At 68.7% G+C, this 53,794-nt stretch carries 59 protein-coding genes and 1 tRNA gene (2 of these 60 only partly in view); 37 read left to right on the top strand and 23 right to left on the bottom strand.

The annotated features are described in order from the left end of the window. The 3 genes in view from nirD to ACY0MJ_RS08950 are tightly spaced (at most 4 nt apart) and all read right to left on the bottom strand, a layout consistent with a single transcriptional unit that may run on beyond the window. On the bottom strand, positions 1–169 hold the 5' end (the start) of the coding sequence (gene nirD, locus ACY0MJ_RS08960) for a nitrite reductase small subunit NirD (protein ID WP_462638038.1). It extends 206 nt beyond the left edge of the window; the window shows 169 of its 375 coding nt (coding positions 1–169); it begins with the start codon at positions 167–169; its stop codon lies beyond the left edge, outside the window. Beyond that, positions 166–2,613 carry a nitrite reductase large subunit NirB gene (gene nirB / locus ACY0MJ_RS08955; RefSeq protein WP_462638037.1) on the bottom strand — a complete coding sequence of 816 codons (2,448 nt, stop codon included), beginning with the start codon at positions 2,611–2,613 and terminating at the stop codon, positions 166–168. Before nirB ends, nirD begins: the two co-directional genes overlap by 4 nt. 4 nt (positions 2,614–2,617) lie before the next feature. Continuing rightward, entirely contained in the window at positions 2,618–3,430 is an 813-nt protein-coding gene (locus ACY0MJ_RS08950) for a formate/nitrite transporter family protein (RefSeq protein ID WP_462638036.1), read from the bottom strand. Positions 3,431–3,521: 91 nt separating this feature from the next. On the opposite strand from ACY0MJ_RS08950, the gene tsaD reads away from it, so the two are divergent. Beyond that, on the top strand, positions 3,522–4,559 hold the full coding sequence (gene tsaD / locus ACY0MJ_RS08945; protein ID WP_462638035.1) for a tRNA (adenosine(37)-N6)-threonylcarbamoyltransferase complex transferase subunit TsaD: 1,038 nt from the start codon (positions 3,522–3,524) through the stop codon (positions 4,557–4,559). A 50-nt stretch (positions 4,560–4,609) separates the two neighbouring features. Further along, positions 4,610–5,254: a class I SAM-dependent methyltransferase gene (locus ACY0MJ_RS08940; RefSeq protein WP_462638034.1), complete on the top strand. Its 645-nt coding sequence runs from the start codon at positions 4,610–4,612 to the stop codon at positions 5,252–5,254. 45 nt (positions 5,255–5,299) lie between these two features. Here the strand turns inward: ACY0MJ_RS08940 and ACY0MJ_RS08935 are convergent, their stop codons facing one another. Next, positions 5,300–5,674 (bottom strand): Hsp20/alpha crystallin family protein, encoded by a 375-nt coding sequence (locus tag ACY0MJ_RS08935; protein ID WP_462638033.1) that lies wholly within the window; start codon positions 5,672–5,674, stop codon positions 5,300–5,302. A 142-nt stretch (positions 5,675–5,816) separates the two neighbouring features. Between ACY0MJ_RS08935 and ACY0MJ_RS08930 the strand changes: the two genes are divergently transcribed. The 25 genes from ACY0MJ_RS08930 (at position 5,817) to ACY0MJ_RS08810 (ending at position 29,751) form a co-directional block, all read left to right on the top strand. Continuing rightward, positions 5,817–7,082 carry a branched-chain amino acid ABC transporter substrate-binding protein gene (locus ACY0MJ_RS08930; RefSeq protein WP_462638032.1) on the top strand — a complete coding sequence of 422 codons (1,266 nt, stop codon included), beginning with the start codon at positions 5,817–5,819 and terminating at the stop codon, positions 7,080–7,082. Positions 7,083–7,246: 164 nt separating this feature from the next. After that, entirely contained in the window at positions 7,247–8,410 is a 1,164-nt protein-coding gene (locus ACY0MJ_RS08925; protein ID WP_462638031.1) for a pyridoxal phosphate-dependent aminotransferase, read from the top strand. Between the two features lie 85 nt (positions 8,411–8,495). Then, positions 8,496–8,759 carry a 30S ribosomal protein S15 gene (gene rpsO, locus ACY0MJ_RS08920; protein ID WP_462638030.1) on the top strand — a complete coding sequence of 88 codons (264 nt, stop codon included), beginning with the start codon at positions 8,496–8,498 and terminating at the stop codon, positions 8,757–8,759. A gap of 176 nt (positions 8,760–8,935) precedes the next feature. Further along, on the top strand, positions 8,936–11,281 hold the full coding sequence (pnp, locus tag ACY0MJ_RS08915) for a polyribonucleotide nucleotidyltransferase (protein WP_462638029.1): 2,346 nt from the start codon (positions 8,936–8,938) through the stop codon (positions 11,279–11,281). Between the two features lie 6 nt (positions 11,282–11,287). Continuing rightward, positions 11,288–12,277: an NAD(P)H-quinone oxidoreductase gene (locus ACY0MJ_RS08910; RefSeq protein ID WP_462638028.1), complete on the top strand. Its 990-nt coding sequence runs from the start codon at positions 11,288–11,290 to the stop codon at positions 12,275–12,277. 11 nt (positions 12,278–12,288) lie between these two features. Continuing rightward, entirely contained in the window at positions 12,289–13,038 is a 750-nt protein-coding gene (gene tpiA / locus ACY0MJ_RS08905; RefSeq protein WP_462638187.1) for a triose-phosphate isomerase, read from the top strand. A 36-nt stretch (positions 13,039–13,074) separates the two neighbouring features. Beyond that, complete coding sequence (gene secG / locus ACY0MJ_RS08900) at positions 13,075–13,497, top strand: preprotein translocase subunit SecG (RefSeq protein ID WP_462638027.1); 423 nt, start codon at positions 13,075–13,077, stop codon at positions 13,495–13,497. A 135-nt stretch (positions 13,498–13,632) separates the two neighbouring features. After that, positions 13,633–13,717, top strand: a tRNA-Leu gene (locus tag ACY0MJ_RS08895). A gap of 62 nt (positions 13,718–13,779) precedes the next feature. Next, complete coding sequence (locus tag ACY0MJ_RS08890; RefSeq protein ID WP_462638026.1) at positions 13,780–14,151, top strand: NADH-quinone oxidoreductase subunit A; 372 nt, start codon at positions 13,780–13,782, stop codon at positions 14,149–14,151. 35 nt (positions 14,152–14,186) lie between these two features. Further along, positions 14,187–14,669: a NuoB/complex I 20 kDa subunit family protein gene (locus ACY0MJ_RS08885; protein ID WP_462638025.1), complete on the top strand. Its 483-nt coding sequence runs from the start codon at positions 14,187–14,189 to the stop codon at positions 14,667–14,669. Positions 14,670–14,707: 38 nt separating this feature from the next. Beyond that, positions 14,708–15,295, top strand: coding sequence for an NADH-quinone oxidoreductase subunit C (locus ACY0MJ_RS08880; protein WP_462638186.1), 588 nt, complete (start codon positions 14,708–14,710; stop codon positions 15,293–15,295). A gap of 144 nt (positions 15,296–15,439) precedes the next feature. Next, complete coding sequence (locus tag ACY0MJ_RS08875) at positions 15,440–16,693, top strand: NADH-quinone oxidoreductase subunit D (RefSeq protein WP_462638024.1); 1,254 nt, start codon at positions 15,440–15,442, stop codon at positions 16,691–16,693. After that, entirely contained in the window at positions 16,690–17,175 is a 486-nt protein-coding gene (gene nuoE, locus ACY0MJ_RS08870; protein WP_462638023.1) for an NADH-quinone oxidoreductase subunit NuoE, read from the top strand. The genes ACY0MJ_RS08875 and nuoE overlap by 4 nt, the downstream gene beginning before the upstream one ends. Then, positions 17,172–18,542: an NADH-quinone oxidoreductase subunit NuoF gene (gene nuoF / locus ACY0MJ_RS08865; protein WP_462638022.1), complete on the top strand. Its 1,371-nt coding sequence runs from the start codon at positions 17,172–17,174 to the stop codon at positions 18,540–18,542. The genes nuoE and nuoF overlap by 4 nt, the downstream gene beginning before the upstream one ends. Further along, complete coding sequence (gene nuoG / locus ACY0MJ_RS08860) at positions 18,539–20,710, top strand: NADH-quinone oxidoreductase subunit NuoG (RefSeq protein ID WP_462638021.1); 2,172 nt, start codon at positions 18,539–18,541, stop codon at positions 20,708–20,710. The genes nuoF and nuoG overlap by 4 nt, the downstream gene beginning before the upstream one ends. Then, positions 20,707–21,789 carry an NADH-quinone oxidoreductase subunit NuoH gene (nuoH, locus tag ACY0MJ_RS08855; RefSeq protein WP_462638020.1) on the top strand — a complete coding sequence of 361 codons (1,083 nt, stop codon included), beginning with the start codon at positions 20,707–20,709 and terminating at the stop codon, positions 21,787–21,789. The genes nuoG and nuoH overlap by 4 nt, the downstream gene beginning before the upstream one ends. 4 nt (positions 21,790–21,793) lie before the next feature. Further along, a complete protein-coding gene (gene nuoI, locus ACY0MJ_RS08850; RefSeq protein ID WP_462638019.1) occupies positions 21,794–22,309 on the top strand; it encodes an NADH-quinone oxidoreductase subunit NuoI in 516 nt (171 codons plus the stop codon). Positions 22,310–22,328: 19 nt separating this feature from the next. Then, a complete protein-coding gene (locus ACY0MJ_RS08845) occupies positions 22,329–22,997 on the top strand; it encodes an NADH-quinone oxidoreductase subunit J (RefSeq protein WP_462638018.1) in 669 nt (222 codons plus the stop codon). Further along, positions 22,994–23,302: an NADH-quinone oxidoreductase subunit NuoK gene (nuoK, locus tag ACY0MJ_RS08840; protein WP_462638017.1), complete on the top strand. Its 309-nt coding sequence runs from the start codon at positions 22,994–22,996 to the stop codon at positions 23,300–23,302. The genes ACY0MJ_RS08845 and nuoK overlap by 4 nt, the downstream gene beginning before the upstream one ends. A gap of 25 nt (positions 23,303–23,327) precedes the next feature. Continuing rightward, positions 23,328–25,421, top strand: coding sequence for an NADH-quinone oxidoreductase subunit L (nuoL, locus tag ACY0MJ_RS08835; protein WP_462638016.1), 2,094 nt, complete (start codon positions 23,328–23,330; stop codon positions 25,419–25,421). Between the two features lie 19 nt (positions 25,422–25,440). After that, positions 25,441–26,913 (top strand): NADH-quinone oxidoreductase subunit M, encoded by a 1,473-nt coding sequence (locus tag ACY0MJ_RS08830; RefSeq protein ID WP_462638015.1) that lies wholly within the window; start codon positions 25,441–25,443, stop codon positions 26,911–26,913. A gap of 22 nt (positions 26,914–26,935) precedes the next feature. Next, positions 26,936–28,423, top strand: a complete 1,488-nt coding sequence (nuoN, locus tag ACY0MJ_RS08825) for an NADH-quinone oxidoreductase subunit NuoN (RefSeq protein WP_462638014.1) — start codon at positions 26,936–26,938, stop codon at positions 28,421–28,423. Next, entirely contained in the window at positions 28,420–28,722 is a 303-nt protein-coding gene (locus ACY0MJ_RS08820; protein ID WP_462638013.1) for a DUF2818 family protein, read from the top strand. Before nuoN ends, ACY0MJ_RS08820 begins: the two co-directional genes overlap by 4 nt. A gap of 1 nt (position 28,723) precedes the next feature. Continuing rightward, the gene (locus ACY0MJ_RS08815) at positions 28,724–29,311 is read left to right on the top strand and encodes an NUDIX domain-containing protein (RefSeq protein ID WP_462638012.1); all 588 of its coding nucleotides are present in this window, start codon (positions 28,724–28,726) and stop codon (positions 29,309–29,311) included. Beyond that, the gene (locus tag ACY0MJ_RS08810; RefSeq protein WP_462638011.1) at positions 29,308–29,751 is read left to right on the top strand and encodes a DUF1178 family protein; all 444 of its coding nucleotides are present in this window, start codon (positions 29,308–29,310) and stop codon (positions 29,749–29,751) included. The genes ACY0MJ_RS08815 and ACY0MJ_RS08810 overlap by 4 nt, the downstream gene beginning before the upstream one ends. Before the next feature lie 151 nt (positions 29,752–29,902). On the opposite strand, the gene ACY0MJ_RS08805 is transcribed toward ACY0MJ_RS08810, so the two are convergent. Next, positions 29,903–31,666: an ABC transporter transmembrane domain-containing protein gene (locus tag ACY0MJ_RS08805; RefSeq protein WP_462638009.1), complete on the bottom strand. Its 1,764-nt coding sequence runs from the start codon at positions 31,664–31,666 to the stop codon at positions 29,903–29,905. 91 nt (positions 31,667–31,757) lie between these two features. Between ACY0MJ_RS08805 and ACY0MJ_RS08800 the strand changes: the two genes are divergently transcribed. The 3 genes from ACY0MJ_RS08800 to ACY0MJ_RS08790 are packed head-to-tail and all read left to right on the top strand — an operon-like array spanning position 31,758 to position 32,898. Next, positions 31,758–32,339: a hypothetical protein gene (locus ACY0MJ_RS08800; protein WP_462638008.1), complete on the top strand. Its 582-nt coding sequence runs from the start codon at positions 31,758–31,760 to the stop codon at positions 32,337–32,339. A gap of 52 nt (positions 32,340–32,391) precedes the next feature. Beyond that, on the top strand, positions 32,392–32,625 hold the full coding sequence (locus ACY0MJ_RS08795) for a DUF2630 family protein (RefSeq protein ID WP_462638007.1): 234 nt from the start codon (positions 32,392–32,394) through the stop codon (positions 32,623–32,625). Between the two features lie 3 nt (positions 32,626–32,628). Then, positions 32,629–32,898: a hypothetical protein gene (locus ACY0MJ_RS08790; protein ID WP_462638006.1), complete on the top strand. Its 270-nt coding sequence runs from the start codon at positions 32,629–32,631 to the stop codon at positions 32,896–32,898. Between the two features lie 7 nt (positions 32,899–32,905). Here the strand turns inward: ACY0MJ_RS08790 and ACY0MJ_RS08785 are convergent, their stop codons facing one another. Genes ACY0MJ_RS08785 through ACY0MJ_RS08755 form a run of 7 tightly spaced genes read right to left on the bottom strand, consistent with a single transcriptional unit; the run spans position 32,906 to position 39,322 of the window. Then, a complete protein-coding gene (locus ACY0MJ_RS08785) occupies positions 32,906–33,592 on the bottom strand; it encodes an ABC transporter ATP-binding protein (RefSeq protein ID WP_462638185.1) in 687 nt (228 codons plus the stop codon). 5 nt (positions 33,593–33,597) lie between these two features. Next, positions 33,598–34,314: an ABC transporter ATP-binding protein gene (locus tag ACY0MJ_RS08780; protein ID WP_462638005.1), complete on the bottom strand. Its 717-nt coding sequence runs from the start codon at positions 34,312–34,314 to the stop codon at positions 33,598–33,600. Further along, positions 34,311–35,249: a branched-chain amino acid ABC transporter permease gene (locus ACY0MJ_RS08775; protein ID WP_462638004.1), complete on the bottom strand. Its 939-nt coding sequence runs from the start codon at positions 35,247–35,249 to the stop codon at positions 34,311–34,313. Before ACY0MJ_RS08775 ends, ACY0MJ_RS08780 begins: the two co-directional genes overlap by 4 nt. Then, a complete protein-coding gene (locus tag ACY0MJ_RS08770; protein ID WP_462638003.1) occupies positions 35,246–36,166 on the bottom strand; it encodes a branched-chain amino acid ABC transporter permease in 921 nt (306 codons plus the stop codon). Before ACY0MJ_RS08770 ends, ACY0MJ_RS08775 begins: the two co-directional genes overlap by 4 nt. After that, positions 36,163–37,338, bottom strand: a complete 1,176-nt coding sequence (locus tag ACY0MJ_RS08765; protein WP_462638002.1) for an ABC transporter substrate-binding protein — start codon at positions 37,336–37,338, stop codon at positions 36,163–36,165. The genes ACY0MJ_RS08770 and ACY0MJ_RS08765 overlap by 4 nt, the downstream gene beginning before the upstream one ends. A gap of 15 nt (positions 37,339–37,353) precedes the next feature. Beyond that, positions 37,354–38,022 carry an aromatic-ring-hydroxylating dioxygenase subunit beta gene (locus ACY0MJ_RS08760; RefSeq protein ID WP_462638001.1) on the bottom strand — a complete coding sequence of 223 codons (669 nt, stop codon included), beginning with the start codon at positions 38,020–38,022 and terminating at the stop codon, positions 37,354–37,356. Positions 38,023–38,032: 10 nt separating this feature from the next. After that, on the bottom strand, positions 38,033–39,322 hold the full coding sequence (locus ACY0MJ_RS08755; RefSeq protein WP_462638000.1) for an aromatic ring-hydroxylating dioxygenase subunit alpha: 1,290 nt from the start codon (positions 39,320–39,322) through the stop codon (positions 38,033–38,035). A 92-nt stretch (positions 39,323–39,414) separates the two neighbouring features. Between ACY0MJ_RS08755 and ACY0MJ_RS08750 the strand changes: the two genes are divergently transcribed. Beyond that, positions 39,415–40,389 carry a LysR family transcriptional regulator gene (locus ACY0MJ_RS08750; protein WP_462637998.1) on the top strand — a complete coding sequence of 325 codons (975 nt, stop codon included), beginning with the start codon at positions 39,415–39,417 and terminating at the stop codon, positions 40,387–40,389. Here ACY0MJ_RS08750 and ACY0MJ_RS08745 read toward each other — a convergent pair. From ACY0MJ_RS08745 to ACY0MJ_RS08730, 4 genes are read right to left on the bottom strand one after another with little or no spacing between them, the layout of a single operon-like run. Continuing rightward, positions 40,359–41,174: a class I SAM-dependent methyltransferase gene (locus ACY0MJ_RS08745; RefSeq protein WP_462637997.1), complete on the bottom strand. Its 816-nt coding sequence runs from the start codon at positions 41,172–41,174 to the stop codon at positions 40,359–40,361. The two genes, ACY0MJ_RS08750 and ACY0MJ_RS08745, sit on opposite strands and share 31 nt — an antisense overlap. A 12-nt stretch (positions 41,175–41,186) precedes the next feature. Beyond that, positions 41,187–41,567: a hypothetical protein gene (locus ACY0MJ_RS08740; protein WP_462637996.1), complete on the bottom strand. Its 381-nt coding sequence runs from the start codon at positions 41,565–41,567 to the stop codon at positions 41,187–41,189. 22 nt (positions 41,568–41,589) lie between these two features. Further along, positions 41,590–42,531, bottom strand: a complete 942-nt coding sequence (locus ACY0MJ_RS08735; RefSeq protein ID WP_462637995.1) for an acetamidase/formamidase family protein — start codon at positions 42,529–42,531, stop codon at positions 41,590–41,592. 11 nt (positions 42,532–42,542) lie between these two features. Further along, positions 42,543–43,298: an SDR family NAD(P)-dependent oxidoreductase gene (locus tag ACY0MJ_RS08730; protein WP_462637994.1), complete on the bottom strand. Its 756-nt coding sequence runs from the start codon at positions 43,296–43,298 to the stop codon at positions 42,543–42,545. A gap of 138 nt (positions 43,299–43,436) precedes the next feature. Between ACY0MJ_RS08730 and ACY0MJ_RS08725 the strand changes: the two genes are divergently transcribed. Beyond that, positions 43,437–44,069, top strand: coding sequence for a ProQ/FINO family protein (locus ACY0MJ_RS08725; protein ID WP_462637993.1), 633 nt, complete (start codon positions 43,437–43,439; stop codon positions 44,067–44,069). Here the strand turns inward: ACY0MJ_RS08725 and ACY0MJ_RS08720 are convergent, their stop codons facing one another. From ACY0MJ_RS08720 to ACY0MJ_RS08705, 4 genes are all read right to left on the bottom strand, one after another. Then, on the bottom strand, positions 44,070–45,374 hold the full coding sequence (locus ACY0MJ_RS08720; protein ID WP_462637992.1) for an MFS transporter: 1,305 nt from the start codon (positions 45,372–45,374) through the stop codon (positions 44,070–44,072). It abuts the gene before it with no gap. Positions 45,375–45,434: 60 nt separating this feature from the next. Beyond that, complete coding sequence (locus tag ACY0MJ_RS08715) at positions 45,435–46,292, bottom strand: L,D-transpeptidase family protein (protein ID WP_462637991.1); 858 nt, start codon at positions 46,290–46,292, stop codon at positions 45,435–45,437. Between the two features lie 121 nt (positions 46,293–46,413). Beyond that, on the bottom strand, positions 46,414–47,328 hold the full coding sequence (locus tag ACY0MJ_RS08710; protein WP_462637989.1) for a ketopantoate reductase family protein: 915 nt from the start codon (positions 47,326–47,328) through the stop codon (positions 46,414–46,416). 16 nt (positions 47,329–47,344) lie between these two features. Then, positions 47,345–47,884, bottom strand: a complete 540-nt coding sequence (locus ACY0MJ_RS08705; RefSeq protein WP_462637988.1) for an amino acid synthesis family protein — start codon at positions 47,882–47,884, stop codon at positions 47,345–47,347. Positions 47,885–48,003: 119 nt separating this feature from the next. On the opposite strand from ACY0MJ_RS08705, the gene ACY0MJ_RS08700 reads away from it, so the two are divergent. The 3 genes from ACY0MJ_RS08700 to ACY0MJ_RS08690 are packed head-to-tail and all read left to right on the top strand — an operon-like array spanning position 48,004 to position 49,635. After that, the gene (locus ACY0MJ_RS08700) at positions 48,004–48,570 is read left to right on the top strand and encodes a helix-turn-helix domain-containing protein (RefSeq protein WP_462637987.1); all 567 of its coding nucleotides are present in this window, start codon (positions 48,004–48,006) and stop codon (positions 48,568–48,570) included. Between the two features lie 55 nt (positions 48,571–48,625). Further along, positions 48,626–49,210, top strand: a complete 585-nt coding sequence (locus ACY0MJ_RS08695; RefSeq protein ID WP_462637986.1) for a DsbA family protein — start codon at positions 48,626–48,628, stop codon at positions 49,208–49,210. 8 nt (positions 49,211–49,218) lie between these two features. Continuing rightward, complete coding sequence (locus ACY0MJ_RS08690) at positions 49,219–49,635, top strand: VOC family protein (protein ID WP_462637985.1); 417 nt, start codon at positions 49,219–49,221, stop codon at positions 49,633–49,635. A gap of 217 nt (positions 49,636–49,852) precedes the next feature. Here ACY0MJ_RS08690 and ACY0MJ_RS08685 read toward each other — a convergent pair whose 3' ends face one another. Next, complete coding sequence (locus ACY0MJ_RS08685) at positions 49,853–50,554, bottom strand: hypothetical protein (RefSeq protein WP_462637984.1); 702 nt, start codon at positions 50,552–50,554, stop codon at positions 49,853–49,855. A 477-nt stretch (positions 50,555–51,031) separates the two neighbouring features. Between ACY0MJ_RS08685 and ACY0MJ_RS08680 the strand changes: the two genes are divergently transcribed. Both ACY0MJ_RS08680 and ACY0MJ_RS08675 read left to right on the top strand, forming a co-directional pair. Then, on the top strand, positions 51,032–51,967 hold the full coding sequence (locus ACY0MJ_RS08680; protein ID WP_462637983.1) for a hypothetical protein: 936 nt from the start codon (positions 51,032–51,034) through the stop codon (positions 51,965–51,967). Then, a complete protein-coding gene (locus ACY0MJ_RS08675; protein ID WP_462637982.1) occupies positions 51,897–53,039 on the top strand; it encodes an N-acetylmuramidase domain-containing protein in 1,143 nt (380 codons plus the stop codon). The genes ACY0MJ_RS08680 and ACY0MJ_RS08675 overlap by 71 nt, the downstream gene beginning before the upstream one ends. A gap of 100 nt (positions 53,040–53,139) precedes the next feature. On the opposite strand, the gene ACY0MJ_RS08670 is transcribed toward ACY0MJ_RS08675, so the two are convergent. Then, positions 53,140–53,619, bottom strand: a complete 480-nt coding sequence (locus ACY0MJ_RS08670) for a GNAT family N-acetyltransferase (RefSeq protein ID WP_462637981.1) — start codon at positions 53,617–53,619, stop codon at positions 53,140–53,142. 120 nt (positions 53,620–53,739) lie between these two features. Next, positions 53,740–53,794, bottom strand: the end of a protein-coding gene (locus ACY0MJ_RS08665; RefSeq protein WP_462637980.1) for a hypothetical protein. Its footprint extends 494 nt past the window's final position; 55 of the gene's 549 nt are visible here — the last part of the coding sequence; its start codon lies off the right edge, out of view; its stop codon occupies positions 53,740–53,742.

Below are 53,794 nucleotides of genomic sequence, written 5' to 3'. Positions count from 1 at the left end.
GCGACAGCGGCCCGCCCTGGTGCGGGCAGCGATCGAGCAGCGCGAAGACTCCGCCGCTGTCGTTGCGGAACACGGCGACATCGAGGCCGCGCGGGCGCGCGACGCGCCGCGCGCCCCGCACCGGGATGTCCTCCACCCGGCAGACCACCTGCCACTCCTTCGCCTTCATGCCGCCTGTCCCTCCGCCTGCAGCCTGCTGAACTGGCGCGTGTCCACGCCCGCCTTCTCCGGTTCCGACCAGGGGTCGGGTTCGCCCTCCAGGGCGGATTGCAGCCGCGCCCACAGCGCGTTGCGGCCCGCGAGGTCGTCCACGACGCGCTTCTTCACGTGCTCCAGGCCGACGCGCGCCAGGTAGTGCACGGTGCGTTCCAGGTACCAGCCTTCCTCTCGGTACAGCTGCAGGAAGGCGCCGCTCACTTCCAGCACCTCCTCGGCGGTCTTCACCTTGCAGAGGAACTGGCCCGCCTCGGTCTTGATGCCGCCGTTGCCGCCGACGGTGATCTCCCAGCCGGAGTCGACGCCGATCACGCCGACGTCCTTGATGCCGGCCTCGGCGCAGTTGCGCGGGCAGCCGGAGACGGCCAGCTTCACCTTGTGCGGCGCCTGCATGCGCCACAGCGCGCGCTCCAGCGTCTTGCCCATGCCGGTGGAGTCCTGCGTCCCGAAGCGGCACCACTCGCTGCCCACGCAGGTCTTCACCGTGCGCAGCGCCTTGGCGTAGGCGTGCCCGGAAGGCATGCCGAGGTCCTGCCAGACGCCGCGCAGGTCCTCCTTCTTCACGCCCAGCAGGTCGATGCGCTGGCCGCCCGTGACCTTCACCGTCGGGATGCGGTACTTGTCGACGACGTCGGCGATGCGGCGCAGCTCCGACGCGCTCGTCTCGCCGCCCCACATGCGCGGCACCACCGAACAGGTGCCGTCCTTCTGGATGTTCGCGTGGCTGCGCTCGTTGACGAAGCGCGACTGCGGGTCGTCCTTCGCCTCCCTGGGCCAGGTGGAGAGCAGGTAGTAGTTCAGCGCCGGGCGGCAGGAGGCGCAGCCGTCCGGCGTGCGCCATTCCATGAAGCGCATCGCGTCGGCGATCGTGAGCAGCCGGTTGGCGCGGATCGCGTCGCGTACTTCCTGGTGGCTGTGGTCGGTGCAGCCGCACATGGCCTTCCTGCGCGGCGCGGCGGAGTAGTCCCCGCCGGCGGTGAACATGAGGATCTGCTCCACCAGGCCGGTGCAGGAGCCGCAGGACGCGCTGGCCTTGGTGTGCTTGCGCACGTCCTCCAGCGTGAACAGCCCCTGCTCCTTGATCGCCCGGCAGATCGCGCCCTTGCTCACGCCGTTGCACCCGCAGACCTCGTCGCCGTCGGCCATCGCGGCGGCCTTGTTGCGGCCGGCATGGCCGGCGTCGCCCAGGCCGGAGGCGCCGGCCACCAGCTTCTCGCGGATGTCGCGGATCGTGCGGCCCTCGCGCAGCAGCTGGAAGTACCAGCTGCCGTCCACCGTGTCGCCGTAGAGGCAGGCGCCCACCAGCTTGTCGTCGCGGATGACCAGCTTCTTGTAGATGCCCGCGCCGGGGTCGCTCAGCACGATCTCCTCGGCGCCTTCGCCGCCCATGAAGGCGCCGGCGGAGAACAGCTCGATGCCGGTCACCTTCAGGCGCGTGGAAGTCAGGGAGCCGGTGTAGCGGCCGATGCCGAACTGCGCCAGCTGGTTGGCGGCCACCTTGGCCTGCTCGAACAGCGGCGCCACCAGCCCGTAGGCGACGCCGCGATGGGACGCGCACTCGCCCACCGCGTAGATGCGCGGATCGGTGACGGTCTGCAGCGTGTCGTGCACCACGATGCCGCGCTCGCAGTGCAGGCCGCAGGCTTCGGCGAGCTCCGTGTTGGGGCGGATGCCCACGGCCATGACGACCAGGTCGGCCTCGAGCTGCGAGCCGTCGGCGAACCGCACGGCCTGCACGCGCCCATCCTCGCCTCCGACCAGCGCGCTCGTGCGGGCGCCCATGCGGAACTTCAGGCCGCGTTGCTCCAGCGACCGCTGCAGCAGGCGGCCCGCGGCCTCGTCGAGCTGGCGCTCCATCAGCCAGGGCATCACGTGCACCACGGTGACGTCCATGCCGCGCTTGGCGAGGCCGTGGGCCGCTTCCAGGCCCAGCAGCCCGCCGCCGATGACCACCGCCTTGCGGTAGTTCGCCGCCGCCTCGATCATGGCGTGGGTGTCGGCGATGTCGCGGTAGGCGAGCACGCCGCGCAGGTCCTTGCCCGGAATGGGCAGGAGCACCGGGTTGGAGCCGGTGCACAGCAGCAGGCGGTCGTAGGGCGCCTCGGTGCCGTCGGCGGCGCGCACCACGCGTCGGCGGCGGTCGACCTGCACCACCTTCGTGCCGGCGTGCAGGCGGATGCCGTTCCGCTCGTACCACTCCCGGGAGTTCAGGACGATCTGTTCCAGCGTCTGCTCGCCCGCCAGCACCGGCGACAGCAGGATGCGGTTGTAGTTCGGGTGCGGCTCGGCGCCGAACACCGAGATGTCGTACAGCCCCGGCTGGATCTTCAGCAGTTCCTCGATGGTGCGCATGCCGGCCATGCCGTTGCCCACCATCACCAGCTTCATCTTCTCCATGGCTTCAGAGCGCTACGCGCTTGGGCGCGGTGCGCACGTGGGTGGAATACAGCGCCAGGCCGACGAAGGTGAGGCCGCCGACCAGGTTGCCCAGCACGGTGGGGATCTCGTTCCAGAGCATGTAGTCGGCCACGGAGAACCTGCCGCCCAGCATCAGGCCGGAGGGGAACAGGAACATGTTCACCACCGAGTGCTCGAAGCCCATGTAGAAGAACACCATCACCGGCATCCACATGGCCAGCACCTTGCCGGTGAGGCTGGTGGACATCATGGCGCCGACCACGCCGGTGGACACCATCCAGTTGCACAGCACGCCGCGGATGAACAGCGTCAGCATGCCGGCGGCGCCGTAGGCCGCGTAGCCGAGCGTGCGGCTCTCGCCGATGTGGCCGATCTTCTCGCCCACGACGTTGGGCGCGATGGAGAAGCCGAAGGTGAAGATCACCGCCATGAACAGCGCCACCGTGAGCGCGCCGGCGAAGTTGCCCAGGAACACCAGCGACCAGTTGCGCAGCACGCCGCGCAGCGTGACGCCCGGCCGGCGGTCGATCAGCGCCAGCGGCGCCAGGGTGAAGACGCCGGTCAGCAGGTCGAACCCCATCAGGTACAGCATGCAGAAGCCGACGGGGAACAGGATGGCGCCCACGAGCGCGTTGCCGGTCTGCACGCTGATGGTCACCGCGAACGCGGCCGAGAGGGCCAGGATCGCGCCGGCCATGTAGGCGCGGATCACGGTGTCGCGCGTGGACATGAAGATCTTGGATTCCCCCGCGTCGACCATCCTGGTCACGAATTCGGTGGGGACGAGATAGGCCATGGAGACTCCTGGGTGGAAGGAAACACCTTTCCCCAAGCAGGCTCCGTGCCAGCCGCCACGCACGCTTTTCGTGCGCCGCTACACTGCCCGCATGATCGTGCTGGGCATCGAATCCTCCTGCGACGAGACGGGCGTCGCCCTGGTCGAGACCGGCGCCGCCGCGGTCCCGCGCCTGCGCGCGCACGCCTTGCACAGCCAGGTGGACATGCACCAGGCCTACGGCGGCGTGGTGCCCGAACTCGCGAGCCGCGACCACATCCGCCGCGTGCTGCCGCTCGCGCAGCAGGTGCTGGCGGAGTCGGGTGCATCGCTCGCCGACGTCGACGTGGTCGCGTACACGCGCGGCCCGGGGCTCGCCGGCGCGCTGCTGGTGGGCGCGGGCGTGGCCTGCGCGCTGGGCGCGGCGCTGGACCGGCCGGTGCTGGGCGTGCACCACCTGGAAGGGCACCTGCTCTCGCCCTTCCTCGGCAGCGACCCGCCGTCCTTCCCTTTCATCGCGCTGCTGGTCTCCGGCGGCCACACGCAGCTGATGCAGGTGGACGGCGTCGGCCGCTACACGCTGCTGGGCGAAACGATCGACGACGCCGCGGGCGAGGCCTTCGACAAGTCGGCCAAGCTGCTGGGCCTGGGTTACCCGGGCGGGCCGGCGCTGTCGAAGCTGGCGGAGCAGGGCGATCCCGCGGCCTTCAGGCTGCCGCGCCCGCTGCTGCACAGCGGCGACCTCGACTTCTCCTTCGCGGGGCTCAAGACGGCCGTGCTGACGCAGGTGCACAAGCTCGGTGCCGACCTGCCGGCGCGCCGCGCCGACCTGGCCGCCGCCACGGAGGCGGCGATCGTCGAGGTGCTGGTGAAGAAGTCGCTGGCCGCGCTCGACCGCAGCGGCCTGGACCGGATCGTGGTGGCCGGGGGCGTCGGCGCCAACCGGCGGCTGCGCGCCCAGCTGGACGCCGCCTGCGCGCGGCGCCACCTGCGCGTGCACTACCCGGAGCCGGCCCTGTGCACCGACAACGGGGCCATGATCGCGCTGGCCGCGGCCATGCGGCTGCAGGCGGGCGTGCAGGAAGCGCGGGCGGCCTACGCCTTCGACGTCAAGCCGCGCTGGCCCCTGGAGGCATTGGCGAATTCCTGACGGGGTTTCCCTCAGTCAGCGGCAGCGCGACCCGTGCCTAAGATGAAGGCATGAGCGTTCCCGCCAGCTCCATGCCGCCCTTCGACGACCCGGCCGGCACCTGGAACCGCCGCTTCTCGCAGGCCGGCTACCTGTTCGGCACGGAGCCGAACGGGTGGCTGCACGCCCATGCGGACCGGTGGGAAGCCGGCCAGCGCATCCTGTCGGTGGCCGATGGCGAAGGACGCAACAGCGTGTTCCTGGCGCAGCGGGGGCTGATCGTCGATGCCTTCGACATTTCCGAGGTGGGCGTGCGCAAGGCGCGCGACTTCGCCCGCATCACGGGCGTGAAGGTGAACTTCGCGGTGGCCGACATCGCGCAGCTGCCCTGGCCCGACAACCTCTACGACGGCGTCGTGGCCATCTTCATCCAGTTCGCCGACCCGGTGCTGCGCTCGCGCATCTTCGCGGGCATGGTGCGCTGCCTCAAGCCGGGCGGCCTGCTGCTGCTGCAGGGCTACACGCCGCGCCAGCTGGAATTCCGCACCGGCGGCCCGCCGATCGCGTCGCACATGTACACGCCGGGGCTGCTTCGGGATGCCTTCGCCGGGATGGAGATCCTGGAGCTGCAGGAGTACGAGGCGGAGCTGGCGGAAGGCACCGGTCACAAGGGGCACTCGGCGCTCATCGGACTCGTGGCGCGGAAGCCGGCATGAAAAAGGCCCGCGCAAGCGGGCCTTTTGCCGCCATCCGGCGCAGGTTCACTGCACCGAAATCTGCCGCGCCGTCACCACGGGCTTCTTCTTGCCCAGGGTGAGGGTCAGCACGCCGTTTTCCAGTTTGGCGCTGGTGGCGTCGGCGTCGATCTCGGCCGGCAGCTCGTAGGCCAGCTTGTACTGGCGGGCGGCTTCCTTGGCCGTCTGCACGCGGACGACGGTGCCGTCGACGTCGATCGCCAGCTGCTCGCGGCTCACGCCCGGCAGGTCGAGCGACAGGGTCCAGGCCTCGTCGTTCTGTTCCACCTTCAGGCCGTCGAAGGCGCCGAAGAAGGAGTCGTTGAGGAAGCGCTCGAAGCTGCGGTCGAAGGACCGGGCGGGCGCGAAGGCGCGGCTGCGAAGGGCGGGTGCGTAGAACATGATCAAACTCCTTGTCGCTATCGGGGTGGGGCGCGGCGCGATCGGTGCCCACGCGTCCCTTAAACTGCGCGGCTCTCGCACATCGATCGCCGCCTGGTAACCCATCTGCGTACCGGCGCGCGCATTTCAAGGATTTCCCGTGATGAAAAAACCCCGTCGAGCGGTCTTGAAATCGCTGGCCGCGGCGGCATTTCTCCCCGCCCTCGCCATCGCGCAATCCGTCCCCGTCAAGCTGGCGCTCATCGAAGGCCTTTCCGGCGGCAACGCCAACGGCGGCGAGGCGGTGTTCCGCAACCTCGCGTGGGCCGTGGAGCGCGTCAACCAGCGCGGCGGCGTGCGCACGCGCGCCGGAGCGCGTCCGCTGCAGCTCGATCGCTACGACAGCAAGGGCCAGATCGAGGAGGCGCTGTCGGCGCTGCGCTCCGCCATCGACGACGGCGCCCGCGTGATCCTGCAGGGCAATTCCTCCGCGGTCGCCGCGGCGCTGGTGGAGGCGATCAACCGCCACAACGAGCGCGAGCCGCAGCGCCGCGTCGTGTTCCTCAACTACTCCGCCGTCGACCCGGTGCTCACCAACGAGAAGTGCAGCTTCTGGCACTTCCGCTTCGACGCCCACGCGGACATGCGCATGACGGCGCTGATGTCGGTGCTGCGCGAGGACCGCGCGGTGAAGTCGGTGTACCTGCTCAATCCCGACTACAGCTTCGGGCACGCGGTGCAGCGCGAGGCGCGGCGGCAGCTCGCGCAGCAGCGCCCCGACATCCGGATCGTGGCCGACGAACTGCATCCGCTGCTGCGCATCAAGGACTTCGCGCCCTACGCGGCGAAGATCCAGGCGAGCGGCGCCGACGCCGTGATCACCGGCAACTTCAGCAACGACCTGACGCTGCTGGTCAAGGCGGCGCGCGACGCCGGCTTCGAGGGCCGCTTCTTCACCTTCTACGGCAACGCGCTCGGCGCGCCGGCCGCGATCGGCGACGCCGGCATCGGCAAGGTGGTCGCCGTGGCCGACTGGCTGCCCAACGTGCCCACGCCCGAGAGCGAGGCCTTCTACCGCAGCTTCCGTGCGCGCTTCCCGCGCCCGGCCGACGACTACGTGCACCTGCGCATGCAGATGCTGGTGGAGGCGCTGGCGCAGGCCATCGGGCGCGCCGGCACGAGCGAGGCGGTGCCGCTGGCCCGCGCGCTGGAGCAAGTGCAACTGACCTTCGCCGGCCAGTCCGGCCACATGCGCGCCGCCGACCACCAGTTCCAGCAGCCGCTCGTCGTCGGCATCATGGACCGCCAGGGCACGCCGGGCGTCCCCTTCGACGTGGAAGGCTCCGGCTACGGCTTCCGCGTGGTGCGCCAGATCCCGGCTTCCCAGGCGGAAATGCCGCATACGTGCCGCATGGTGCGGCCCGATTAGGGCCGGACTGGCGGAGAGCGAGAACGCAGAGTGCGCAAAGGTTACGCAGAGAACGCAGAGAAAAACCATTCAAGGGTGTTCTTTGCGTTCTCTGCGTGACCTCTGCGTCCTCTGCGTTCCTTTCGTCGAACGCCCGAAACCTCGGCTTCTGAGAAAATCACCCCATGCGCCAGACCGTCCTCGACCTCGAAGAGTCCAAGATCCGTGAAGTGGCCAATGCCGGGATGGGGCGCTCCGACGTGCTGCCGTTCTGGTTCGGCGAGAGCGACGAGGTCACGCCGGAGTTCATCCGCGAGGCGGCCATCGCGTCCCTGCGGGCGGGGGAAACCTTCTACGCCCACAACCTGGGCCTGCCGGAGCTGCGCGAGGCGATCTCCGGCTACGCCTCGAAGCTGCACGGGCCCATCGGCGTCGAGCGCATCGCCGTCACCTCCGGCGGCGTCAACGCCCTGATGCTCGCCTGCCAGGCCGTGGTGGACGCGGGCGACGAGGTCGTGGCGGTCACGCCGGTGTGGCCCAACCTGACCGCGCAGGCGCTGATCATGGGCGCGAAGCTGAAGCCCGTGTCGCTGCAACCCCGCGACGGCGCCTGGACGCTCGACCTGCGCGCGCTGCTGGACGCGATCACGCCGGCCACCAAGCTGCTGATCGTCAACGCTCCGAACAACCCCACCGGCTGGACGCTCACCCGCGAGGAGCAGCAGGCCATCCTGGCGCGTTGCCGCAAGACCGGCACCTGGATCCTGGCCGACGAGGTGTACGAACGTCTGTACTACGAGCCCACGCCCAACGCCTGCGCCCCCAGCTTCCTGGACGTCGCGCAGCCGGACGACCGGCTCGTGGTGGCGCACAGCTTCTCCAAGAGCTTCCTCATGACGGGCTGGCGGCTCGGCTGGCTGGTGATGCCGCCGGAGATGACCCACCCGATGGGCAAGCTGATCGAGTTCAACACCTCCTGCGCCAGCGTCTTCACCCAGCGCGCCGCCGTCGAGGCGATGCGCCGCACCGACGAAGTGACGCCCCGCATCGTGGCGCACCTGAAGACCTGCCGCGACACCCTGGTGCCGCTGCTGCAGGGGCTGCCGGGCGTGGAGCTGACGCCGGCCAGGGGCGGCATGTACGCCTTCTTCAAGCTGGACGGTTTCGACGATTCCCTGGTGCTGGCCAAGCGCCTGGTCGCCGAGGCCGGCATCGGCCTGGCCCCCGGCAACGCCTTCGCGCCGGAGGCGCAGGGCTGGCTCAGGTGGTGCTTCGCCTCGAAGGACCTGGGGCGGCTGCGCAAGGGCGTCGACCGGCTGGCGAGCTGGCTGGGACAGCGTCCGCTATAATCCCCCGGTTCTGCACCCGCAGAGCGCACGTGGCGCCGCAGTTCCGGCAGCGCCACGCAAGTCAACAACTTTCCAAGGACACCCCATGACCGCCATCAACAAGGCAGAGGTCGTCGCCGCCCACGCGCGCGGCGCCAACGACACCGGCAGCCCCGAAGTGCAGGTCGCGCTGCTGACCGCCCGCATCAACGAGCTCACCCCGCACTTCAAGACGCACGCCAAGGACCACCACGGCCGCCGCGGCCTGCTGCGCCTGGTGAACCGCCGCAAGAGCCTGCTCGCGTACCTGAAGGACAAGGACGCCGAGCGCTACACGGCCCTGATCGGCAAGCTGGGCCTGCGCAAGTAACAGCGCACCCGCCACGAAACGCCTGGGACGGTTTTCACGACTGCCTCAGGCGTTTTTCACTTCGGAGCGAAGGACCGGATGAACGCTAGTGTCATTCCCCAGGGGTTGGCGGCCAGTCCCTGGGGAATGGCATCTCGTTCGGGCCCGGGCTCCGGCAACCAGAGAGAGAACAAGCCATGAGCATCTTCAACAAGGTCACCAAGACGTTCCAGTGGGGCAACCACACCGTGACGCTGGAGACGGGCGAGATCGCCCGCCAGGCCTCCGGCGCCGTGCTGGTCAACATCGACGACACGGTGGTCCTCGCCACGGTGGTCGGCTCCAAGACCGCCAAGCCGGGCCAGGACTTCTTCCCGCTGACCGTCGACTACATCGAGAAGACCTACGCCGCCGGCAAGATCCCCGGCAGCTTCTTCAAGCGCGAAGCCAAGCCCTCGGAGCTCGAGACGCTGACCTCCCGCCTGATCGACCGCCCGATCCGCCCGCTGTTCCCCGAGGGCTTCTACAACGAGGTGCACGTGGTCATCCACACCATCTCGCTGAACCCCGAGGTCGACGCCGACATCGCCGCCATGATCGGCGTGTCCGCCGCGCTGTCCATCTCCGGCATCCCCTTCAACGGCCCGATCGGCGCCGCCCGCGTGGGCTACGTCAACGGCGAATACGTGCTGAACCCCGGCCCGACCGCCCGCAAGATGTCCGACCTGGACCTCGTGGTCGCCGGCACCGAATCCGCCGTGCTGATGGTGGAGTCCGAGGCGCAGCAGCTGTCCGAGGAAGTGATGCTGGGCGCCGTGGTGTTCGGCCACGAGCAGGGCAACATCGCCATCAACGCCATCCACGAGCTGGTGCGCGAAGCCGGCAAGCCGGTGTGGGACTGGCAGCCGCCCGCCAAGGACGAGGAGTTCATCGGCAAGGTCACCGCGCTGGCCGAGGAGAAGATCCGCGCCGCCTACCAGATCCGCAGCAAGCAGGCCCGCACCCAGGCCCTGCGCGACGCCACCGCGTCGGTGCACGCCGGCCTGAAGGAGCAGGGCGTCGAGTTCGACCCGATCAAGGTCGACAACCTGCTGTTCGACATCGAGGCGCGCATCGTGCGCGGCCAGATCCTGTCGGGCGAGCCGCGCATCGACGGCCGCGACACGCGCACCGTGCGCCCGATCGAGATCCGCACCGGCGTGCTGCCCCGCACCCACGGCTCCGCGCTGTTCACGCGCGGCGAGACGCAGGCGCTGGTCGTGTCCACCCTGGGCACCGAGCAGGACGCGCAGCGCATCGACGCGCTGGCGGGCGAATACCACGACCGCTTCCTGTTCCACTACAACATGCCTCCCTTCGCCACCGGCGAAACGGGCCGCATGGGCTCGACCAAGCGCCGCGAGGTCGGCCACGGCCGCCTGGCCAAGCGCGCGCTGATCCCGCTGCTGCCCTCCAAGGAGGAGTTCCCCTACGTGATGCGCGTGGTCTCCGAGATCACCGAGTCCAACGGCTCCTCGTCGATGGCCTCCGTCTGCGGCGGCTGCCTGGCGCTGATGGACGCGGGCGTCCCGATGAAGGCCCACGTGGCCGGCATCGCCATGGGCCTGATCAAGGAAGGCAACCGCTTCGCGGTGCTGACCGACATCCTGGGCGACGAGGACCACCTGGGCGACATGGACTTCAAGGTGGCCGGCACGGTCAACGGCGTGACGGCCCTGCAGATGGACATCAAGATCCAGGGCATCACCAAGGAGATCATGCAGGTCGCCCTGGCGCAGGCCAAGGAAGCGCGCATGCACATCCTGGGCAAGATGCAGGAAGCCCTGGGCGAGGCCAAGACCGAGGTGTCCGACTTCGCGCCGCGCCTGTACACGATGAAGATCAACCCGGAGAAGATCCGCGACGTGATCGGCAAGGGCGGCGCCGTGATCCGCGCGCTGACCGAGGAAACCGGCACGCAGATCGACATCGCGGAAGACGGCACCATCACCATCGCGTCCACCGACTCCGGCAAGGCCGAGGAGGCGAAGAAGCGCATCGAGCAGATCACCGCCGAAGTGGAAGTGGGCAAGGTGTACGAAGGCCCGGTTACCAAGATCCTGGACTTCGGCGCGCTGATCAACCTGCTGCCCGGCAAGGACGGCCTGCTGCACATCAGCCAGATCGCGCACGAGCGCGTGGAGAAGGTGGGCGACTACCTGTCCGAAGGCCAGGTGGTGAAGGTCAAGGTGCTCGAGACCGACGACAAGGGCCGCGTGAAGCTGTCCATGAAGGCGCTGACCGAGCGTCCGGAAGGCATGCCCGAGCGCGAGCCGCGCGAATTCCGTGGCGACCGTCCCCCGCGCGGCGAGTACCGCGGCGACCGGGGTGATCGTGGCGACCGCGGCGACCGCGGCGACCGTCCCCCGCGCGAAGCCCGCGAGCCGCGTGAATTCCGCGAACCGCGCGAGCAGCGCGAACCGGCCCCGGTGCAGGAGAACGGCAGCGGCGGCCAGGGCGGCAATGGCAGCCAGGGCGGCAACGGCGGCGAACCGCAGGCCTGAACCGCCATGCGCGCGATCGAGATCACGCAGTACGGCGCGCCTGAAGTCCTGCGCGCCGGCGAGCGCCCCGACCCGGTGCCGGGCGCGGGCGAGTTGCTGATCCGCGTCACGGCGAGCGGCGTCAACCGGCCCGACGTGCTGCAGCGCACCGGCAACTACCCGGTGCCGCCCGGCGCGTCGGACATCCCCGGCCTGGAAGTGGCGGGCACCATCGTGGGCGGCGACGCCCAGGCGATGGCCGCCGGCGGCTTCAAGCCCGGTGACCGCGTCTGCGCGCTGGTGGCCGGCGGCGGCTACGCCGAACTGTGCGTCGCGCCGGTGGGCCAGTGCCTGCCGGTGCCCCAGGGCCTGTCGGACGTCGAGGCGGCCTCGCTGCCCGAGACCTTCTTCACCGTCTGGAGCAACGTGTTCGACCGCGGCCGCCTGCAGGCGGGCGAGAGCTTCCTGGTCCAGGGCGGCACCAGCGGCATCGGCGTGACGGCGATCCAGATGGCCAAGGCCATGGGCGCCGCCAAGGTGATCGCCACCGCCGGCTCGGACGACAAGTGCCGGGCCTGCATCGATCTCGGCGCCGACCACGCGATCAACTACAAGGCGCAGGACTTCGCCGAGGAGGCGAAGCAGCTCACCGGCGGCAAGGGCGTGGACGTGATCCTCGATATGGTCGCCGGCGCCTACATCGACCGCGAGGTGAAGTGCGTCGCCGAGGACGGCCGCATCGTGATCATCGCGGTGCAGGGCGGGACCAAGAGCGAGTTCAACGCCGGCCTGGTGCTGCGCCGCCGGATCACGATCACCGGCTCCACGCTGCGCCCGCGGCCGGTGGCCTTCAAGGCCGCGATCGCCGCGTCGCTGAAGAAGAACGTCTGGCCGCTGGTCGAAGGCGGCAGGATCAAGCCGGTCATCCACGCCACCTTCGCCGCCGCGGACGCCGCGAAGGCGCACGCCCTGATGGAATCCAACCAGCACGTCGGCAAGATCGTCCTGACCTGGTGAACCCAAGCGAGATGCAGAAGAAGAAGCTGATTGCCGGCAACTGGAAGATGAACGGCAGCCTGGAGGCCAACGACGCGCTGGTGCGCGCGGTGGCCGCGGGGACGAAGGAGGCGCGTTGCGACGTCGCCTTGTGCGTGCCCGCGCCCTACCTGGCGCAGGTGCAGATGCTCAAGTCCGGCTCGCCGCTGGAACTGGGCGCGCAGGACGTCTCGCAGCACGCGCAGGGCGCCTACACCGGCGAGGTCTCGGCGGCGATGCTGCGCGAGTTCGGCGTGCGCTACGCGATCGTCGGCCATTCGGAGCGGCGCCAGTACCACGGCGAGAGCGATGCGCTGGTGGCCGAGAAGGCCAGGGCGGCGCTCGCCCACGGCATCACGCCCATCGTGTGCGTCGGCGAGACGCTCGCCGAGCGCGAGGCGGGCCGCACCGAGGAGGTCGTGAAGCGCCAGCTGGCCGCCGTGATCCACGTCAACGGCCACTGCATCAGCGAGATCGTGGTCGCCTACGAACCGGTCTGGGCGATCGGCACCGGCAAGACCGCCAGCCCCGAGCAGGCGCAGCAGGTGCATGCCGTGCTGCGCAAGCAGCTCGCCGCGGCCAGCGCGCACGCTCAGCGCGTGCACATCCTCTACGGCGGCAGCATGAACGCGGCGAACGCGGCCAGCCTGCTGGCCCAGCCGGACATCGACGGCGGCCTGATCGGCGGCGCCTCCCTGAAGGCCCCCGACTTCCTCCAGATCATCGCGGCCGCCGGCGCCTGAGCGCGGCGGGCGCACACAAGAACCAGGAGTATTTGAATGAATGCATTGCTGACCATCGTGCTGGCTGTCCAGATCCTGACGGCCCTGGGCATGATCGGGCTCATCCTGCTGCAGCACGGCAAGGGCGCGGACATGGGCGCGGCCTTCGGCAGCGGCGCCTCCGGCAGCCTGTTCGGCGCCACCGGCAGCGCCAACTTCCTCTCGCGCACCACGGCCGTCCTGGCGGCCGTGTTCTTCGCCTGCACCCTGGGCCTGGCCTACTTCAGCCACAGCGTGGCGCCGGCCGGCTCGGGCAGCGTGCTCGAGCGCGCCGCCGCGCCGGCGACGGCTCCCGCCGCGCCGGCCTCCGGCGCCGCCGCGATCCCGGGCACGACCGTGCCGGCCGCCCCCGCCGCTTCCGCGGCGCCGGCGGCTCCCGCGACGCCCGCGTCGGGCGCCGCACAGATCCCCACGAAGTGAGCCTTGCCCCGGAACGGGGCGTCTCCTGCGCGGCAGTGAGGCACCTGTTTCGGAGTACACTTCATGGTTGTCCGGATGGGCGCGTTTCCCCGGAGACGCAACCCTCGTGCAGCCTGTCCGGGCGCGTTCACGATTGCCGACGTGGTGAAATTGGTAGACACGCTATCTTGAGGGGGTAGTGGCGAAAGCTGTGCGAGTTCGAGTCTCGCCGTCGGCACCAAGAGAAGAGCCGGCCGGGCGCTGCCCCGGCAGCAACAAAGTCCGCGGACGACCCAGCCCCAGATGAACCTCGACCAGTACCTCCCTGTCCTCCTGTTCATCCTCGTCGGCGTCGGCGTCGGCGTGGCGCCCCAGGTCCTCGGCTGGGTGTTCGCCAAGGGCATGGGCGTGCAGAAGCCCGACCCGGCGAAGAACTCCCCCTACGAATGCGGCTTCGAGGCCTTCGAGGACGCGCGCATGAAGTTCGACGTGCGCTACTACCTCGTCGCGATCCTCTTCATCCTGTTCGACCTCGAGATCGCCTTCCTCTTCCCCTGGGCCGTGGCGCTCAAGGAGATCGGCCTCGTCGGCTTCTGGGCCATGATGATCTTCCTGGCGATCCTGGTCGTGGGCTTCGTGTACGAGTGGAAGAAGGGCGCGCTCGACTGGGAATGATCCCCGGCGCGAACCACAGCAAGGAATTTCTCGCGATGGCAAACGACCAAGGCATCCTCGAAAAAGGTGTCGTCACGACGACCGTGGACTCGGTCATCAACTGGGCCAAGACCGGCTCGCTCTGGCCGATGACCTTCGGCCTGGCCTGCTGCGCGGTGGAGATGATGCACGCCGGCGCGGCGCGCTACGACATCGACCGCTTCGGCATGCTGTTCCGCCCGAGCCCGCGCCAGTCCGACCTGATGATCGTCGCCGGCACGCTGTGCAACAAGATGGCGCCGGCGCTGCGCAAGGTGTACGACCAGATGGCCGAGCCGCGCTGGGTGCTCTCCATGGGCACCTGCGCGAACGGCGGCGGCTACTACCACTACAGCTACTCGGTGGTGCGCGGCTGCGACCGCATCGTGCCGGTCGACGTGTACGTGCCCGGCTGCCCGCCGACGGCCGAGGCCCTGCTGTACGGGATCATCCAGCTGCAGCAGAAGATCCGCCGCACCCAGACGATCGCGAGGACCTGAGCATGCAGCCCGCCAATCTCGCCGCGGTCGCTCCCGGCATGCAAGCCACGCTCGAGGCCGTGAAGGCGGCGCTCGGCGACAAGGCGAAGAGCGTCGAAGCCCGCCTGGACGAAGTCACCGTGGTGGTCGGCGCGAAGGACTACCTGGAAGCCGCGCGCATCCTCAAGGACGACCCCGGCTGCCGCTTCGAGCAGCTGATCGACCTCTGCGGCGTCGACTACTCGGAATACAGGATGGGCGACTGGGACGGCCCGCGCTACGCCGTGGTGTCGCACCTGCTGTCGGTGAGCCTGAACCAGCGCGTGCGCCTGCGCGTGTTCGCGCCCGACGACGACCTGCCGGTGGTGGACTCGGTGACGGGCCTGTGGAGCGCGGCCGACTGGTTCGAGCGCGAGGCCTTCGACCTGTACGGCATCGTGTTCGAGGGCCACGCCGACCTGCGCCGCATCCTCACCGACTACGGCTTCATCGGCCACCCGTTCCGCAAGGACTTCCCGGTCTCCGGCCACGTGGAAATGCGCTACGACGCCGAGAAGAAGCGCGTGATCTACCAGCCCGTGACGATCGAGCCGCGCGAAATCACGCCGCGGATCATCCGCGAGGAGAAGTACGGGGGGCTGCAGTGAATACGGGGACCGGACGCAAAGGTCGCGAAGGTTCCGCAAAAGTCGCAAAAGGACATCCATTGAAAGAAGGTTTCTTTTGCGACCTTCGCGGAACCTTTGCGACTTTTGCGTCCGGTAGTTCCGGAAGTTCGGACTGCTAAAGACATGGCTGAAATCAAGAACTACACCCTCAACTTCGGCCCGCAGCACCCGGCCGCGCACGGCGTGCTGCGGCTGGTGCTGGAGCTGGACGGCGAGGTGATCCAGCGCGCCGACCCGCACATCGGCCTGCTGCATCGCGCCACCGAGAAGCTGGCCGAGACGCGCACCTACATCCAGACGCTGCCCTACATGGACCGGCTGGACTACGTCTCGATGATGTGCAACGAGCACGCCTACTGCCTCGCGGTGGAGAAGCTCCTGGGCATCACGGTGCCGATCCGCGCGCAGTACATCCGCGTGATGTTCGCCGAGCTCACCCGCCTGCTGAACCACCTGCTGTGGCTCGGCGCGCACGGGCTGGACTGCGGCGCGATGAACATGCTGATCTACTGCTTCCGCGAGCGGGAGGACATCTTCGACATGTACGAGGCGGTCTCCGGCGCGCGCATGCACGCGGCCTACTTCCGCCCGGGCGGCGTCTACCGCGACCTGCCGGACGCCATGCCGCAGTACAAGGCCAGCAAGGTCCGCAACCAGCGCGAGATCGACCGGATGAACGAGGACCGGCAGGGCTCCCTGCTGGACTTCATCGAGGCGTTCACGCAGCGCTTCCCCGGCAACGTGGACGAGTACGAGACGCTGCTGACCGACAACCGCATCTGGAAGCAGCGCACCGTGGGCATCGGCGTGGTGAGCCCCGAGCGCGCGCTCAACCTGGGCTTCACCGGCCCGATGCTGCGCGGTTCCGGCGTGCTGTGGGACCTGCGCAAGACGCAGCCCTACGAGGTCTACGACCGCATGGACTTCGACATCCCGATCGGCAAGACGGGCGACTGCTACGACCGCTACCTGGTGCGCGTGCAGGAGATGCGCGAGGCCAACCGGATCATCCGGCAGTGCGTGGCCTGGCTGCGCGAGAACCCCGGCCCGGTGATCACCGACAACCACAAGGTGGCGCCGCCGGACCGCGAGAGCATGAAGGCCAACATGGAGGAGCTGATCCACCACTTCAAGCTCTTCTCCGAGGGCATGCGCGTGCCCGAGGGCGAGGCCTACGCCGCGGTGGAGCACCCCAAGGGCGAGTTCGGCATCTACATCGTGAGCGACGGGGCCAACAAGCCCTACCGCATGAAGATCCGGCCGCCGGGCTTCCCGCACCTGGCCGCCCTGGACGAAATGGGCCGCGGCCACATGATCGCCGATGCCGTGGCCATCATCGGCACGATGGACATCGTGTTCGGAGAGATCGATCGATGATCAGTGACAGCATGCGCGCGCGGTTCGACCGCGAGGTCGCCAAGTACCCGCCGGACCAGAAGCAGTCCGCCGTGATGGCCTGCCTGGCCATCGTGCAGCAGGAGCAGGGCTTCGTCAGCCGCGAGAGCGAGCAGGACGTCGCCGACTACCTGGGCATGCCCGCGATCGCGGTGCACGAGGTGACCACCTTCTACAACATGTACAACCAGCGCCCGGTCGGCAAGTACAAGCTGAACGTGTGCACCAACCTGCCGTGCCAGCTGCGCAACGGCCAGAAGGCGCTGGAGCACCTGGAGCGCCGCCTGGGCATCCGCATGGGCGAGACCACGCCCGACGGCCTGTTCACGCTGCAGCAGAGCGAGTGCCTCGGCGCCTGCGCCGACGCGCCGGTGATGCTGGTGAACGACCGCACGATGTGCAGCTTCATGAGCGACGACAAGCTGGACCAGCTGGTCGAGGGCCTGAAGGGAGCGCAAGCATGAACGCCGCCCAGGTGCTCGAGCAGTTCCAGGCCACCGGGGTCCAGACCTGCTTCCACGGCCGCCACATCAACCCGCAGATCTACGCGGGCCTCGACGGCACCAACTGGCGCCTCGCGGACTACGAGGCGCGCGACGGCTACAAGGCGCTGCGCAAGATCCTGGCCGACGGCCTGACGCCCGACCAGGTGATCGCGACCGTCAAGGAATCGGCCCTGCGCGGCCGCGGCGGCGCCGGCTTCCCCACGGGCCTGAAGTGGAGCTTCATGCCCCGCCAGTTCCCCGGGCAGAAGTACCTGGTGTGCAACTCCGACGAGGGCGAGCCGGGCACCTGCAAGGACCGCGACATCCTCGCCTACAACCCGCACATCGTGATCGAGGGAATGATCATCGCCGCCTACGCGATGGGCATCAGCGTGGGCTACAACTACATCCACGGCGAGATCTTCCAGGTCTACGAGCGCTTCGAGGAAGCGCTGGAGGAGGCCCGCGCCGCCGGCTACCTGGGCGACAGGATCCTGGGCTCCGGCTTCAGCTTCCAGCTGCACGCGTTCCACGGCTTCGGCGCCTACATCTGCGGCGAGGAGACGGCGCTGCTGGAGTCGCTGGAAGGCAAGAAGGGCCAGCCGCGCTTCAAGCCGCCGTTCCCGGCGAGCTTCGGCCTGTACGGCAAGCCGACCACGATCAACAACACCGAGACCTTCGCGGCGGTGCCCTGGATCATCCGCAACGGCGGCCAGGCCTACCTCGAATGCGGCAAGCCGAACAACGGCGGCACCAAGATCTTCTCGGTCTCCGGCGACGTGGAGCTGCCCGGCAACTACGAGATCCCGCTCGGCACGCCCTTCAGCAAGCTGCTGGAGCTGTGCGGCGGCGTCAAGGGCGGGCGCAAGCTCAAGGCCGTGATCCCCGGCGGCTCTTCGGCGCCGGTGCTGCCCGCGCACATCATGATGGAGTGCACGATGGACTACGACTCCATCGCCAAGGCGGGCTCCATGCTCGGCTCGGGCGCCGTCATCGTGATGGACGAGACGCGCGACATGGTGGAGTCGCTGCTGCGCCTGTCGTACTTCTACATGCACGAGTCCTGCGGCCAGTGCACGCCCTGCCGCGAAGGCACGGGCTGGCTGTGGCGCGTGGAGGACCGCATCCTCAACGGCGCCGGCAAGGTGGCCGACCTCGACCTGCTGAACTCCGTGGCCGACAACATCCAGGGCCGCACGATCTGCGCGCTGGGCGACGCCGCGGCGATGCCGGTGCGCGCGATGCTGAAGCACTTCCGGCACGAGTTCGAGGCGAAGATCGTCGCGACGAAGGGGGCCGCCCCCCACCCCAACCCTCTCCCCGAGGGAGAGGGAGCAAAAGCATGATTGAGATCGAACTCGACGGACAGAAGGTGCAGGTGCCCGAAGGCAGCATGGTGATGCATGCGGCCGACAAGGCCGGCACCTACATCCCGCACTTCTGCTACCACAAGAAGCTCTCCATCGCCGCCAACTGCCGCATGTGCCTGGTGGACGTGGAGAAGGCGCCCAAGCCCATGCCGGCCTGCGCCACGCCCGTCACCAACGGCATGATCGTCCGCACCCGCAGCGAGAAGGCGGTCAAGGCGCAGCAGTCGGTGATGGAGTTCCTGCTGATCAACCACCCGCTCGACTGCCCGATCTGCGACCAGGGCGGCGAATGCCAGCTGCAGGACCTCGCGGTCGGCTACGGCATGAGCTCCTCGCGCTACGAGGAGGAGAAGCGCGTCGTCCTGCACAAGGACGTCGGCCCGCTGATCTCCATGGAGGAGATGAGCCGCTGCATCCACTGCACCCGTTGCGTGCGCTTCGGCCAGGAGCTCGCCGGCGTGATGGAGCTGGGCATGATCCACCGCGGCGAGCACAGCGAGATCACCACGGTGCTCGGCGACACGGTCGACTCCGAGGTCTCGGGCAACATGATCGACCTGTGCCCGGTCGGCGCGCTCACGAGCAAGCCCTTCCGCTACTCGGCCCGCCCCTGGGAGCTGTCGCGCCGCAAGTCGGTGAGCCCGCACGACTCCACCGGCGCCAACCTGATCGTCCAGGTCAAGAACAACAAGGTCATGCGCGTGCTGCCCTTCGAGAACGAAGCGGTCAACGAGTGCTGGCTGGCCGACCGCGACCGCTTCTCCTACGAGGCGCTCAACTCGCCCGAACGCCTGGTCTCGCCCATGCTGAAGCAGGGCGGCGAGTGGAAGCCCGTGGACTGGCAGACGGCCCTGGAATACGTCGCGCGCGGCGTCGCCGACGTCAAGCGCGAGCACGGCGCCAGGGCCATCGGCGCGCTCGTCAGCCCGCACAGCACGGTGGAGGAACTGTTCCTCGCCCAGAAGCTGGTGCGCGCGCTGGGCAGCGAGAACATCGACCACCGCCTGCGGCACGCCGAATTCACGGCGGGCGAGGGCGTGCGCTGGCTGGGAACGAGCATCGCGTCGCTCTCGACGCTGCAGCGCGCCCTGGTGATCGGCTCCAACCTGCGCAAGGACCACCCGCTGTTCGCCATGCGCGTGCGGGCCGCGGTGCGCACCGGCGCCCAGGTCTCGGTCGTGCACGATGCGGACAACGACTGGGCCATGGCCATCGCCGGCAAGAGCATCGCTCCGGCCGGCCAGTGGATCCAGGCGCTGGCGGACATCGCCACCGCCATCGGCAGCGAGAAGGGCGCCAAGGCGCCGCTGCAGGGCAACGCGACCGACACGGCCAAGGCGATCGCCGCCTCGCTGCTGTCCGGGGAGCGCAAGGCGGTCCTGCTGGGCAACGCCGCCGCGCACCATCCCAGCGCGAGCTCGCTGCTGGCGCTGGCGCAGTGGATCGCCGAACAGACCGGCGCCACGGTGGGCTACCTCACCGAAGCGGCCAACACGGTCGGCGCGCAGCTCGTGAAGGCCATGCCCGGCGAAGGCGGCCTGAACGCCGCGCAGATGCTGGCCGGCGGCCTGAAGGCGCTGTTCCTGCTGAACACCGAGCCGGAGTTCGACTCCGCCGCCGGCGCGCGCGCCCGCGCGCTGGGGCAGGGCGGCGGCATGGTCGTCACGCTGAGCCCCTTCCAGGCCAACCTGGACATCAGCGACGTGCTGCTGCCGATCGCGCCCTGGACGGAAACGCCCGGCACCTTCGTCAACGCCGAAGGTCGCGTGCAAAGCTTCCACGCCGTCGTCAAGCCGCTGGGCGAGGCGCGTCCCGCCTGGAAGGTGCTGCGCGTGCTGGGCAACATGCTGGGCCTGCCGGGCTTCGAGTACGAGTCGGCCAACGAAGTGCTGGCCGACGCCCGCGGCGGCGCCGACAAGGACGAGCCCATGGTGCGGGGCGAGCTGCTGTCCAACCGCACGTCCAAGGCGGCGTGGCTGGGCGACACCGACGCGAAGCCGGTGAGCGCGGCGATCTACCAGCTCGATGGCATCGTGCGCAGGGCGCCGGCGCTGCAGCTGACCGCCGATGCGCGAAAGAGCCCTCACCCCGGCCCTCTCCCGCAGGCGGGAGAGGGAGCTAGCCAGCGGGAGGTGCGGGCATGATCGACGCACTCTACGGATTCGGCAACGGCCTGATCGCCGCGCCCTGGTGGACGGCCGCGGGCTGGCCTGTCGTGTGGGCGCTGATCAAGATCATCGCCGTGGTGCTGCCCCTCATGGGCGCGGTGGCCTACCTGACGCTGTGGGAGCGCAAGGCCATCGGCTTCACGCAGATCCGTCCCGGTCCCAACCGCGTCGGCCCCTTCGGGCTGCTGACGCCGATCGCCGATGCGGTGAAGCTGCTGACCAAGGAGATCATCCTCCCCACGGTCGCGAACAAGGGCCTGTTCCTGCTCGGCCCGATCATGACCATCATGCCGGCGCTGGCCGCCTGGGTGGTGATCCCCTTCGGGCCCGACGTGGCGCTGGCCAACATCAACGCCGGCCTGCTGTTCCTGATGGCGATCACCTCGCTCGAGGTGTACGGCGTGATCATCGCCGGCTGGGCGTCCAACTCCAAGTACGCCTTCCTGGGCGCGCTGCGCGCCTCGGCGCAGATGGTCAGCTACGAGATCGCCATGGGCTTCTGCCTGGTGGTGGTGCTCATGGTGTCCGGCAGCCTGAACATGACGGAGATCGTGATGCAGCAGTCGCGCGGTTACTTCGCCGACCGCAACATCAACTTCCTGTCCTGGAACTGGCTGCCGCTGCTGCCGATCTTCTTCGTCTACTTCATCTCGGGCCTGGCGGAGACCAACCGCCACCCCTTCGACGTGGTGGAAGGCGAATCCGAGATCGTGGCCGGCCACATGATCGAGTACTCGGGCATGAGCTTCGCCATGTTCTTCCTGGCCGAGTACGCCAACATGTGGCTCGTGTCCATCCTGGCGGTGATCATGTTCCTGGGCGGCTGGCTGCCCCCCATCGACGCGCCGCTGCTGAACTGGATCCCGGGCTGGATCTGGCTGGGCATCAAGACCTTCGTGATGGTCACGATGTTCCTGTGGATCCGCTCGACGTTCCCGCGCTACCGCTACGACCAGATCATGCGCCTGGGCTGGAAGATCTTCATCCCGGTGACGCTCGTGTGGCTGGTGGTGGTCGGCGCGTGGATGCAGACCCCCTACAACATCTTCAAGTAAGGCCATGGCAACCGACACCCTGTCCCGCCCCGGCTTCAACCTGGGCGACTTCCTCCGCAGCTTCATGCTGGTGGAGCTGTTCAAGGGCCTGCGCATCACGGGCAAGTACTTCTTCGCCCGCAAGATCACCGTGCAGTTCCCCGACGAGAAGACCCCGCTGTCGCCGCGCTTCCGCGGCCTGCACGCGCTGCGCCGCTACGAGAACGGCGAGGAACGCTGCATCGCCTGCAAGCTGTGCGAGGCCGTCTGCCCGGCGCTCGCCATCACCATCGAGAGCGAGCAGCGCGACGACGGCACCCGCCGCACCACGCGCTACGACATCGACCTGACCAAGTGCATCTTCTGCGGCTTCTGCGAGGAGAGCTGCCCGGTGGACTCGATCGTCGAGACGCACATCCTGGAATACCACGGCGAGAAGCGCGGCGACCTGTACTTCACCAAGGACATGCTGCTGGCCGTCGGCGACCGCTACGAGGCCGAGATCGCGGCCGCCAAGGCGGCGGACGCCAAGTACCGCTAGGACGCAGGAAACAACAAACATGGACGTCCGGACCGGTCTCTTCTATCTGTTCTCGGTGGTGCTGCTGTTCGCGGCCTTCCGGGTGATCACGGCGCGCAACCCCGTGTACGCGGCGCTGTACCTGGTGCTCACCTTCTTCCAGGCCGCCGGCGTGTGGATGCTGCTGAAGGCGGAGTTCCTGGCCATCGCGCTCGTGCTCGTGTACGTCGGCGCCGTGATGGTGCTGTTTCTGTTCGTCGTGATGATGCTCGACATCGACGTGTCGATGCTGCGCGCCGGCTTCTGGAAGCACTTCCCGCTGGCCGCCACCATCGGCGCGCTGATCGCGCTGGAGATGGCCGCGGTGCTGATGGGCGGCTTCCGGCCGACCGAGGAGCCGCGCGCGCTGCCGGCCGTGGCCGCCGCGGCGCAGGCCGGCACGCAGTTCTCCAACACGCAGGAGCTGGGCCGTCTGCTCTACACCGAGTACCTGTTCCCGCTGGAGATCGCCGCCGTCATCCTGCTGGTGGCCATCGTCGCCGCCATCGCGCTGACGCTGCGCCACCGCAAGGACAGCAAGGCGATCGACCCCTCGCTGGCGGTGCGCGTGAAGGCGCGCGAGCGGCTGCAGATCGTCAAGCTGCCGCCGACGCGCCCCGCCCAGCCCGAACCGGCGCCCGCCGCGGCCGCCGCGGAGACCAAGGCATGATGCTCACCCTCGGACACTTCCTCACGCTGGGCGCGATCCTGTTCGCGCTGTCGGTGGTCGGCATCTTCCTGAACCGCCGCAACCTGATCGTGCTGCTGATGGCCATCGAGCTGATGCTCCTGGCCGTGAACATGAACTTCGTGGCCTTCTCCTACTACCTGGGAGACATGCACGGGCAGGTGTTCGTGTTCTTCATCCTGACGGTCGCGGCCGCCGAGTCGGCCATCGGCCTGGCGATCCTGGTGCTGCTGTTCCGGAACAAAGAGAACATCAACGTCGAAGAACTGAACGCCCTGCGGGGCTGATGCCCGCCGGGCGGGAAAAGAAACGATGGCTACTTCACTGAACGCAGCGACGCTGCTCGCCGTACCGCTCGCGCCCCTCGCGGGCGCGGTGCTGGCCGGCGTCTTCGGCACCACGCTGGGGGGCAACGCGATCGGCCGCCGCCTGTCGCACACCTTCACCATCCTCGGCGTGCTCGTCGCCTTCATCCTGTCGGCGATGACGCTCAAGAGCGTCGCGATCGACGGCGCCCGCTTCAACCAGACGATCTACGAGTGGATGGTCGTCGGCGGCCTGAAGATGGAGGTCGGCTTCCTGGTCGACGGCCTCACGGCGATGATGATGTGCGTGGTGACCTTCGTGTCGCTGATGGTGCACATCTACACCATCGGCTACATGGAGGACGACCCGGGCTACAACCGTTTCTTCGGCTACATCTCGCTCTTCACCTTCTCCATGCTGATGCTGGTGATGAGCAACAACTTCCTGCAGCTGTTCTTCGGCTGGGAAGCGGTGGGCCTGGTCTCCTACCTGCTGATCGGCTTCTGGTTCACCAAGCCGACGGCGATCTTCGCCAACCTGAAGGCCTTCATGGTCAACCGGGTCGGCGACTTCGGCTTCATCCTGGGCATCGCGCTGCTGGCCGCCTACGCCGGCACGCTGAACTACGGCGAGGCCTTCGCCAAGGCGCCGGAGATCGCGAAGCTCGGCTTCGGCTACGGCACCGACTGGATGCTGATCACCGTGATCTGCATCTGCCTGTTCGTCGGCGCCATGGGCAAGAGCGCGCAGTTCCCGCTGCACGTGTGGCTGCCCGACTCGATGGAAGGCCCCACGCCCATCTCCGCGCTGATCCACGCCGCCACCATGGTGACGGCCGGCATCTTCATGGTCGCGCGGATGTCGCCCCTGTTCGAGCTGTCGGACACCGCGCTGTCCGTCGTGCTGGTGATCGGCGCCATCACGGCGCTGTTCATGGGCTTCCTGGGCATCATCCAGAACGACATCAAGCGCGTCGTCGCCTACTCCACGCTCTCGCAGCTGGGGTACATGACCGTGGCGCTCGGCGCCTCGGCGTACTCGGTGGCGGTGTTCCACCTGATGACGCACGCGTTCTTCAAGGCGCTGCTGTTCCTCGCGGCCGGCTCCGTGATCATCGCGGTGCACCACAACCAGGACATCCGCTGGATGGGGGGCCTGCGCAAGTACATGCCGATCACCTGGATCACCACGCTGATCGGCTCGCTCGCGCTGATCGGCACGCCGCTCTTCGCCGGCTTCTACTCGAAGGACAGCATCATCGAGGCGGTGCACCTGTCGCACCTGCCGGGCGCCGGCTTCGCCTACTTCGCCGTGATGGCGGGCGTGTTCGTCACGGCCTTCTACTCGTTCCGCATGTACTTCCTGGTCTTCCACGGCCAGGAACGCTACGACCAGAACCCGGAAGCCCACGGCCACCACTACTCCGACGAGGAGCCGGACGTGCAGGGCCATGCGGTGCACAAGGACGACCACGGCCACGGCCATGGCCACGACGAGAAGCCGCACGAGACCCCCTGGGTGGTGACGGTGCCGCTGGTGCTGTTGGCGATCCCCTCGGTGGTGATCGGCTTCCTGACCATCCAGCCCATGCTGTACGGCGAGTTCTTCAAGGATGCGATCTTCGTCGACCTCGAGAAGCACCCCGCGCTGGAGGAGATGGCGAAGGAATTCCACGGCCCGGTGCAGATGGCGCTGCACGGCCTGACCACCCCCGTGTTCTGGCTCGCGCTCACCGGCGTGGTGCTCGCGTGGTTCTTCTACATGAAGCGGCCCGACATCCCGGCGGCCCTGCAGAAGCGCTTCGGCTTCCTGTACACGCTGCTGGACAACAAGTACTACATGGACTGGTTCAACGAGAACGTGATCGCCCGCGCGGCGCGCGGGCTCGGCCGCGGCCTGTGGAAGGGCGGCGACCAGGGCGTGATCGAGGGCGTCTTCGTCAACGGCAGCGCCCGCGCGGTGGGCTGGTTCGCCGGCATCGTGCGCTGGGTGCAGTCCGGCTACATCTACCACTACGCGTTCGCGATGCTGCTGGGCGTGGTGGTGCTCATGACGTACTTCGTCAGCTGGCCCATGATCAGCGAGTGGCTGCAGAAGTAGGGGAACAAGAACAATGAAGATGGGACTCCTCAGCCTGGCGATCTGGATGCCGATCGTCTTCGGCACCATCCTGCTGGCCATGGGCCGCGACGACCAGGCGCGCGCGGTGCGCTGGATCGCCCTCGTCGGCGCGCTCGCCAGCTTCCTGGTGACGCTGCCCCTGTACGCGCAGTTCGACACCGGCACCTCCGCGATGCAGTTCGTGGAGCAGGTGAGCTGGATCGACCGGTTCAACATCAGCTACCACCTGGGCCTGGACGGCATCTCGTTCTGGTTCGTGCTGCTCACCGCCTTCATCACCGTGATCGTCGTGATCGCCGGCTGGGAGGTGATCACCGAGCGCGTGAACCAGTACTACGGCGCCTTCCTGATCCTCTCGGGCTTCATGATCGGCGTGTTCTGCGCGCTCGACGCCGTGCTGTTCTACGTGTTCTTCGAGGCCACGCTGATCCCGATGTACCTGATCATCGGCATCTGGGGCGGCCCGAACCGGATCTACGCGGCCTTCAAGTTCTTCCTGTACACGCTGCTCGGCTCGCTGCTGATGCTGGTCGCGCTGGTCTACCTGTACACCAAGTCCGGCGGCAGCTTCGACATCCTGACTTGGCACAAGCTGCCGCTGTCCTCGCTGGCGCAGACGCTGCTGTTCTTCGGCTTCTTCGCCGCCTTCGCGGTGAAGGTCCCGATGTTCCCGGTGCACACCTGGCTGCCGGACGTGCACGTCGAAGCGCCCACGGGCGGCTCCGCCGTGCTGGCCGCGATCATGCTGAAACTGGGCGCCTACGGCTTCCTGCGCTTCTCCATGCCGATCGCCCCCGACGCCTCGCGCGAATGGGCCTGGCTCATCATCGCGCTGTCGCTGATCGCCGTGATCTACGTGGGCCTGGTGGCGATGGTGCAGACGGACATGAAGAAGCTGGTGGCGTATTCCTCCGTCGCCCACATGGGCTTCGTCACCCTGGGCTTCTTCATCTTCAACGACCTCGGCGTGGCCGGCGGCGTGGTGCAGATGATCGCCCACGGCTTCGTGTCGGCCGCCATGTTCCTGTGCATCGGCGTGCTGTACGACCGCGTGCACTCGCGCCAGATCGCCGACTACGGCGGCGTGATCAACTCCATGCCGACCTTCACCGCGTTCGTGGTGCTGTTCGCCATGGCCAACTGCGGCCTGCCCGCCACCGCCGGCTTCGTCGGCGAATGGATGGTGATCCTCGCCTCGGTGCGCGAGAACTTCTGGATCGGCCTGCTGGCCGCCATCGCCCTGATCCTGGGCGCGGCCTACACGCTGTGGATGGTCAAGCGCGTCTACTTCGGCCCGGTGGGCAACGACAAGGTGAAGGCCATGGCCGACATCAACGCCCGCGAGTTCCTGATGCTGGGCCTGCTGGCGGTCGCCGTGCTGTACATGGGCATCCACCCGAAACCCTTCACCGACGTGATGAACGCCTCGGTGGCCGACTTCCTGAAGCACGTCGCGGCTTCCAAGCTCTGACGACGGCCGGGAGAACAAGCACATGATCGATTCCACGAGTCTCGCGGTCGTCGCGCCCGAAATCCTGCTGCTGGTGATGACCTGCGTCGTCGCCCTGGTGGACCTGGGCGTGAAGAGCCGCCTGCGCAACGTCACCTACTGGCTGACCCTCCTGACGATGGCCGCCGTCGCCTGGATGACCGGCGACCTCGCGGCGCAGGGCGACACCACCTACGGCTTCAACCGCATGGTCGTCAGCGACGCCATGGGCAACTGGCTCAAGTGCTTCGCGTCGATCGCGATGATGGCCTGCCTGGTGTACGGCCGCCCCTACGCCGGCGACCGCGGCATGCTGCGCGGCGGCGAGCTGTTCACGCTGTCGCTGTTCGCGCTGCTGGGCATGTTCGTCATGATGTCGGGCAACAACTTCCTGGTCCTGTACCTGGGCCTGGAGCTGATGTCCCTCTCCAGCTTCGCGCTGGTCGCCCTGCGCCGCGACAACGCCGTCGCGACCGAGGCGGCGATGAAGTACTTCGTGCTGAGCGCCATGGCCTCGGGCTTCCTGCTGTACGGCATGTCGATGCTGTACGGCGCCACGGGCTCGCTGGACGTCGGCACGGTGTTCAAGGTGATCGCCACCGGCCAGGTGAAGCACGCCGTGCTGGTGTTCGGCCTGGTCTTCATCGTCGCCGGCCTCGCGTTCAAGCTGGGCGCCGCGCCCTTCCACATGTGGATCCCGGACGTCTACCAGGGCGCGCCGACCGTCATCATGGTGATCATCGGCACGGCGCCCGACCTCGCGGCGTTCGCGATCGCGATCCGCCTGCTGGTGGAAGGCATGCTGCCGCTGGCGATCGACTGGCAGCAGATGCTCGTCGTGCTGGCCGTGGGCTCGCTGCTGATCGGCAACCTGGCCGCCATCGCGCAGACCAACCTCAAGCGCATGCTGGCCTATTCGACGATCGGCCAGATGGGCTTCGTGGTGCTGGGCCTGCTGTCCGGCGTGGTCGCCGGCGACCCGGCGTTCACCCGCAACGCCTACAGCTCCGCGATGTTCTACATGGTGACCTACGTGCTGACCTTCATGGCCGCCGTGGGCGTCATCCTCCTGCTGGCGCGCGAGGGCTTCGAGAGCGAGGAGATCGCCGACTTCGCCGGCCTGAACCAGCGCAGCCCGCTGTACGCCGGCATCATGGCGATCTGCCTGTTCTCGCTCACGGGCATCCCGCCGCTGGTGGGTTTCTACGCCAAGCTGGCGGTGCTGCAGGCCCTGGTGGTCTCGGGCACGCCTTTCTACGTGGGCCTCGCCGTGTTCGCGGTGCTCATGTCGCTGGTGGCCGCCTTCTACTACATCCGCGTGGTGAAGGTGATGTACTTCGACGAGCCGATCACGGCCACCACCGTCACGGCCCCGGCCGACGTGCGCGTGGTGCTCACGATCAACGGCGCGCTGGTGCTGGTGCTGGGCATCCTGCCGGGGGGCCTGATGACGCTCTGCGCCCAGGCCATCGTGAAGATGCTCGGGTCGTGAACCAGACCGGCGCCATCTGGCTGGTGCTCGTGCTGGCCTTCGTGGCCGCCAACCTGCCGTTCCTGACCCAGCGCGTCCTGGGCATCGTGCCGCTCGCGGGCGGCAAGAGCCTGGGCGTGCGGCTGGCGGAACTGGTGTTCCTGTACTTCGTGGTCGGCGGCATCGGGATGCTGCTGGAGAAGCGCGCGGGCCAGATCGCGCCCCAGGGCTGGGAGTTCTACGCCATCACCGGCGCGCTGTTCCTCACCTTCGCCTTCCCCGGCTTCGTCTGGCGGTATCTCTACAAGCCGAGGCACTGACATGCAGGACGACGCGCACCTGAGGGAGCACACCACCGCCCGCGAGGAGCTGCTCAAGGGGCACTTCCTGCACATCGTGCGCGAGACGGTGCGCCTGCCCGACGGCGGATCGGCGTTCCGTGAATACGTGCTGCACCCCGGCGCCGTGGCCATCGTGCCGCTCACGGACGACGGCCGCATCGTGCTCGAGCGGCAGTACCGCCATCCGACGCGGCAGGTGATGATCGAGATCCCGGCCGGCAAGCTGGACGCCGGCGAGGACGTCCTGGCCTGCGGCCAGCGCGAGCTGCTGGAGGAGACCGGCTACGTGGCCCGCGAGTGGGCCTACGCCTTCACGATGTACCCCACGGTCGCCTACTCCGACGAGGCGATCCAGATCTGGTTCGCGCGCGGGCTGGAGCACCGCGGCAGGCAGCTGGACGCCGGCGAGTTCCTGGACGTGTTCACGGCCACGCCCGAGGAGTTCCTGGGCTGGTGCCGGGACGGCCGGATCGTCGACTCCAAGACCCTGGCCGCCGCCGCCTGGGTGCAGAACGTGCTGGCGGGGACTTGGAAACTGGACTGGCAGGCCTTACCTTCCACCCCATGAAGGTCCTCAACCTCCAGTGCAGCCAGGCCCACGGCTTCGAGGGCTGGTTCGGTTCCGAAGAAGACTTCCAGGACCAGCTCGCCCGCGGGCTGGTGGAATGCCCCGTGTGCGGCGACGTGGAGGTGGGCAAGCTGCCCAGCGCCCCGCGCCTGAACCTGGGTGCCTCCGACCCCGCCCGGCCGGGCAAGCAGGAGGTGATGGCCACGCCCGACGCGCAGCTGCAGGCCGCGTGGATGAAGATGGTGCGCCAGGTCCTGGCCAACACCGAGGACGTCGGCGAGCGTTTCGCCGAGGAAGCCCGCAAGATCCACTACGGCGAATCCGAGGAACGCGGCATCCGCGGCCAGGCCTCCCGAGAGGAAACCCAGGCGCTCCTCGAAGAGGGGATCGGCGTGCTGCCGCTGCCGATCCCGAAGGGGCTCAAGGGGCCGCTGCAGTAGGCGAGGTCGCGCGGCGCGAAGAATTGGAACGCAGAGGGCGCAGAGGTTACGCAGAAGACGCAGAGGAACAGCCATAAAAAATGGTCTTCTCTGCGCTCTCTGCGTAACCTCTGCGTCCTCTGCGTTCTTCATCTCACCGAGGCACGCACCTTCAAGTCATGAACTGCAGCGCCGCCAGCCGCGCATAGACGCCGCCTTGCGCCATCAGTTCCTCGTGCCTGCCCGATTCGACGATCCGGCCGTGGTCCAGGACCACGATGCGGTCGGCTTGCTGGATGGTGGCGAGGCGGTGGGCGATGACCAGCGTCGTGCGGTCGCGCATCGCCGACGCGAGCGCCGCCTGCACCATGCGTTCGCTCTCGGCGTCCAGGGCGCTGGTAGCTTCGTCCAGCAGCAGCAGCGGCGGATTCTTCAGCATCGCGCGCGCGATCGCGATGCGCTGGCGCTGGCCGCCCGAGAGGCGCACGCCGCGTTCGCCGAGGAAGGTGTCGTAACCCTCGGGCAGGGCGCGGATGAATCCGTCCGCGAAGGCGCCGCGGGCGGCCGCGTGCACTTCGGCGTCGCTCGCGCCGGGCCGCCCGTAGCGGATGTTCTCCAGCGCCGAGGCCGAGAAGATCACCGGCTCCTGCGGCACCAGCCCGATGCGCTCGCGCAGGTCCTGCAGGCGCAGGGCGCGCACCGGCGCACCGTCGATCGCGATCTCGCCCTGCTGGGGGTCGTAGAAGCGCAGCAGCAGCTGGAACACCGTCGTCTTGCCGGCGCCGCTGGGGCCCACCAGCGCGACCGTCTCGCCCGGCGCGACTTCCAGCGCGAAGTCCGCCAGCGCCGGCGTCGCCGGACGCGAGGGATAGTGGAAGCGCAGGTTCGCGATGCGCACGCTGCTGCCCGCGCGCGGCGCCGGCGGCGAGAGCGGCTGCTCGGGCGAGGTCACCGGCGAGCGGCTCGCCAGCAGCTCCATCAGGCGCTCCGTCGCGCCGGCGGCGCGCAGCAGGTCGCCGTAGACCTCGCCCAGCACCGCGATCGCGCCGGCGAAGATCGCGACGTAGAGCGCCGCCTGCCCCAGCTGGCCGGCGCTCAGGTCGCCGCGCAGCACCGCCTGCGTCCCCTCGTAGAGGCCCCACAGCATCAGTCCGGCGTTGGCGATGATCACGAAGGCGACGAGTGCGGCGCGGGCCCGCGTGCGGCGGATGCCGGTGGCGAAGGCGCCCTCGGTCGCCGCGCGGAAGCGCTGCGCCTCGCGCTCCTCCGCCGCGTAGCTCTGCACGACGGGAATCGCGTTGAGCACCTCCGCGGCGATCGCGCTGGAATCGGCGACGCGGTCCTGGCTCGCGCGCGAGAGGCGGCGCACGCGCCGGCCGAAGGCCATCGCCGGCAGGATGACCAGCAGCACCACCAGCAGCACCTGCGTCATCACGTAGGGGTGCGTGATCACCAGCATCGCGAGCGCGCCGACGCCCATGACGAGGTTGCGCAATCCCAGCGAGAAGGAGGAGCCGACGACGGTCTGCACCAGCGTCGTGTCGGTGGTCAGGCGCGACAGCACCTCGCCGGTCTGCGTGTGCTCGAAGAAGGCCGGGCTCTGCTGCAGCACGTGGGCATAGACGGCGCTGCGCAGGTCGGCCGTGACGCGTTCGCCCAGCCAGCTCACCATGTAGAAGCGGCCGGCGGAGAACAGGCCCAGGCCCACCGCGACGCCGAACAGCATCAGGAAGTGGCTGCGCAGCGCGACGAGCCGCGTGCCGGGATCGGCGGCGATGCCGCGGTCGATCATCGTGCGCAGCGCGACCGGGAACACCAGCATCGCCGCCGCCGCCAGCAGCAGGAACAGTCCCGCCAGCAGGATGCGCCCGCGGTACGGCTGAAGGAAGGGCAGCAGGCCGGACAACGAGCGGGGCGTGCGGGAGGCGGCGGGCATCGCGGCAGTGTAGAGCCGTGCCGGATTGCCTCTGTCGCGGGGACGGGAATCGGCGCCGGACACCCGCCGCGGCAGTACAGTGGAGGAAGTCATGCCCCCTCACCGCAGTACCAAGAAAACACGTCCGCAAGACCTCGAGCGCCCCTGGGTGCCGGGCGACCCCATTCCCGCGCCGGAAGCCGTCTTCCGGGACGGCGATTCCGGCTGGGCCTTGTGGACCGAAGTCTCGCAGCAGCACGAGCGGCGCTTCGCCAAGACGGCGCCGATGCCGCACCTGCCCGCCCGCGGCGGCGAGCCCGCGTGGGCGCCGACGCAGCCGTCCGCGGGCCGCGGGCTTTCGCCGCGCAAGCCGCCTGCCGCGGCCGACAAGCAGGCGCTCTTCACGCTCGAGACCGCGATGCTGCTCGCCCGGCGCAACAACCGCGTCTGTCCGCGCCCGCAGCGCTGGGACGCCCTCGTGGCGCTGCTGCCCGCGCGCAAGACCTTGCGCGGCACCGCGCAGCCGCCAGCGCCGCCGACCGGGGCCGCGTGGGCCGTCACGCCTTCGCTCACCAAGCGGCTGTGCTTCCGCGAGCACATCGAATGGGCCGAACGCGGCGGCGTGCTCGAAGACGTGATGGCCTTCATGCAGTCCATGGCCGAGGAGGAATGGCTGCACATGGGCGAGGACTGAGCCCCCGACGTCGGGGCCGCGGCCTAGAATGGGACGAGCCCAAGGAGCAGCCATGAGCGACCAGAGCATCCTCGACCACATCTCGCGCTTGATCGAAGAGGAACACCAGCTGCGGGACGGCAGCGCCTCGGCGGAAACCAAGGCGCAGCGCCTGAAGCACGTGGAGGAGCAGCTGGACCAGTGCTGGGACCTGCTGCGCCAGCGCCGCGCCCGCCGCGAGTTCGGCCAGGACCCGGACGCCGCGCAGCCGCGCGACATCGGCACGGTCGAGCACTACCAGGGCTAGGCCATGCCCAACCCCCGCAACCGCCTGAAGCTCACCGGCGACACGCGCCTGCCCGACGTGGGCGACGTGGGCGACGAGGTCGAGCTCATCGAGGAAGAAGTCGTGGTGGTCGAGGTCGCGACGCCGCAGGAAGAAAGCGCCGCGATGGCGCCCATGCGCGAACGCACGCGACGCCGCGGCATGCTCGATGCGGCGCGCGACCAGGTGCGCGCGAAACCCGTGGCGGCGCTGACGGGCGCGTTCTTGCTGGGACTGCTGCTCGCGCGGATCTAGCGCTTTTTCAGATGCCGAGGTAGCGCGTCCAGATCGCGCGGTCCGCATCCAGCTCCGCCGACGTCCCGCGCCACGCGACGCGGCCCTTTTCCAGGATCACGTGCCGGTCGGCCAGGCGCACGAGCCGCTGCACGTACTTGTCGACCACCAGCATCGAGTGGCCCGCCGCGCGCAGCACGCCGAGCGTGCGCCAGATCTCCTCGCGCACCAGCGGTGCGAGGCCTTCGGTCGCCTCGTCGAGCACCAGCAGCTTGGGGTTCGTCACCAGCGCCCGCGCCATCGCGAGCATCTGCTGCTCGCCGCCGGAGAGCTGGTGGCCCATGTGGCCGCGCCGTTCGGCCAGGCGCGGGAAGAGTTCGAACAGCCTGGCGGGCGTCCACGGGCCCGGCCGCGCGAAGGCGCCCAGGTGCTCCTCCACCGTGAGGTTGGGAAACACCTGCCGGCCCTCCGGCACCAGCGCGATGCCGCGGCGCGCGACCTGGTGCGCGGCCAGGCCCGCGAGCGGACGGCCCAGGAAATGCACGCTGCCCGAGGACAGGGGCAGCAGGCCCATGACCGTGCGCACGAGCGTCGTCTTGCCCATGCCGTTGCGACCGAGCAGGCCGACGATCTCGCCGGGTGCGATATCCAGCTCCGCGTCGAACAGGACCTGGCTGCCGCCGTAGCCGGCGCACAGTCCGCGCACGGAAAGCAGCGCGCTCACGGCACCTCCTCCGTCTCGCCCAGGTAGGCGGCGATCACGCCCGGGTCCTGCCGCACCTGCGCCGGCGTGCCGCTCGCGATCAGCGCGCCGCCCACCAGCACGCTCACGCGGTCGGCGAGGCGGAACACCGCGTCGACGTCGTGCTCGATCAGCAGCACGGCGCAGCGGCCCCGCAGCGCCGCGATGCGCTGCGACATCGCCTCGGACTCCTGCGCGCCGAGTCCCGCGAGCGGTTCGTCCAGCAGCACCAGGCGCGGCTCGCTCGCGAGCGCGAGCGCGACCTCCAGCGCGCGCCGCTCGCCGTGCGAGAGCGCTTCAATGCCGGCCGGCGCACGCGCCGCGAGTCCCATCCGCTCGAGCACCTCGCCACCGGCCGCGCCGCGGCGCCCCGCCGCATGCAGCGCGAACGCCACGTGTTCGGCCACCGTCAGGCTGCGGAACAGCCGCGTCACCTGGAAGGAGCGCACCAGCCCCAGCCGCGCGCGGCGATGCACGCTCAGGTGCGTGATGTCGCGGCCGGCGAAGTGCACGCTGCCCGCGTCGCTGCGCAGTTCCCCGGCGAGCTGCGCCACCAGGGTCGTCTTGCCGGCGCCGTTGGGGCCGATGAGCGCGTGGATCTCCCCCTCGCGCACGTCCAGGTCCACGCCGTCTGTGACGACGAGACCGCCGAAGCGCTTGCGCAGCCCGCGCACCTGCAGCAGCGCCTCGGTCATGCGCGCCTCCATGCAACGGGCCAGAGCCCGGCCAGGCCCTGCCGCGCGAACAGCACGACGGCCAGCAGCACCCATCCGACCCAGAAGCCCCAGTAGGGCGTGTACGCCGCCAGCACTTCCTGCAACAGCAGCAGCACCGCCGCGCCGGCGACGCCGCCCCACAGCGTGCCCGCGCCGCCCAGCACCACCATCACGAGCAGCGTGCCCGAGGCCGTCCAGTGCAGGCCGTGCGGGCTGACATAGCCCTGCAGGTTCATGTTCAGCGCGCCGGCGATACCGCCCACGATGCCCGCCACGACGAAGATCGCCAGCTTCCAGCGGAAGACCGGCAGACCCAGGGCCTCGGCCCGCACCTCGTCGTCGCGCAGCGCCCGCACGGCCCGGCCCGCGCGCGAGCCGGAAAAGCGCGCCAGCGCCAGCAGCGCGGCGGCCAGCAGCGCCAGGCAGACGAAGTAGAGCGTGAGGTCGTCGCGCAGGTCGCCGCCGAAGGGCAGCAGCACGCGCGCGCGCACCCGCAGGCCTTCGTCGCCGCCGTAGGCCTTCATGGAGTTGGCCAGGTAGAACAGCATCTGCGCGAAGGCGAGCGTGATCATGATGAAGTACACGCCGCGCGTGCGCAGCGAGATCGCGCCGATCACCAGTGCCGCGAGGCCGGTGACCGCGACCACGGCCAGCAGGTGCACGCCCGCGCCCTGCAGCCCTTTGGCGAGCAGCACGCCGCTCACGTAGCTCCCCAGGCCGACGAAGGCCGCATGCCCCAGCGACACCATGCCCGCGTAGCCGAGCAGCAGGTTGAGGCTGGTCGCCGCGATCGCGAACACCAGCACGCGCGTCGCGAGCCCCAGGTAGAAGTCGGCGCCTGCCAGGCGCAGGATCCAGGGCAGCGCGAGCGCGGCGGCCAGGGCGGCGACGGCGGCGACGCGGCCCGCCCTCATCGGCCCCGCACTGGCAAGAGGCCCTGCGGCCGCCAGACCAGCACGGCGGCCATCAGCACGTACACGGCCACGGAGGCGAGCGCCGGGCCCGCGGCGCTGGCCCACTGCGGCGGCAGCGCCTCGCGCAGCACCTGCTGCAAGGCGGTGCGCCCCAGCGTGTCCACCACGCCCACCAGCAGCGCGCCGGCCAGGGCGCCGCGGATCGAACCGACGCCGCCGATCACGACCACCACGAAGGCGGGGATCAGGATGTTCTCGCCCATGCCCACCTGGACGGCCAGCAACGGGCCGAGCAGGGCGCCTGCCACAGCGCACAGCGCCGCGCCGAGGCCGAACACCGCCGTGAACAGCCGCGGCACGTTCACGCCCATGGCGCTGCTCATCTCGCGGTTGGACGCGCCGGCGCGCACCAGCGCGCCCAGCTTCGTCTTCTGCACCAGCAGGTACAGGAGGGCCGCGAGCTGCAGGCCCACGGCGATGATCAGCAGGCGCCAGGCCGGGTACTGCAGTCCGAGCGGCAACGCCACCGGGCCGGACAGCGCCTCGGGAGCGGACAGCGGCCGGTCGGTGCCGAACACCATCTTCACGGCGTCGTTCAGGATCAGGATCAGCGCGAAGGTCGCGAGCACCTGCGAAAGGTGGTCGCGCGCGTAGAGCGTGCGCAGCAGGCTGGTCTCCAGCAGCATCGCGAACACGGCCGTGAGCACGATGGCCCCGGCGACGCCCAGCCAGAAGGACCCGGCCAGCGGCACCAGCCAGGCGGCGAAGAACGCGCCCACCATGTACAGCGAGCCGTGCGCCAGGTTGATCATGTCCATCACGCCGAACACGATGGTCAGGCCCGCCGCCAGCAGGAAGAGCATCAACCCGTATTGCAGGCCGTTCAGGGCCTGCTCGAACAGCAGGACCCCGCTCACTTCATGGGGCACTGCTGCACGTAGGCGTCACCGTGGGCCTTCAGGATCGGTTCGCTGAAGGACTTGTTGACGAGGCCGCCGTGCCCGTCGCTGCCGACGGTGCGCACGTAGTAGTTCTGGATCGGGTACTGGTTGGTGTTGAACTTGAAGGGGCCGCGCACGGACTCGAAGCGCGCCGCCTTCAGCGCCTTGCGCAAGGCTTCCTTGTCCTCGATCCTGCCCTTCACGTCGCGCACGGCGGCGTCGATCAGCAGCGCCGTGTCGTAGCCCTGCGAGGCATAGACCGTGGGCACGCGCTTGTATTCCTTCTCGAACTCGGCGACGAACTTGCGGTTGGCCGCGTTGTCCAGGTCGGGCGACCAGTGCGCCGTGTTGAACAGGCCGGCCATGGGCGTGCCGACGGCGCGGATCACGTCCTGGTCGGCGCTGAAGCCGGGCAGCAGCAGCATCACGTCCTTGCTCAGGCCGGCGCCCACGAACTGCTTGATGAAGTTGATGCCCATGCCGCCGGGCAGGAAGATGTACACGGCCTGCGGCTTGGCGGCCCGGATCTCGGCGAGCTCCGCAGAGTAATCGAGCTGCCCGAGCTTCGTGTAGGTCTCGCCGGCGATCTGGCCCTTGAAGGTGCGCTTGAAGCCGGAGAGCGAGTCCTTGCCGGCCTGGTAGTTCGGCGCGACCAGGTACGCGTTCTTCAGCCCGCGCTGGTTCGCGAATGCGCCCGCCGCCTCGTGGTACGCGTCGTTGGGCCAGCTCGCCGCGAAGAACAGCGGGTTGCAGTCCTTGCCGGCGATGGAGGAGGGCGCCGCGTTCGGGCTGATGTAGACCACGCCGTTGTCGATCGCCTCGGGCAGCGCCGCCAGCATGATGTTGGAGAACACCACGCCGGTCATGAAGTCCACCTTGTCGCGCTTCACGTCGCGCTCGAACAGCTGCCGCCCGACCTCGGGGCTGAACTGGTCGTCGTTGACGATCACGTCGGCCGGCAGGCCGCCCAGCTTGCCGCCGCGCATCTTCACGGCCAGCAGGAAGCCGTCGCGGATGTCGATGCCCAGCGCCGAGGATGGGCCGGACAAGGTGCTGACGAAGCCGACCTTCACGCGCTCGTGCGCCTGCGCGGCGAAGGCGGTGGCAGCCAGGCTGAGGGCGAGGGCGGGTGCGAGCAAGCGGTGCATGGTCGTCTCCTTGGATCAAACCCAGATCTGCAGCACGTAGTCGAACGGGGCCTGGCTGTTGAACAGGTCCACGCGCTGCAGGCGGATGCGCAGCCCCCCGGGCCCGCGCGCCAGCGTGTGCCGGTAGCTGCCGCCGAAATGGCGGATCTCGTCGCGCCGCAGCTCCATCATGTGGAAGCGCGAACGCACGACGATCTCGCGCTGGCTGGCCGACTCGATCGCGACGTGGCTCACCAGGTGGCTGGTCTCCCAGGCCGGCGCCTGCGACCAGGCGTTCGGGTGGCTGATGCGGCCCTTGCGGATCTCCATCATCAGCTTGTCCTCGGCGAAGATCGAGGGCGAACCTTCCCATTCGGTCTGCTGCGGCGTCACCGGCATCCAGTAGACGCCGTCGTCGGCGAAGCAGTCCATCCAGGCCTGCCAGTGCTTGCCGTCGAGCAGCTCGGCCTGGCGATAGAGGAACTGCTCCACTTCGCGCTGAAGGTCGGCGCCGGCCGTGAGCGCCGGCTTGGGGATGGTCTCGATCGCGCGCGGCATTCCGGCCTGCGGCGCCACCGGCGAGTGGTCGGGCGCGACGGCCTGGGCGCCGCTCGCGCGCGCGTCGCTGCCGGCGATCACGACGTCCTGGGCGAGCAGGTGCTCGAAGTCGGGCCCGGCGTTGGGAATGGTGCGGGGTTCGGTCATCGCGGGCTCCTCATTGCGCCATGTACTGCGCCCAGGCGCGGAACTGGTTGCGCATCACCGCCTCGGACGTGCCGTGGTTGGAGTAGGTCACGCCGTCCTCCTCGCGGTCGTCGCCGTACCAGCGGTGGAAGCTCACCCAGTCCAGGCCCTTGGACTGCAGGCCCCACTGCGCCTTGGTCCAGTTCTCCAGGTCGTCGGCGTTGATCATCGTGGCCGGCGAGTTGACGAGGTTGTAGTACCAGAGGCTGCGGCGGTAGATCGCCTCCGGCGCGCCCTTCAGGCGGAAGTGCCAGATCTCCGACAGCGTCTTGTCCGCCGAGATCGGCCGCATGCAGCGCAGCTGCTGCAGCGGGCTCTGCACCGAGAGATAGGGATACACCAGCACGTGGTGGATGCTGCGCGAGAGGTACTCCTCCATCTTCTCCTTGCCGTAGGCCTGCTCCAGCAGCGCCTCGTGCGCCTTGGTGTCGGGGTCCTGTGGGCGCAGGCCCATGTAGGCCTTCAGGATGCCGTGGCCGCGCGGGAAGTTGATGGTCTGCACGTTGTCCCACTGCTCGAAGTTCGACGCGAAGGCCGAGAGGTAGTGGTAGTACAGGGGCGCGGCGCCGCGCTCCGCCTTCAGGCGCTTCTCGACGCGGCCGGCGGCGATGCCGGTGGACTGGTGCGTGACCGAAGGGTGCAGCGCGTCGAGCTGGTTCTCCATGAAGAACTTCCAGTTCGACTGCTGGATCACGCGATGGCAGATGGGAACCACCTCCACTTCGCCGACCGGCGAGCGGTCGCACATGTCGTCGAAGGCGACCTTCGCCTCGCCCAGGAACTCCAGCAGGCTCTCGCCCTCGGGCGCGAGGCTCGCGAAGACGAAGCCGCGGTAGCTGTCCACGCGCGGCGCCTGCTTCATCGAGCAGTCGGGGTTGTCGCGCGTCATGCGCGTGTTCTCGTAGCCCTGCGCGAGCGGGATCGCGCGCACGCGGCCGTCGAGGTGGAAGCTCCACGCGTGGTAGGAGCAGACCAGGGCGCTGCCGGTGTTGCCGCAGCGGTTGCCGGCGACCTGCACGCCGCGGTGCGGGCAGCGGTTGTAGAGCACGCGGATGCTGCCGTCGCCCTGGCGCACCATCAGCATCGGCTGGCGGCCGATGGTCACCGCCCAGTAGTCGCCCGGGGCCTTCACCTGCGACTCGTGGCCGCAGTAGACCCAGGTGCGTTCGAAGATCTTCTCCATCTCCGCGTCGAAGATGGCGGCGTCGGTATAGACGCTGCGGTGCACACGATCGGGTTCGACGAGTTGGTCGACATTCACGGCAGGCCCTCCAGCTGTGGCTCGCAAAAATTCTAGGCAGGGGCGCGTTCGTCCTCCTATTCACGCGGGTCGAATTGCCATAGATTCCGCGAATGTCAGCCTCCATCCGTCCCGGCGAGTTGGTGGAAACCCTCGATCTGCGGCGGCTGCGCCACCTGCGCGCGGCCCTGTCGGAGGGCAGCCTGTCGGGTGCGGCGGAAACGCTGGGCGTATCGCAGCCGGCGCTGAGCTCCAGCATCAAGTCGCTGGAGGTGGACCTGGGCGTGACGCTGCTGGAGCGCCACCGCTTCGGCGTGAAGGGCACGCCCTACGCGGACACCCTGGTCGAGCACTTCAAGCGCGTCGAGGCCGAACTGCACGCCGCGTGGACGCGCGTCGGGCGCCTGCGCCTGGACGGTGCGACCACGCTGCAGGTGGGCTGCGGCCCCTCGGAGGCGATGCGCCTGCTGCCGCTCGCGCTGGAGCACCTGCGGCAGGCGCACCCGCAGCTGCGGGTGAGCGTGGAGTACGGGCTGAACGAGAGGCTGATGCCCATGGTGCGGCACGGCGAGATCGAATGCGCGCTCTCCTCGATCCCGAGCAGCACGATGCTGCCGGAGCTGAGCCACCAGGCGCTGTACGTGGACCAGGCCGTGGTGATCGCCCGGCCGGAGCATCCGCTCGCGGGCCGCCGGCGCGTGAGCGCGGCCGACCTGGCCGCCTACCCCTGGGTGCTGGCGCGCCGCTGGGAGCTGGAACGCAAGGCGCTGGACGAACTCTTCGCGCACGCCGGCGTCGAGGCGCCGCGCGCGGCGGTGGAAACCAGTTCGGCGATCCTGATGAAGACGCTGGTGATGCAGGGCGACTTCCTCAGCTTCGTGCCGCTGGAGATGATCCACTGGGAGCACAAGGCCGGGCTGCTGCGCCCGCTGGAGGGCATCGGCTCCGCGTGGGAGCGGCACGTGGGGATCACGACGCGGCGCGATATCGTCGCGAGCGAGGCGATGGTGGCGCTGGAGGAAAGCCTGAAAGCGGTGGCGAAGGGCCGCCTTGCCGTTCAGGCCCGCGCCACCACCACGTGCGCCTGAATCCGCCCCTCGATCGGCCCGGGACCGAAGCGCCGCTCCAGCGCCTGCGTGCCGGCGTCCAGCGCCCGCGCCAGCGCGTCCGGCCCCTGCGCCTCGATCTCCGCCAGCCACGGCGAGCCCTGGCAATAGGCGATCACCGCGTCGCGCGGCGACTCCACGCGACTGCGCGCGCTGAGGGTGGCGATCTCCGGCGGCTTGAAGCCGCCGCGCGCCAGGTCCTGCACGATGGACGCCTTGTCGTGGTAGCCGTGCGGCCCGCGGCGCATGAAGCGCGGCGGGGCCTGCGGGAACAGCGCGTCGAGGGCCTGGCTCACGGTGAGGACGAATTCGTTTTCCTCGATGCGGTCCCACACGTTGAAGAGGAAGGCGCCGCCGGGCCGCAGCACGCGCTTCGCTTCCGAGAAGGCGCGGGGCTTGTCGGGGAAGAACATCACGCCGAACTGGCAAGCCACGACGTCGAAGCTGCGGTCGTCGAAGGGCAGCTCCATCGCATCGGCCTGGCGCCATGTGACGGGACGCGCCGTGCCGACGCTGGCTGCCTGTTCCAGCATGGGCGGGTTCAGGTCGGTGGCGGTGATCGCGACTTCCGCCGGAAGCTCGCGCGCCAGGTGGCGCGTCACCACGCCCGTGCCGGCCGCCGTCTCCAGCACGGCCGCCGGCTCCAGCGCCTTCACGCGGCGCGCGAGGTCGGCGGCGTAGGGCTCGAAGATGAGCGGGACGAAATAGCGGTCGTAGACCTGCGGGATGGCGCCCGCGAACTTGCGGTCGGCGGCGGACGGGTTCATCGCGCCGCGGGCCTACTTCGCCGGCTTCTTCGACCGGCGCGCGGCCTCCACCGCCGCGGCCTTCTCCGCATGCTTCTCGGCGCGCGACATGCGCGCCTTCGGCTTCTTCGTTTCCCTGGCCTGCCGCTCTTCCTTCGTCGCCTTCGGCTTGTCCTTGGGCTGCGGGTGGTGCGTGCGCACCAGCCGGTCGAGCGCGGTCGGACGCGGCTGCGCGGCCTGGGCCTGGCGCTTCTCGCGCTCTTCCTTGAGCATGCGGCGCTCCTCGGCCAGCGCCTGTTCGGCTTCCGACGGCTCCTGGGCCGCCTCGCCGCCCTCGCGGCGCATCCTGGCGCGATGCAGTTCCTGGCCGTTCTTCGAGATCCGCTTTGTCAGCGATGCGGTGCGTATCGGCATGTCGGGCTCCTGGTCATGTGCGCTAGTCGATCACCACGCGCGGGAAGTAGTACGACACCACCCAGTTGGGCACGTCGACGATGGAACTGATGCGCAGGTCGGCGCAGACGCTGCACAGCATGTACGCGTCGACCGGCTGGTAGCCGTAGCGCCGGCTGAGCAGCTCGACCATCTCGGAGACGGCGATGCGCGCGCCCTCCATCAGGTCGGGGCCGATGCCGGTGGTGACCTCGTAGCCCCTTCGGTCGAAGTGGTTCGTCACCGGGCCGGGCACCACGTAGCGCGGCATGCGCAGGCGCGCGTTCTTCACCAGCTCGAACTTCAGCACGACGTCGATCGGGCTTTCGATCGCGGTGCCGCAGACCTCGCCGTCGCCCTGCGCCGCGTGCGTGTCGCCCACCGAGAAGAGGGCGCCCGGCACCTCGATGGGCAGGTACAGCTCGGCGCCCTCGGCGATGTCGCGGGCATCCATGTTGCCGCCCACGTTGCGCGGCGGAATGATGCTGTGCGGCCCGGGCGCGGCGGGGGCAACTCCGATCGTTCCCGTGAACGGCCGCAGCGGCACGCGCCCGCCCGGCCCGTACATCGCGGGGGTCAGGGCCGGGTCGTAGTTCCAGTGGTGCAGGCGCGCATTGGGGAACTGGTCGGCCAGCAGGCCGAAGCCGGGGATGTTGCCCGTCCAGCCCCAGCCCGAGGGCCGCAGCGACAGCACCGTCACCTTCAGCGCATCGCCCGGCTCGGCGCCGTCGATGTACACCGGGCCGGTGACCGGATTGACGCGCGCGAGGTCGAGCCGCTCGAGGTCCGCCTCGGTCGACTCGCGCGTGAGCTGCCCCGACGATGCATCGACCGTCTGGAACTCCACCGTCTCGCCCGGCGCGATGCGCAGGCAGGGCGCGAACGCGTTGTTCCAGCCGTGGTGGATGTGGTCCTTGTGGATGGTGTGGCCGGCCAGGGTGCCCATGGCGTGCTCCTTCAGACGGCCACGGTGAGCGCGCCGTCGATCACCAGGTTGGCGCCGGAGATGCGGCTGGCCGCGGGGCTCGCGATGAACACCACCCCGTTGGCCACCTCCTGCGGCGTGCCGAAGCGGTGCGTCGGGTTGACGTCCAGCGTGGACGCGAACAGGTCGGGCATGTTCTTCTCGATGTTCTGCCAGATGCCGCCGTCGAAGTAGGTGTTGCCCGGCGAGACGCAGTTGACGCGGATGCCTTGCCCCACGAGCTTGCGGCTGAGGCCCTTGGCGTAGTGGATCAGCGCCGCCTTGGTGGCGCCGTACGAGCCCGCGGCGAAGTCGACCTCGAAGCCCGAGACGCTGGAGATGAGCACGATGGACGCGCTGTCCGACTTCTCGAGCCAGGGCACCGCCGCCGCCACCGCGTTGACGGTGTGCATCATGTCGGTCGCGAAGGACTTCGCCCAGCTCTCGGGCGTGTCGCCGACGGCCAGCGCGCTGACGTTGCACACCAGCGCATCGATGCCGCCCAGCGCCTCGGCGCTGGCCTTCACCCAGCCCTGCAAGGCCTCGGCGTCGCTCACGTCGATCGCGCGGCCGAAGGCCGCCACGCCCCGCTTCTTCAGCGCCGCCACCGTCATCTCGACGTCGACGTGGTTGCGCGCGCAGATCGAGATGCCCGCGCCCTCGTCGGCGAAGGTATCGGCGATGGCCCGGCCGATGCCCTTGGTGCCGCCCGTGACGAGTGCCCGCTTGCCCTTGAGTCCGAGGTCCATGGCTGTCTCCTTGGGTCTGCGGGTTTTGCGCCTGTGCCGGCGCGATGTCAAGGTCGCGGCCGCCGCGGGCTTCCTGTAGAGCAGGGCGTCCGATGGCCGGGCCCCGCCCCACTAAACTACGCCGCCAAGAACAGGACCATGACCCCAGACCCGATCGCCACTTCGCCCGCTCCCCGCCGCCAGGCTGCCGCACGCAAGCCGCCGCGGCCCGTGCATCCCCTCCTGCACAAACTGTTCGAGCTGTACCCGCGCCTGTTCGGCGCGCGCTTCCTGCCGCTCAAGGTGGGCGTCTACGACGACCTGCGGGCGGCGCATCCCGAGGCGCTGCCCGCGGACGAGCTGAAGGACGCGCTGCGCCAGCACACGCGCTCCACCCGCTACATCGAAGCCGTGGCCTCCGGCCTCGCCCGCCACGACCTGCAGGGCCAGCCCGTGGAGCCGGTGGCGCCGGAGCACGTGCACCACGCCATCCTGGAGCTGTACAGGCGCCGCGCCGGCAAGGCGCCGGAGCAGGCACGCCAGCGCGCCGTCGCGCAGCTGGCGGCCGCCGTCGAAGCGTCCGGCCTGAGCCGCGAGGCGTATCGCGAGCGCTTCACCTCGCCCGACGACGACGTGCATGCGATGCTGGAAGAGGCCCTCTCCCTGGTGGCGCAGAAGGCGGCGCGGCGCGAGGCGCTGCAGAACGCCTTCCAGGCCAGCGGCAAGACGGTGGCGGAGTTCGCCGAGATGTACGGGTTGGACCCGGCCGAAGCCGGCAGGCTGCTGGCGTAGTCAGGCCCGGGCGGGACGCACCCGCCCGGCGACCACGCGCACGCCGCTGGGCGCGGCCCGCCAGATGGCGAAGGCCGACAGCAGCGAGCAGCCGATCGCGAACCAGAACGCCAGCGCGTAGCTGCCGGTCTGGTCGTGCACGAAGCCCATGAACCACGGGCCCACGGCGCCGCCCGCCAGCGCGCTCAGCATCAGCGTGCCGAAGATCGGCCCGTAGTGCCGGCCTTCGAAGATCTCGGCCGGGATCGCGCCCACGACGGAGGTGAGGCCGTAGCCGATCGCGCCCTGCGCGATCACCATCGTGTACAGCAGCGGCACGCCCGGGTGCGCCGGCAGCGCCAGCAGCGCGGCGTAGGTGATGCAGAAGCCGAGGTTGCCGATGGCCCAGACGATCTCGCGCCCGATGCGGTCGGAGAGCCAGCCCAGCGCGATCTGCCCCGGCACGCCCGCCAGGCTCACGGCGCCGAGCGCCCAGGCCGCCTCCTGCGCGCCGAAGCCGGTCTCCACGAGGTACTTGGTCTGGTGCACCTGCACCGCGTACCAGGAGAAGAGGGCGGCGAAGTAGGCGACGGCGATCCACCAGAAGCGGGCCGTGCGCATCGCGCGCGGCAGCGTCCAGTCGACCGCGGCCCATGCCGTGTCCACCACGTTGACCCGGCGGGCCTGCGCCGCGGCGTGCGTGTCGGCGTCGCCGTCGGGCGCCAGGCCGATGTCCTGCGGGCGCTGCCGCAGCAGCAGGTTCAGCGGCACGAGCACCACCAGCGCCACCACGCCCAGCAAGGTGCACCCGGCGCGCCAGCCGTGCGCCTCCACGAAGGCCTGCAGCGCCGGCAGCATGACGATGGAGCCGAAGCCCACGCCCGCGAAGGCGACGCTCATCGCGAGGCCGCGGCGCCGCACGAACCAGTTCGGCAGGAACAGGGCCTGCCCCGTGTAGCCGGTGAAGGTCGTGCCCGCGCCGACCAGCATGCCCAGCGTGACGTAGACGTGCCAGGGCTCGCCGGCGAAGGTCGCGAGCAGCAGGCCCGCGGCGGTCGCGGCGATGCCGATCTCCATCACGAAGCGCGGGCCGTGCCGGTCCATGAGCCGCCCCAGCAGCGGGCTCAGCACGGCGGAGACGACGAAGCCGAACGAGAAGGCCCCGGCGGTGACGCCGCGCTCCCATCCGAACTCGTCGAGGATGGGCGGGAACAGCAGCGAGAAGGCCGTGCGCGCGTTGACGCAGATGGCCATCGTGACGAAGACGACGCCGACGACGATCCAGCCGTAGAAGAAGGGCAGGCGGCGGGCGAGGGTTGCGATCATGGGGGCCTCCGGGCCCGCATTGTGCGGGTACGGAGGCCGAGGGGCCGGGCGGCCCCGGCGTCAGGCCGAACGCTTGCCGCCGGCCGTGACGTCGTGCGCGCCGAACACCTGGGCGACGGTGCGGGTCTCGGGCAGCACGTAGACGACCGCTCCCGACTTGCGCACCGTCGGCAGCAGCACGCCGCTGAAGAACTTCGCCGGCAGGTTGATGCAGCCGTTGGAGATGCGGTTGTCGCCCGGGTCCTTGGTCGCCATGCGCTCGGCGCGCCGCTCGCTCGCGGAGACGCTGGCCATCGCATGGATGGAGAGCGCGGCGTCGAAGTCGATCCAGACGACGTCCCTGCCGTGGTTGTCCTTGCCCGGCCGGGCCTCGAAGCGGCCCGCCGGCGTGGTCTTCTCGTGCGCCTTCAGCTGCGACAGCCGCTTGCTGCCCACGCCGGGCGCGGAGTCGTCGCCCACGGCCTTGCCGACCAGCACCGGCGAGGTGCTCCAGAGCCTGCCCCAGCCGTCGAAGACGTACATCTTCGCCGCCTTCTTGTCGATGATCACGAAGGGCCGGCGGCCGCTGTCGTAGGTGTAGGAAACCCAGTTGGCGAGGTGCACGACGTCCTTGCCGGCGCGCACGTTGCGCATGTCGGCGAGCGGACCGTGGGACTTGTCCGTTGACGCGGTCTTGCTGTCGTCGGGCTTCTTCGCATCCGCCTTCTTCTTCGCATCGGCCTTGTCGGCATCGGTTTTCTTCGCGTGCGATGCGTGGGATTTCTTGCTGCTCGCCTTCTGCGACTTCTTCTTCTGCTGTGTCGCGTGCGGCTTCGTGTCCTTTGCCTCATGCTTTTCCGCGCCGAAGGACGGACCGGCGGCGATGGCGAGCGCCAGCAGCAGGGACGTGGCCAGGGATGGACGGGAACGCGTTGCCATTCGGGGACCTTGTGTCGAAAGCTGTGTCTCGACGCAGGCTAAGGCAGGCCCCGGGCTGCCGGGGTGCGCCGATTCCAGCAGGCGCTGTAGGAGTCGGTCCGCAAGGGGCCGCGGCCAGGCCTCAACGGCCTCTGCGGAGTTCGTGGCACTGCAGTGCCGTCCACGCGCTTTCGAGGACGGGGCAATCCAGCCCATGGCGCCGGCCGCGCCGGACCATGTCGCCCACGACGTGGTCCGCTTCCGTCGCGCGGCCCGCGATCACGTCGCGCAGCATGGAGGGATGGAACGGGGAGCCGGCCGCGGTGAGCAGCTCGCGCGTTTCGGCGAGGTGCGCCTCCGGGACCGGCCAGCCTTCCGCGGCGACGATGCGCCGCGTCTCGTCCAGGGCGCGCAGCGTCAAGGCCCGCCCGTTGTCCGTCGACATCAGTGTCCCGACGTCGGCGCGCGCGAGGCAGCCGAGCGCCGAAAAGGCGGCGAGCATCTGGAACTTGGCCCACATCTGCGATCCGATATCCGGCACGTGCGCAGCATCGACGCCGGCGGAGCATGCGAGGGCCGCCAGTTCGTCCAGCAAGGGATCGGGAGCGCCGCTCAGGTGACCGAAGCGGAAGCGGTGGAGCCGGTTCGAATGGGTGATCCGGCCGGCGCCGTCGTGCGACACCATCAGGTGCGCCAGCCCGCCGAGCAGGGGAGCGCTGCCGAGGGTGCCGGCGAGCGTCTCGAGATGCCGCACCCCGTTCAACAAGGGGAGCACGCGCGCGCCGTCGCGAGCCGCTGCCGCCGCCGCTTCGAGCGCCGCCGTCAGGTCACGCGCCTTGGTCGCGACGACCACGATGTCCGCGCGGGCGTCCGACGGCGGCACCCGGCGCACGGTTCCCTCCCAATCGCCGAAGGGGCTCGCCAGCTGCACGTGCTGCTGCTCCACCGGCACGCCGGCACCCGGGCGCTGCAGGAACACGACGTCGGCCCCGGCCTGCAGCAGGCGGATGCCGAAGTAGCCGCCGACCGCGCCCAGGCCGACAACGGCGATTCGCATGGTTTGTCCGTCGCCTTCAGCGCGCGTTCGGGCGCGTGCCCGAAGCCATGCCCACGGCGACCACGATCTCGTCGGGAAGGGGCGCGTCGGGGATGAAGATCGGGATCGCGTGGTAATAGCGCTGGTCCTTCCCGTCCACCTTGTGGGCCATCGGGAGTTCGAGGGTGACCCCGGGAGGCGTGACCTTCTGGTTTCCGACCATCCAGGCGGAACCGTTCACCGCCTTGCGGCACGGATCGCCGAAGAGCGTCGTGTGGATCAGGGCGTTCGCGTGTTCGTACTCCCCGTTCAGTCCGACCGCGGCGGCCTTGCCGAACGCTTCGACGTTCGCCGAGCCGCCGAGGGCTGCAACCGCGCGCTCGGCGAGCAGGCCGCCGAGCACGGGCGCGATCTCGGTGACGACGGGTTTCAGGTCGGCCACGTAGCCCTGGCCGGCCCAGGGATTGCGGATGACCGCCGCCACGATCACGTGCCTGAACGGCTGGGGCAGCTGGCGCTGGTCGAAGTGGATCTCTTCCTGGAAAACACTGAACTTCCGGATGCTCAACACGGACATCTCACCTCCCATGGTCGTGGCCCGGCCTGCTGTCGTCTCCCATAGTAGACAACGTGTCCACCGGCGTCAACCACGGCTATGCTCGCGGGCGTGGAATCCGGCGGACTGCGAGGCGATGCATGACGGAGGCGATCGGGGCGCGCCTGAAGGAGCTGCGGGAGAGGAAGAACTGGTCGTTGCGCGAGGCGGAGGAGCATTCGGGCGTCAGCCGGTCCATGCTCTCCAAGATCGAGCGCGGCGTGACCTCCCCGACGGCGACGGTGCTGGGGCGCATCGCGGAAGCGTTCGAGGTCAGCATCTCGCAGCTGGTGGGCGGTGCTCCCACCCGGCGCGAGGCGGTGATCGTCCTGCCCAGGAGCGAGCAGCCGGTGTTCGCCGTGCCCACGACGGGGTTCGAACGCAGGTCGCTGTCGCCGCTCGTCCCGCAGGGCGGTGCGGTGGACTTCGTGGCCAACTTCCTGCCGCCCGGGCAGAGTTCGGGGAGCTTCCCGGCGCATCGCCCCGGGGTCGAGGAGATCCTCGTCGTCGCTTCGGGCCGGCTGCGCCTGCGACTGGCCGAGAAGCGCTACGACCTGGCTGCCGGCGACTCGATCTACTTCCGCGCGAACGTGCCGCACCAGTTCGACAATCCGTCGAGCACCGAGCCGGTGCTGTTCTACATCGTCGTGAACAACGCGGCCGGCTGACTCGATCCGCGCTACAAGGGCGGCGGTACACTGCCTGCTCCCCAGAGGAGCTGCCATGGACTTCTTCTTTTCATGTGCCAGTACCTACACGTACCTGTCGGTGATGCGCATCGAGAAGGTGGCCGGTGCTGCGGGGGTGGAAGTCCGTTGGCGGCCGTTCAATCTCGGTGAAATCACGCGCGAGCAGAACAACCGCCCCTTTGTCGGGAAGCCGGTGAAGATGCAGTACATGTGGCGCGACCTGGAGCGCCGGGCGGCACAGCATGGCATCCCGTTTGCGGGAATCCCGCCTTACCCGGTGGATGCCGATCGCCTGGCGCATCGCGTCGCCGTTCTGGCGGCGCAGGAAGGTTGGTGCCCGCAGTTCGCCAAGGGCCTCTATCACCAGTGGTTCATCGAGCACAAGGAACCCGGTGACCCCCAGGTCCTTCGGCACGTGCTGACCACGCTGGACAAGGACGCAGGGGAGTTGCTCGCGCGCGCCGATTCGCCGCAGACCGCGGAGCAACTGTCCGCCGAAACCGACGTGGCCCGAAAGCTGGGAATCTTCGGTTCCCCGACCTTTGTCGTGGACGGAGAAATCTTCTGGGGGGATGACCGCCTGGAAGCGGCGCTGGACTGGTCGCGCAACGCGAGTTGAATCCCGTCGTGGACATCCGTATCTGCATCGACGTGGACGACCTGGAGCGCGGGATCGCGTTCTATACGCAGGGCTTGGGGCTGCGGCTCGGAAGGCGGCTCGGTGAGGATTGGGCGGAACTGCTTGGCGGCTCGAGTCCGATCGACCTGCTGGCGAACGCGCCCGGCTCGGAGCCCCTCGGGCCCGGGCGGCCGCAGCGGCGGGATTACGGGCGGCACTGGACGCCGGTGCATCTGGATTTCGTCGTGGCAGGGATCGAGGACGTCGCGCAGCGCCTGGTGGGGTTGGGGGCGAAGCTGGAGCGGCCGATTGCGGAGAGGCGGTGGGGGAGGATGGCGAGTTTGGGCGATCCGTTTGGGCATGGGATCGATTTGCTCGAATTTAAAGGGCGCGGGTACGACGAGATTCTGTTATCTGTGGCGTGAGCCGGTGAGCACTGAGCTACCGCTCTTCGCCGAAAGTCGACACCCACGTTGAGATGCGGACGGACCGGCAAGCGACTGTGGCGATAGCCTTTGTCGAGCCAGAGACTGGTGGATGAAAAGTCGGAGACCAATGGACACTTTGGGGTAAGGCATCTCACCCTTGCAGCGCTGCCAGCGGAGCTGGATGGCTACGCTGCCTTGGGCGCCATGACGGTGCCTAGGCCGGCAATGATGCTTCGCACTCGTTGCGAAGCCGCTCACGGTCGCTGTCCTGCACAACACGTTCGATCGTCACGCGGAGTCGCGCACTTGCCCATCCACCAGGTCCTGTAAACTGATCGGGCGACTTGCATGTGAGAGCGACCCTCACGCCGGTCACCCGCTCGCCGGAGCGGACGTACTTGATGCGCCCAACCTCTCCCCGACTGATCTCCTTGTCGAAGATCTCTGGCGTGCCCACCACCGAATAGCCAGGTGGTGCGTCAAATTCGATTGCGCTGCTTTTAGCATCGCCCCGTCCCGAAATGCCCCCTCCCTCGCAGCGGACCGAGTTCTGCAGCGTGCGCTCTTGCCTGTCCACTAGTCGAGCCACGCCGGCTTGTATGCAGGTCGTCACTTTCCTGGCGCGCTCGGCCGCCACCGTGCGACTGACGGTCTCTTCCGCGGCCTTGCGTTCGAGTGCTTCCCTTGGGTCACTCTCCGTTCGCCTGGACGCGGAAATTAGCGCGTAGCCGAACGTACAGACGCCGCCGAACAGGAGAAAGAACACCAGCACTCTTACAGCTTCATGCCCCGCCCGAAAAAAATGCCAGGCGAGAAGCCCCAGCCCGACTGCAAGCAGCGCGAAAACACCCAGTTGGCTCTGGACAGCTACTTTGAATACATCGACGAACCCGCCGACCGCCGCGTCACTAGGCATCAACCCTCCCTGCATCCTAGCGTGGGTCAGAAGTGTGGTCTCCGGGCATGGCGTCATGCAACGATGCTGCTCCACCGATCGGAGGATGCATTTCGGAGTGAACCGTCGCTATCCTGCCGCCTGCGTGCGGGGTCGGTCCTCCAACATTCCGAGTGATATGCATCGTTCGCCCAACAGCGCTGCTCTTGTCATCAATGAGATCCTCGCCGCGATCGTTCTCAGCGGCTGCGCTCACGCTTACGTGGACCGCGAAACAGGGCGGCGCCATATCGCGGGATTCGTGCATCTGACCTTTCCCGCGATGCCCGCGTCGGCCGAAACCCTACGGACGCGTTCGGTGGGCTTACTCTTCACGCAGGACGTCGCTACCGCACTTTCACTTGGATTCAACGAAACATCGCTGACGCTCGTTCGAGCCGACAGTTGCCCCGCCGGCGTTCTCTTTCCCTCGCGCCCTGCCCCAGCGAGGTTGAAGCCATGACCCATCCGTCCCCCTTCGCCGCGCTGCTCATTGCTGCCCTCGCGGGTTGCAGCACGCCGCAGGACGCGGTCGTCTTCGTCACGAAGACATCGATCGGCGTTGATTTCGACAACACGCCGCCCTCTGCCGCGCTCGCCTACGACCGCCGCGAAGGGTTTTTCGGTCCTCGCTTCGCAGACGGGACGCTGCCGCCGGTGGCTGGCAGCTTCTTCACCAACGGAGGCATTTTTGATCGCAACATCAAGCAGGTTTATGCGACGGGTACCGCCGCAACCACAGTCGCCGCGCAAACGCGCACGGTGGCCAGCGTGCCGCGCGCCGGGGCCTCCGCTAGCAAGTCGGTATTTTTCGGCACTGGAACGGTACTAGGACTGCGCGTCAGCTTCGACGCAACCGGCATTGAGGGGGTCACATTTGGGTTCAAACGCAAGGAAGTGTCGGTCATCCCGATCACGGCCACCCCTTCGAATGGGACGACCGTGTATACGTTTCCTTCTGTGATTGCTTCGCTGGATACGGACTACGCGGTGAAGACACCCACCGGAACCACCTTCGGGGTGCACCAGTACTTCGCCACCGGCGCAGCCGCCGACAGTGTGGCGGCGTATCCAGAGGTGCTTGCGCAGTTCAGGCAGACGGCGGAAGATTCCCTTACGCGGTACCGTCGCGACGAAAGCCTGCAGGCGGCGACCGTGATGGACACGTTGGCCTGTCTTGCAGAGCTGAGCGACGATAAGCTGGGCGCAGTTTGGGCCAATGCGAAGACCCTTCAACTGTTCTCCGATCCGCTTAACAGCGCGCTTCAGTCAGGCCCGCCGGATCGCGCAAGGATGCTCTATACCCGGCAGCTAACGGTGCTCAATGCCGACTCCGCTGTTTACACCGGCTTGCTCCTGGGCCATCGGGCCGCTGTATGTAATCTTCGAGGTTGAAATGCCCTTTGAATTGGCTATCCCATGCGGGGATTGTGATTTGCGGGCAGATTCGCTACGGCTCAAGCACTTTCATGTGCTCGGTTGCGAAGCCATCCCAGGCCGTCCGGGCTTTTGCCTGCTCCGTTACGAAGATCCCTTTCTGGGTGAGGGCGCGGCCGCATTGGCAGGGGCCGTGCCTGTTCTGGCCTCCGGCAATACTGCTGCGGCGGCAGCGTTTAACGGTGCGGCTGTTGCCGGACAAGTGGCTGCAGCACCTCCGGCTGTCATGGAGCTCCCGGCAGGCGGAGCGCTGCCTCTCTTGTTCGCAGGCAAAGCGCTCCCCCTGTCGGCTGGGGTCTTCAACGCCCGATTGGAGGAACTGGATGTGCCGGCCGAGGCGATGTGGGCGGTGGTAAAGGTGGAGACGAGCGGCTGTGGTTTCCTGAGGGACCGGCGACCGAAAATTATGTACGAGCGACATGTTTTCAGTCGCCTGACGGAGGGCCGCTTCGATGCGCAGGTTCCCGGCATCAGTAATCCGGACCCCGGCGGTTATGCAGGAGGGGCCTCCGAGTACTACCGTCTCTCGCTGGCAATGGACTTGGATCGTCGCGCTGCCCTTGAGAGCACCTCTTGGGGGCTGGGGCAGGTGATGGGCTTCAATTCAAAGCCCGCAGGGTTTACTGATGTGGAAGACTTGGTCGCCTCCACGTGCGAATCCGAAGATAAGCAATTAGACGCTATGGCGACGTTTATGGCCCGCAAGGACCTGCCGGCTGCAATGCGCAAGCAGGATTGGGTGGGGGTGGCGAAGGCCTACAACGGCAAGGCGTACAAGCAGTATGACCGGAAGCTGGAGCACTGGTACACCTACTTCCAGGCTCACGGCGTGCCGGACATCGGTATGCGGCAGGCACAAATTGCGTTGGTCTTGCTGGGGCATGCAATGGAAGGGTCGGTCGACGGCGTTTACGGTAAGTACACGGCGGATGCCCTGAGGGCGTTCCAGCGCGGCGAGGGGCTGGAACCCGATGGACGCCTCACTGATGAGACCATGGCGCAGCTGCGCGTGCGGGCCGGATGGGACTAGCGCGCTGCTGACCCCCTCTCATTTGGTGGCGAACGCTGAGAGCGCGTTCAATACGATTTCCGAGGTGATCGGTCTGATGCGCGCTAGAGAGTAGGGCCGCTCACCCAGGGCCGCATTTCTCGGTCGGGTTCAGCGATCGCAGATGTCTACTCCGGACCAATATCCCAAACCACCCCGCGCTCCACCGCCCCCGCTGGTCCCGAAAGATCGCCATCGCCGTCCTCATCCTCCTGAACCCGAAGCGCTCGTAGAACCGCTCCTTCCCCGGCACGGCATAGAGGATGATCTTCCGGTGGCCCTTCGAGGAATCGACGAGTCGCTGCATGATGGCCGCGCCCAATCCTTGGCCGTGGTACGCGGGCAGGACGGCCACGTCGCAGACGTACGCGCAGTCGACGCCGTCGGCCAGCACGCGGCCCGCGCCGATCAGCTTTTCCTCGTCAATGACGAACACGCAGAAGCGGCTGTTGCCGAAGGCGGTGGCGAGGTCGGTCGGGGACTTGGGGCCTATGCCGGCGGCTTGGTAGAGGGCGGACAGTTCCTGCCAGTCCAATTTCTCGGCAGAGGTTTGCCACTGCATGGGGTGGGCTCCTGGAGGGGGTGCGGGGACTTTAGCGGACTGAGTCCTTACCCGGCGACCTCCATTGCCCTCACCCCGGCCCTCTCCCGCGAGCGGGAGAGGGAGTGGGGGAATGGGGGGTCAGCTGAGGTCGGCGAAGCCGGTGCTGCGCGCGGCGGCGATGGTTTCGCGCAGC

It is taken from the genome of Ramlibacter sp. bp-362 (genome assembly GCF_054956735.1).
This window is presented reverse-complemented; position numbering and strand designations above follow the sequence as displayed.

Excerpts from the sequence above, each read along its gene's own strand:
- ACY0MJ_RS08940 (WP_462638034.1), top strand. The coding sequence starts at position 4,610 with ATGAGCGTTCCCGCCAGCTCCATGCCGCCCTTCGACGACCCGGCCGGC.
- ACY0MJ_RS08800 (WP_462638008.1), top strand. The coding sequence starts at position 31,758 with ATGCCCCCTCACCGCAGTACCAAGAAAACACGTCCGCAAGACCTCGAG.
- ACY0MJ_RS08880 (WP_462638186.1), top strand. The coding sequence starts at position 14,708 with ATGCAAGCCACGCTCGAGGCCGTGAAGGCGGCGCTCGGCGACAAGGCG.
- pnp (WP_462638029.1), top strand. The coding sequence starts at position 8,936 with ATGAGCATCTTCAACAAGGTCACCAAGACGTTCCAGTGGGGCAACCAC.
- ACY0MJ_RS08715 (WP_462637991.1), bottom strand. The coding sequence starts at position 46,292 with ATGGCAACGCGTTCCCGTCCATCCCTGGCCACGTCCCTGCTGCTGGCG.
- rpsO (WP_462638030.1), top strand. The coding sequence starts at position 8,496 with ATGACCGCCATCAACAAGGCAGAGGTCGTCGCCGCCCACGCGCGCGGC.
- ACY0MJ_RS08725 (WP_462637993.1), top strand. The coding sequence starts at position 43,437 with ATGACCCCAGACCCGATCGCCACTTCGCCCGCTCCCCGCCGCCAGGCT.
- ACY0MJ_RS08735 (WP_462637995.1), bottom strand. The coding sequence starts at position 42,531 with ATGGGCACCCTGGCCGGCCACACCATCCACAAGGACCACATCCACCAC.
- ACY0MJ_RS08795 (WP_462638007.1), top strand. The coding sequence starts at position 32,392 with ATGAGCGACCAGAGCATCCTCGACCACATCTCGCGCTTGATCGAAGAG.
- nirB (WP_462638037.1), bottom strand. The coding sequence starts at position 2,613 with ATGGAGAAGATGAAGCTGGTGATGGTGGGCAACGGCATGGCCGGCATG.
- ACY0MJ_RS08805 (WP_462638009.1), bottom strand. The coding sequence starts at position 31,666 with ATGCCCGCCGCCTCCCGCACGCCCCGCTCGTTGTCCGGCCTGCTGCCC.
- nuoL (WP_462638016.1), top strand. The coding sequence starts at position 23,328 with ATGGCTACTTCACTGAACGCAGCGACGCTGCTCGCCGTACCGCTCGCG.
- ACY0MJ_RS08675 (WP_462637982.1), top strand. The coding sequence starts at position 51,897 with ATGCCGACTCCGCTGTTTACACCGGCTTGCTCCTGGGCCATCGGGCCG.
- nuoI (WP_462638019.1), top strand. The coding sequence starts at position 21,794 with ATGGCAACCGACACCCTGTCCCGCCCCGGCTTCAACCTGGGCGACTTC.
- tsaD (WP_462638035.1), top strand. The coding sequence starts at position 3,522 with ATGATCGTGCTGGGCATCGAATCCTCCTGCGACGAGACGGGCGTCGCC.
- ACY0MJ_RS08705 (WP_462637988.1), bottom strand. The coding sequence starts at position 47,884 with ATGTCCGTGTTGAGCATCCGGAAGTTCAGTGTTTTCCAGGAAGAGATC.
- ACY0MJ_RS08740 (WP_462637996.1), bottom strand. The coding sequence starts at position 41,567 with ATGCCGATACGCACCGCATCGCTGACAAAGCGGATCTCGAAGAACGGC.
- ACY0MJ_RS08885 (WP_462638025.1), top strand. The coding sequence starts at position 14,187 with ATGGCAAACGACCAAGGCATCCTCGAAAAAGGTGTCGTCACGACGACC.
- ACY0MJ_RS08925 (WP_462638031.1), top strand. The coding sequence starts at position 7,247 with ATGCGCCAGACCGTCCTCGACCTCGAAGAGTCCAAGATCCGTGAAGTG.
- ACY0MJ_RS08845 (WP_462638018.1), top strand. The coding sequence starts at position 22,329 with ATGGACGTCCGGACCGGTCTCTTCTATCTGTTCTCGGTGGTGCTGCTG.
- ACY0MJ_RS08815 (WP_462638012.1), top strand. The coding sequence starts at position 28,724 with ATGCAGGACGACGCGCACCTGAGGGAGCACACCACCGCCCGCGAGGAG.
- ACY0MJ_RS08875 (WP_462638024.1), top strand. The coding sequence starts at position 15,440 with ATGGCTGAAATCAAGAACTACACCCTCAACTTCGGCCCGCAGCACCCG.
- ACY0MJ_RS08780 (WP_462638005.1), bottom strand. The coding sequence starts at position 34,314 with ATGACCGAGGCGCTGCTGCAGGTGCGCGGGCTGCGCAAGCGCTTCGGC.
- ACY0MJ_RS08745 (WP_462637997.1), bottom strand. The coding sequence starts at position 41,174 with ATGAACCCGTCCGCCGCCGACCGCAAGTTCGCGGGCGCCATCCCGCAG.
- nuoG (WP_462638021.1), top strand. The coding sequence starts at position 18,539 with ATGATTGAGATCGAACTCGACGGACAGAAGGTGCAGGTGCCCGAAGGC.
- ACY0MJ_RS08910 (WP_462638028.1), top strand. The coding sequence starts at position 11,288 with ATGCGCGCGATCGAGATCACGCAGTACGGCGCGCCTGAAGTCCTGCGC.
- ACY0MJ_RS08720 (WP_462637992.1), bottom strand. The coding sequence starts at position 45,374 with ATGATCGCAACCCTCGCCCGCCGCCTGCCCTTCTTCTACGGCTGGATC.
- ACY0MJ_RS08695 (WP_462637986.1), top strand. The coding sequence starts at position 48,626 with ATGGACTTCTTCTTTTCATGTGCCAGTACCTACACGTACCTGTCGGTG.
- ACY0MJ_RS08790 (WP_462638006.1), top strand. The coding sequence starts at position 32,629 with ATGCCCAACCCCCGCAACCGCCTGAAGCTCACCGGCGACACGCGCCTG.
- ACY0MJ_RS08670 (WP_462637981.1), bottom strand. The coding sequence starts at position 53,619 with ATGCAGTGGCAAACCTCTGCCGAGAAATTGGACTGGCAGGAACTGTCC.
- ACY0MJ_RS08775 (WP_462638004.1), bottom strand. The coding sequence starts at position 35,249 with ATGAGGGCGGGCCGCGTCGCCGCCGTCGCCGCCCTGGCCGCCGCGCTC.
- ACY0MJ_RS08700 (WP_462637987.1), top strand. The coding sequence starts at position 48,004 with ATGACGGAGGCGATCGGGGCGCGCCTGAAGGAGCTGCGGGAGAGGAAG.
- nuoE (WP_462638023.1), top strand. The coding sequence starts at position 16,690 with ATGATCAGTGACAGCATGCGCGCGCGGTTCGACCGCGAGGTCGCCAAG.
- ACY0MJ_RS08710 (WP_462637989.1), bottom strand. The coding sequence starts at position 47,328 with ATGCGAATCGCCGTTGTCGGCCTGGGCGCGGTCGGCGGCTACTTCGGC.
- ACY0MJ_RS08930 (WP_462638032.1), top strand. The coding sequence starts at position 5,817 with ATGAAAAAACCCCGTCGAGCGGTCTTGAAATCGCTGGCCGCGGCGGCA.
- ACY0MJ_RS08950 (WP_462638036.1), bottom strand. The coding sequence starts at position 3,430 with ATGGCCTATCTCGTCCCCACCGAATTCGTGACCAGGATGGTCGACGCG.
- nuoH (WP_462638020.1), top strand. The coding sequence starts at position 20,707 with ATGATCGACGCACTCTACGGATTCGGCAACGGCCTGATCGCCGCGCCC.
- ACY0MJ_RS08765 (WP_462638002.1), bottom strand. The coding sequence starts at position 37,338 with ATGCACCGCTTGCTCGCACCCGCCCTCGCCCTCAGCCTGGCTGCCACC.
- ACY0MJ_RS08685 (WP_462637984.1), bottom strand. The coding sequence starts at position 50,554 with ATGCCTAGTGACGCGGCGGTCGGCGGGTTCGTCGATGTATTCAAAGTA.
- ACY0MJ_RS08830 (WP_462638015.1), top strand. The coding sequence starts at position 25,441 with ATGGGACTCCTCAGCCTGGCGATCTGGATGCCGATCGTCTTCGGCACC.
- ACY0MJ_RS08680 (WP_462637983.1), top strand. The coding sequence starts at position 51,032 with ATGACCCATCCGTCCCCCTTCGCCGCGCTGCTCATTGCTGCCCTCGCG.
- ACY0MJ_RS08750 (WP_462637998.1), top strand. The coding sequence starts at position 39,415 with ATGTCAGCCTCCATCCGTCCCGGCGAGTTGGTGGAAACCCTCGATCTG.
- ACY0MJ_RS08890 (WP_462638026.1), top strand. The coding sequence starts at position 13,780 with ATGAACCTCGACCAGTACCTCCCTGTCCTCCTGTTCATCCTCGTCGGC.
- nuoK (WP_462638017.1), top strand. The coding sequence starts at position 22,994 with ATGATGCTCACCCTCGGACACTTCCTCACGCTGGGCGCGATCCTGTTC.
- nuoN (WP_462638014.1), top strand. The coding sequence starts at position 26,936 with ATGATCGATTCCACGAGTCTCGCGGTCGTCGCGCCCGAAATCCTGCTG.
- ACY0MJ_RS08810 (WP_462638011.1), top strand. The coding sequence starts at position 29,308 with ATGAAGGTCCTCAACCTCCAGTGCAGCCAGGCCCACGGCTTCGAGGGC.
- tpiA (WP_462638187.1), top strand. The coding sequence starts at position 12,289 with ATGCAGAAGAAGAAGCTGATTGCCGGCAACTGGAAGATGAACGGCAGC.
- ACY0MJ_RS08730 (WP_462637994.1), bottom strand. The coding sequence starts at position 43,298 with ATGGACCTCGGACTCAAGGGCAAGCGGGCACTCGTCACGGGCGGCACC.
- nuoF (WP_462638022.1), top strand. The coding sequence starts at position 17,172 with ATGAACGCCGCCCAGGTGCTCGAGCAGTTCCAGGCCACCGGGGTCCAG.
- secG (WP_462638027.1), top strand. The coding sequence starts at position 13,075 with ATGAATGCATTGCTGACCATCGTGCTGGCTGTCCAGATCCTGACGGCC.
- ACY0MJ_RS08760 (WP_462638001.1), bottom strand. The coding sequence starts at position 38,022 with ATGACCGAACCCCGCACCATTCCCAACGCCGGGCCCGACTTCGAGCAC.
- ACY0MJ_RS08935 (WP_462638033.1), bottom strand. The coding sequence starts at position 5,674 with ATGTTCTACGCACCCGCCCTTCGCAGCCGCGCCTTCGCGCCCGCCCGG.